Origin of the sequence: Parasedimentitalea psychrophila, from assembly GCF_030285785.1 — a bacterium.
Taxonomy (GTDB): Bacteria; Pseudomonadota; Alphaproteobacteria; order Rhodobacterales; family Rhodobacteraceae; genus Parasedimentitalea; species Parasedimentitalea psychrophila.
This window is the reverse complement of the sequence record NZ_CP127247.1, coordinates 4041394-4097026: the sequence shown is the minus strand read 5'-3', so window position 1 is coordinate 4097026 and position 55633 is coordinate 4041394. Positions and strand designations below refer to the sequence as shown.

Genomic DNA, 55633 nt, shown 5'->3' with positions numbered 1-55633 from the left:
ATCGGTTCAAGTCGGAATGGGCGAGCCTGTTTTGATCCTGGCGTTTGTCGTCATCGTTATTGGCGGAATTGGCTCCATCAAAGGAGCCCTGTTGGGCGCATTGCTGGTTGGCTTGACCGATACGCTGGCCGGGTTTCTATTGCCCGCCGCATTTGGTTTGATCATGGAGCCGTCAGCCGCCGCTTCAGTTGGGTCATCCCTCGCGTCGATGTCCATTTACGTGCTGATGGCCGGTGTTTTGTTGTTTAGGCCCACTGGCCTGTTTGGAAGTTCGTGACATGCGCAATGAAACAATCCTAAACGCCTGTGTTTTGCTTGGCCTGCTAGCCGTCCCGCTTTGGGCGCTGCGTGTGGACGAGCCCTTTATTATAACCCTCGCGACCAAGGCCGTTATCTTTGCCATCGCGGGGGTTGGTCTGAATTTTGCCCTTGGTCTTGGTGGGCTTGTTAGCTTAGGACATGCCGCCTTTTTTGGTATTGGCGGCTATTCAATGGGCATTCTGGCCAGCCATGCGCAAAGCTACACGTCTTTGATGGACTGGCCGCTGGTCATTGACGGGACCAATTCAATGCCGCTCATATGGCTGTTTGCCGTCTTGATCAGTTCACTGTTTGCCCTGGTTATCGGCGCGCTCAGTCTGCGCACCTCTGGGGTCTATTTCATAATGATCACCCTGGCCTTTGGTCAAATGCTGTTCTTTTTCATGATCAGTTGGCCCGCATATGGCGGCGAGGATGGGCTTGTTATCTATGTTCGAAATGGCTTCCCCGGACTGAACACACTTGATCCAATCCAGTTCTTTGGCATCTGCTTTGCGCTTCTTTGTATCGTCCTGTTCGTGGTGTCGCGCATTGCAAAATCATCCTTTGGTTTGGCACTGGGGGGGGCGCGCCAGAACGAAGAGCGGATGCAGGCCGTTGGAATGGTTCCTTATAGGCTCTATTTGATCGCGTTTACGATTTCTGGCGCAATCACCGGCCTATCGGGAGCATTGTTTGCCGATCTGAACCGGTTTGTCAGTCCGACAATGTTCAGCTGGCAGATGTCGGGCGAGATAATGATCTTCATTATCCTTGGAGGCACCGGGCGCCTGTTTGGGCCGGTTGTCGGCGCGGCTGTGTTTATTCTGCTTGAGTATCTGTTGGGGGGATTATCCGAGTTTTGGCATGTCTATCTCGGGGCAATCCTGCTGGGCGTGGTTCTGTTCGCGCGTGGAGGCCTGATTGAATTGATTGTCGGCCGGGAGGTTGCCCATGACTGATCCTATTCTCGATGTCCGCAATATTTCAAAATCTTTCGGGGCGCTGAAGGCCAGTGACAACATTTCGCTGACCTTGGTCCCGGGCGAAATCCATGCGCTAATTGGTCCAAACGGGGCCGGTAAATCAACGCTGATCAAACAGATTGCGGGTGGCTTGCAGGCTGACAGCGGCGAGGTCTGGTTTGATGGTGAGAATGTCACCGGTAAAACCACGGTCGAACGGGCACGGCTTGGTCTGGGCCGCACCTTCCAGGTCTCGTCCCTGGCAATGGATTACACGGTGTCGCAGAACGTGGTGCTCGGGGCTTTGGGACACCGCGGCAAGATCGGGCTTAAGGGGTTTTTCCGCCCGGCCATGAAAGACACGGCGCTTTTGGATGTGGCAAATGACGCGCTGTCGCAGGTTGGCCTGGACGGTTTTGCAAAGACGCGTACATCCGAGCTGTCGCATGGTCAGCGTCGCCAATTGGAGGTTGCGGTGGCCCTGACGTTGTCACCCAAGGTGTTTTTGATGGATGAACCGATGGCCGGTCTGGGAGCCGAAGGATCACTTCGATTGACCGGATTTCTGGATCAGTTGCGCCACAAGGCACCAATCCTATTGGTTGAGCACGATATGGACGCGGTGTTTTCGCTGGCGGACAGGATCAGCGTATTGGTTTACGGCAAGATTGTTGCGACAGGCACGGTGGATGAAATCCGCTCCAATCCAATCGTACGAACGGCCTATCTAGGGGAGGACGACGAGACATGAGCCTATTGGAACTGTCGCATGTGTCTGCGTTTTATGGGTCATCTCAGGCTCTTTTTGATGTTGATCTCAGTATAGACGAGGGGCAGGTCCTTGCCGTTCTGGGCCGAAATGGCATGGGGAAATCGACGACTGTTAAGGTGATTTGCCGCATGCTGGCAAATCGTGGCGGCAGCGTGTTTTTCGCCGGGCAAGACCTGGCAAATGTACCAACGCACCGCGCGGCGCGCCTAGGCTTGGGTCTTGTCCCCGAAGGCCGCCGCTGTTTCCCAAATCTGACCGTCTATGAAAACCTGATTGCCTCGGCCCGGCCTGGTGCATGGGATTTTTCGGCCATTGCCAAACTCTTTCCCCGGTTGGAGGAACGCCGTGATCAACTGTCGACCTCGCTGTCTGGCGGCGAGCAACAAATGCTGGCAATCGGCCGTGCGCTGATGACCAACCCGCGTTTGCTGATCCTCGACGAGGCGACTGAAGGTCTGGCTCCGGTGGTGAGAACCGAAATTTGGGCCGTAATATCCCGGCTGAAAAATGAGACAGATATGGCGATCCTGGTTATCGACAAATCTCTGAAGGAACTGGGAACGGTGGCCGACACAGGGGTAATCCTCGAAAAAGGCCGCTCTGTCTGGAGTGGTGCATTTAGTGACCTTACACCGCAAATCACCGATCGGTACCTGGGCGTTTAGCAGATCAGTTTCAGATTGCTGCCAAGCTAGAACAACATTTGCAGGAGAGAAGAACATGAACAATACAATCATTCACCCCGAAGGTTGGGCGCCTGCCAAGGGATATGCGAACGGTGTTTTGGCTGGCGATGGTACGCTTTATGTCGGTGGCCAAGTGGGCTGGACCGCAGACCAGGTGTTTGTCGAACATAGTTTTATCGGCCAGATGGAGCAGGTGCTTCGGAATATTCTGACGGTGCTTGAAGCCGCTGGCGGAACCGCCGAAGACCTCGTGCGTCTGACCTGGTTTGTAAAAGACAAAAAGGAATATCTGGCTCATCAACGCGAAATTGGCCAGGCCTACCGCCGGGTGCTGGGCTCTAATTTCCCCGCAATGTCAATGGTTGTCGTCTTGGATTTGATAGAAGACGAGGCGCTTCTCGAAGTTGAGGCGACGGCTTTCCTGGGTGAAAAGTAAGCGTTTCAGCTGGCCACCCGCGACCCACATACCCAATTGCGCGCCGCTGGCGGGGTAATCCCCCCTAAGATTATCGGTGTTCAAAAGTAGAATTTCCTCGGCAAGATATCTGAGGAGATTTTTGATGAAGACAGCACGATTTAGCGACGCACAAATTATGTCGATCTTGAAGCAGGCAGAGGGCGGTGGACCGGCAGCTGAATGCACGCATTCACTGATCGGGCCTGCGTAAGGAACCTCTCGGTGAATATGCCGAATGACACTTGGTCGTTCACTGCCCGACAGGCTTTTGCGTAGCAAACGCCGTTAGGGGATTTCATGGCGGATCAACTGGCTGACGGCCGGTCCATCCGGACATTAAACGTCCTGGATGATTTCAATCGCGAAGGCTTGGGCATCGAAGTAGATTTTTCACTGCCAGCTGAGCGCGTTGTGCGCAGTTTGAACCAGATCATCGAAGGGCGGGGGAAGCCAAATACAATCCGAGTAGATAGTGGGCCCGAATATGTTAGCGGAACCCCAATGGCATGGGCTGCGAAGCAAGGTGTTAGGCTCGAATACATCCAGCCCGGAAACCCGCAACAGAACGCCTATATTGAGCGCTACAATCGCACGGTTCGCCCCTCTCAGCGATGCTTTGCATCGCCTGCCGGGCAATGGGCGAATGGCTCGGGCAATACATTTTCGACTCATCCATGCTTTCAGTATGCGGGAGGCCGCAGCAGCACCAGAGGCATTCCCCAAGAGAGAGGCCTGCTCGATTTCGGGCGCCATTCAGAAAGATACTAATGGGGTTCTCCCTTTTCCTTGGCTTGCAGCCATAGGTTTTCAGTTTTCAAGTGTTGATACCGAACAGCGCATCGACATGGCACCCAGGCCGTAGCCGGCTGTAAAGTTCCACTGAATACATCCCCCCACCCTCAGCTCCTTCGCTCAGGTGTCAGACGGCGGGATTTTGCTCCGCGACAGTCAGATCATCCAACCGATTCAATGGCCCTGGTGAGCCATGGTAGGAAATAATAACGGGCAATGGTTTCTGTCCCTCTCACACGTGTAAACATGTGTTTCCGGGCAGTGGGCGACACAAAATGCGAAGGTCAGGAACGGCCCAGTCCAGCCCAACCAAATCCAGCAGGCTTTCCACAAACCCAGCCGTCTGAAAAGGCAAACCAAAGAGGACTTTTATGGACAGGCAGGCTTGTATTGCAGCATCGCTGTAGGCCTGCTGCCGCCCCCGTTTGCCTAAGAGTTTACCCTCCCAAAACATGTTAACGTCCAATCAGATCGAGAGTGACCCGAGTTGCCTCTAGGCCTGATTGTAGCGATGATCGCGCCCGGGGGAAGGGCGGGGTTCTGGTTGAGTTACGCACCAATGCCAATTGAACTCTAAAGAACCGTAGGGGAGCGAATTTTGGCTATCTCTGATGGCTTGAAAGGGACGGTTTTTTCGAAACCGTTGAAAAAGGCACTCACGGTGTTTGTAACAGCCAATTCAATGTCAATTTCAACTCGTTCGCCATAAACGTACTTGCGTATCGCAATGTAAAAAACGGCTCCGTGCAGCCCCCAGAACAACTCAAGGTCTTCTTCAGTTGGAACGGCAGCGCTGGAGCCCCGATCAACTTCGTAGCGCAATTCCAACGCGGCCGGCCGAATGATTTTGGTCCGGATGATGTCCAGGTAGCGTTCTGTCAGCCCATAGGATTTCAGCCCCGAGGACACAAATATACGGACCCAATCATAGTCAAAAACGCGGTTGGCATACTCGATATAGAATTGTATCATCCGATCCTGGAGACTGCGGCTGCGGTCCAGCACTAACGGCTCCCAATCCGGGTTCCATCGTTTTACGTAAACATGGTCGTAAACCCGCTCTATCAAAGCATCTTTACTGTCGAAATGCCGGTAGATCACAGCATGAGAGACGCCCATCCGTTTCGCCAGCTCTCGGGTTTGCCCCTCAAAGCCACATTCGGCAAAGAACCGTACCGCCTCCGAAATAATCATTTTTTCGCGGTCCTCGCGACGCATGTTTTTGCGACGCGGCGCGGTCTCGCTTTTATTACTGTCTGATCCTGCCATCGGTCTCTCGCAAATGTTTGGGCAAGGATAACCGATTTGGTGAAAATTACCAAGCGGTCACTTTTTTCTTGACGGATGTTGCGATGTACGCTTATCAAAAGTGACCGCTTGGTTATAAAGCTGGCGGAGAGGCAGAATACTAAGGGCGAAAAATGAAGTCACCGGCGTTTGAATATATACGGGCGGAGAGCGTTGCAGGCGCAATGTCGGCCTATGCCGCGGCGGGTGATGATGTGGTTTACCTTGCAGGTGGGCACAGTGTTGTACCGTCTCTGGCCCTGCGTCTTCAGGCGCCGGCCTTGATGATTGACCTATCTGAAATCGCGGCGCTGTCCGGCATATCGTTTCAGGATGGATGGCTTCGCATCGGTGCGATGACCCGGCACGTTCAGGCGATCAATGATCCGTTGATCGCAGCGCAGGCGCCGCTGTTTGCGGCGGCGGCCCCATTTGTGGCCCATCCTGCCATTCGCAATCGCGGGACTCTGGGCGGCAGCTTGGCCCATGCAGACCCGGCGTCAGAGTTCCCCGCAGCGGCTGTTGCCATGCGGGTTGAGCTTGAGATTGCATCGCCAAAAGGCACCCGTCGTGTGCCTGCGGATGAGTTCTTTTTGGACATCTACGAGACGGCGATAGAGCCTGGGGAAATCCTGCTGGCGATCCATGTTCCTAGCCCGGTGGCCGGGCAGGTGATTGGCTTTGACGAGATAGTCAGGCGGCAGGGTGACTATGCCATGGTCGGCGCTGCGGTTCAGGCGGTCGCCAAGGACGGTGTTCTGGAGGACATCAGTATCGCATTGTTTTCGGTTGGAAACCGCCCCACAAGAGCCGTCGCCGCGCAGGCAGCATTGATGGGTCGGGTGATTGATGATGCATCGATTGCCGACGCCAAGGCGGCGCTTGGCGATGATCTTGATCCACCGGATGATCTGCAGTTTCCAGCAACCATGCGCTTGCATTTGGCGCGCGTGTTGCTGGGGCGAATTCTGGCAAATCTAGAGGCGGTGGCATGAAGACCGACATTACATTGACCATCAATGGCGACGCGGTGCGCGAAGCCGTCGAGCCGCGCACCAGCCTTGCGGATCTGTTGCGCGACAACTTACAACTGACCGGCACCCATTTAGGGTGCGAAATGGGGGCCTGCGGTGCCTGCCTTGTGATGCTGGACGGCGCGCCGGTCCACGCCTGTCTGGTATTGGCAGTGCAAGCCTCGGGTCATAAGGTCGAGACAATCGAGGGTTTGAATGAACGCGGCTTGATCAAAGATCTTCAGGAAAAATTTCATGATCGCAATGCGTTGCAATGCGGCTTCTGTACCAATGGCATGTTGATGTCAGCCCAGGCCCTTTTGTTGGACAATCCTACGCCGTCGCGCCCCGAGATACGCGAAGCTCTGTCTGGAAACTACTGCCGCTGCACTGGCTATGAGGCGATTGTCGATGCAATCTCGGCCACCGCAAAAATGCGTTCAGGCCAGGCAGGAGAGGCGTCATGATCCCTTCCAAAAACCATATTGGGCAATCGCACCGACGCAAAAATGCATTTCGCCACTTGGCTGGGCGGGGGCGGTTTGTGACCGATCTGGCGCTGCCGCGTATGGTGCATGCGGCCTTTGTGCGCAGCCCGATGGCCAAGGGAAATATCGTTGAACTGGACGTCTCGGAGGCCGCCGCAGCTTCGGGAGTCGTGCGGGTGTTTACTGCCGAAACCCTAAACCACACCTGCGTGCCATGGACCGGCACCCTGGATCACTTTGCGGGTATGCAAAGTGGGGCGCAGAACATGTTGGCGAGTAATGAAGTTCTTTGGGTTGGCCATCCGGTGGTGATGATCCTGGCCCATAGCCGGGCAGAGGCCGAAGACGCCTGCGAGCTTGTCATGCTGGACATCGAAGACGAAGACGCCGTTGTTGATGGCGACGCAGCACTGGTCAAAGGGACCCCCTTGGCCGCAGAGGGGATCAACAGCAATATGTGTTTCCAGACGGTATTGGAAACACCTGATCTGGATGATGCCTTCACCCGCTCGGCGCATGTGGTTGAGGGAAAGTTCACTTTTGGACGACACACCGCTGTCACCTTGGAGCCGCGCGCCATCATTGCTGACTTTGATCCGTCAACCGGGCAGTTGGACGTGCACCATGGCACCCAGACGCCGTACCAGTTTCAAGACGTCTATGCCCGCCACTTTGGCCTGTCCGAGGGCAGGGTGCGGGTGATTGCACCTGATATCGGTGGCTCGTTTGGCATGAAATTGCATGTCTATCACGAGGAAATGGCGGCGGTTGCTGCCAGCCTGATGCTGGGCCGCCCAGTGCGGTTCGTGGCGGATCGGCTGGAAAGCTTTGTGTCCGACATCCACGCCCGCGACCACCGTGTCACGGCGCGGATGGCGCTGGACGCAGAGGGCGGCATTCTGGCGATGGATGTGGATGACATGACCCAGATCGGCGCCTTCTCATCCTATCCCCGCACCAGCGTAGCTGAGGGAAATCAGGTGATCCGCCTGATGGGGGCTCCGTATCAGATGCCCGATTATCGCGGCCGTCTGTCGGTGGTGTTTCAGAACAAGGTGCAGACCAGCCAGTACCGCGCGGTTGGTCACCCGATTGCCTGTGCGGTCACCGAAGCCTTGGTGGATCGCGCCGCCGAACTGTTGGATCTGGATCCGTTTGAGATACGCCGTCGCAATCTTTTGGCGGATGACGCCTATCCGCATATCTCGGCCACCGGATATCAGTTTGAAAAACTGTCGCATCAGGCAAGCTTGGAAAAACTGCACCAGATGATCGGCTATGAGGCGCTGCGCGCAGAGCAAATCGCGCTGCGCAAACAGGGCATCTATCGCGGCATCGGCATTGCACCCTTCGTGGAAATCACCAACCCGGGCGCGGCTTTTTATGGCATCGGTGGCGCCCGCATTTCGGCCCAGGACGGTGCGGTTATACGTCTGACGCCGGCTGGTGACGTGCATTGCGCCATTTCGGTGACTGAGCAAGGCCAGGGCACCGAAACCATCATCGCGCAGATTGTGGCGGATCAACTGGGGGTGACGCCGGATCAGGTAAAAGTGACCACTGGCGACACCGACAATACCCCAAGTGGTGGCGCAACCTGGGCCTGTCGCGGTGCCGGCATCGGCGGCGAAACCGCCCTGCGGGCTGGGCGCAAATTGCAGGCACAGATTCTGACCCTGGCTGGTGAAATCTTGCAAGCTGACCCGATGCATTTGGCATTGGCCAGCGGCGCCGTGGTCGACAAGACAACAGGCCAAGAGCGGATCACCCTGGCTGAAATCGGCCGCATTGCGACCTATCGCCCGGACACGCTGCCCAAGGGGAGCGACAATTCCCTGACCGCTGCACAGCATTTTGCGCCCTCAGGCTATCCGTTCGACTTTACCAACGGCATTCAGGCCAGCCATGTCGAGGTCGACATTGAAACCGGCGTGACCCGTCTGTTGAAACACTGGGTGGTCGAAGATTGCGGTCGCATCATCAATCCTCTGCTGGTGGACGAGCAGATCCGTGGCGGTGTGGTCCAGGGTCTGGGACCAGCGTTCTTTGAGGAATGCCTGTATGACGACATGGGCCAGATGACCAATGCCTCTCTGGTGGATTATTTGGTGCCGATGGCCGGCGAAATGCCTGACATCGAGATCGCCCACATCGAAACTCCGACATTGGATACCATTCTTGGCGCCAAAGGCGTTGGAGAAGCGGGAACCGCTGCCGCCGGAGCCGCCGCGATGAACGCGGTGAATGACGCGCTGCGCCCACTGGGCGCGCGTATTTCTCAAACGCCCATGACACCGCTGCGCATTCTGACTGCCCTTGGTCATGTGTGAATCTGGCCCATGAAAGGACAGCATGAATGGAACTTTTAGGCAGTCAAAACCTTGCCGCAACGCCGGATCAGGTGTGGGCCGCGCTATTTGATCGCGATGTGCTGGAGCAGTCTATTCCAGGTTGCGAAAGCCTGGAGCAGACCAGCGATACAAGCTTTGTCGCCGTGGTGAAGCTAAAGATTGGCCCGGTCTCGGCGCGTTTTAAGGGCGAAATCGAGTTGAGCGATATTGATCCGGGTAAGTCCTGCACCCTATCGGGCAAAGGGTCTGGCGGGATCGCTGGATTTGCCAAAGGCGCGGCGCTGGTAACGCTGACCCCTGAGGGTGACTATACCGTGCTTGACTATACCGCAGACGTGGCCGTGGGGGGCAAGCTGGCCGCCCTGGGCAATCGTTTGATTAAGTCGACAGCCAAGAAACTGACCGATGAATTCTTTGCCAATTTCACCAAGGCTTTGACCGCCGAAGAGGAAGAACCTGTCACCTGAGCACCACCGATACCTAAATACTGTCCGCGCAGGACGCGGGATTTCTAAGGGAGGACATTATGAAATCTACACGCCGGGCCTTTTTGGCTGCATCAACCGCTTCGCTGGCGGTCCCGTTTCTGAACACCCGCCTGTTGGCGGCGGAAACCATCAATATCCAGATCGGCTCAAGCCATCCGACCAACAACATCTGGGTCTATGCAATGCAGAACGCATTGCAGCCCGCGCTGGACCGCTTGCTGGCTGACGCCGGAGGCAATTACGCGGTAAACTGGACCGAGAACTACGGCGGCACGCTGTACAAGTTCAAAGACACTCGCACCGCAGTGCGTGATGGAATTGTTGATATCGGCATGGTCGGCACGGTTTGGGAAGGCTCTGCAATGCCGTTGCAGAATGTCACCTATTTCACGCCATTCGCCAATCCCGACCACAATGTTGTTATCGACATTTTCGACAAGCTGACGGATGAGCTGCCGGAACTGCGTGCCGGCTGGACCGATCAGAACATGGTGCACCTGTCGTCGCTGGTGACAGATAGCTATGATGTCTATTCGAACTTTCCGATCACCTCGGTCGATGATGTGAAGAACCGTCGCCTGAACGCGCCGGGAACTTCGGCGAACTGGCTGCGCGATACGGGTGCCACACCGGTGAACGGCGCGCTGACGACCTATTACACCGACATCCAGACCGGTGTATCCGAAGGGGCGCTGTCCTTTGCCAGTGGCATCCAGCCGACCCGTGTTTACGAAGTTGCTCCGCAACTGACGCGCGTCGGATTCGGCTCGATGTATTTTGGCGGCATCGCGGTGAACAAACGGTTCCACGATCGTCTCCCCGCCGAGGTCCAGACCGCGCTGCGCGAAGCGGGCCGGATCACCTCGCGTAGCCATGGTGATTATGTCACCGAGCGTTCGACCAATGCGATGAACGAAATGGTAGCGGCTGGCCTGCAAGTCACGGACATGGCCCAGGCCGAGCGTGAAAGATGGGCTGCAACGCTGCCCAATGTTGCCAAACCCTGGTTGGACGCCAACGGCCCGGCTGCAGCGACGGTTCTAAAGGCCTATTTTGGTGAGCTGAAAGCACGTGGGATCACCCCAGCGCGTGATTGGTCCACCGAAGCCTAAACACCCGAATCCACGCGGTTTTGCTCGGTCAAATGGGAAATGAAATGTTACAAGATATGGGTCTCACCCAAAGCACAAACCCGTTGAAATGGGGCTTGCAGATCGTTTTGAACGCCGTCGCGGCGATCGGAACCGTGTGGATTTTCGCTATCATGCTATTGATTGTCGCCGATGTGGTCGGCCGCAATTTTCTGGCCACTCCGATCACCGGTGTCGCCGAAATCTCCGCCCGCAGTGTGGTGGCGATCGTTTTCCTAATGTTGCCTGCTGCAGCTTTGAACGGGTCGCTGATCCGGGCTGACTTCCTGCTGCGCGGCATCCGGCGCTTTTCACCGCACGCGGTGCACCTGCTGGACGCTCTGTTTGCGCTGGTCGGTACGGTGCTGTTTGCTCTCGTGGCTGTCGCCGCCTGGCCAGACACACATGAGGCTTGGGTCACGTCCGAATTTTTCGGAGTACGCGGGGTCTGGACGCTGCCAACTTTGCCGTTCCACCTGTTGGTGGTGCTTGGGTCCGGTGCCACCAGCCTTGCTTTTTTCACCGTTGCAATCGAAAGCGCGGTTCAGACTAAATCCAAAAAGGGTCACTGAAATGAGCAGTATTTCCATCGGCCTGATCTTAATCGGTGTGTTGTTCCTGCTGGTCCTGATGGGAATGCGCATTGCCGTTGCCCTGATGGCCGTGGCCTTCGCCGGGGTCTGGATGATCCGTGGGAATTTCGACCTGTCAATGCGCCTGATGTCGATGGCCTCTTATAACGGTGTGGCGAATTACCTGTTTGCCACCATTCCGCTGTTTGTCCTGATGGGACATCTGGTCAGCATTTCGAACGTCGGCAAGGATACCTTTGATGTTGCGGAGGCGTTGTTGCGTCGCTTGTTGGGGGGGCTGGGCATTGCCACGGTTGCCGCGAATACAGTTTTTGCCGCCGTCACCGGCGTCTCTATTGCCTCTGCCGCCGTATTCACCAAGGTCGCGGTGCCCGAGATGACGCGGCACGGCTATCGTGCATCTTTTTCGGCGGGCACCGTCGCAGGAAGCTCGGTGCTGGGCATGTTGATCCCACCGAGCCTGCTGTTGATCATTTATGGGGTGCTGGCGGAACAATCCATTGGCCGCATGTTCATCGCCGGGCTGGTCCCTGGGGCGCTGTTGGCTGCTGGGTTCGTTTTGTGGATCATTCTGGTGGCCAAATTTGCGCCCGGTTTTGTGTTTACGCAGGAGTATCTGGCCCAAAAGGACGAGGACCACGCACCGCTCCCGACCATGCCTGTGCCTGAAATTTTGCGGAAATTGTCGCCTATCGTCGTGCTGGTGCTGTTCGTTCTGGGCGGTCTCTACAGTGGGTTCTTCACCCCCACTGAGGCCGGAGGCGTGGGGGCATTTGCCGCTCTGATCGTCGCTTTGTTGCGCCGCAGCCTGGACCTGCGCAAGTGTTGGCAGGTGTTGACCGAGACCGGCTCGATCTCGGTCGGAATTCTGGCCTTGCTTGTCGCCGCCAGTTTCTACAGTCAGATGCTGGCTGTTGCGGGCATTCCCTTTGCCATCGGAGATTTTGTCCAGAACAGTGGGTTCGGCGCGGTGGGATTTCTGGTTGTCTATGTGGTTCTGGTGCTGCTGTTGGGCATGATCCTGGACAGCAGTTCAATTTTGCTGATCGTTGTCCCCATCGCGGCTCCGATTGCGCAGGGGCTTGGCTTTGACCTGATCCAGTTCGGTATCATCACCGTCATTGCGGTGGAAGTCGGGCTGTTGACACCGCCATTTGGAATTTCGATATTTACGGTGCATTCGACACTTGGTGATGAGCGGACGTCGTTGGAATCGATTTTCGCCGGTGCGCTGCCCTATGTTGGGGTGATGTTGATCGTCCTCGTTCTTATAGCGGTGTTTCCCGGGCTGATCATCAGTTGAGCTGTGATTTGAGCCCCTTGCAAGCGGCGTTTGCGAGGTTTCGGCCCGGTCAATCCCAAATAGACGAGCCGCCGCGCGATTGCGCATGCCATCGACATGGCACCCAGGCCGGACCCGGCTGTAGTAAAGACATCTCGCCCCCCTCAGCTTCTTCGCCTCGGCTGTCAGACGGCGGGATTTTACTCTGCGACACTCAGATCATCCAACCGACTCAATGGACATTTTGTTTCGGGAATCATAACCTTAACTACTGTTTCGAAGTCCCGCGACCACCTCTGTCGCAGTCGCTCAGCCATTCGCTGGGTTCAGACTGAACGATTTTTGAGTGGGTGAATTTGTCTTGCGCTGCCATTTAGATGCTCGCAGGCATCGCATGAAGGTCAAAATACAGTCAGACTGACGGCGCAAACCCTAGGATCAATTGTCGCAGGCCCAATGCGGCACCGATCATGATGGATAGCAGCGTCAGCGGGGCGCTGTAAGACAGGACCGAAAAGGCTGCCAACCCTTGACCAACACTGCAGCCAACCGCAACAACGGCCCCCATCCCCATCAGGGCGGCTCCGAGCAATTGCCGGCGCAGTTCGCGGGGGTCATCGCAGGATTCCCATCTGAAATGGCCTTTGTACAGACTGCCAATCAAGGCGCCGATCAACACACCAGCAACAGACCCTGTCCCAAAGCTGATTGAATTGCCGGATGAGGTCATCAGGTACAGCAGCGTCTCGCCAATGGGGGCTGAAAATGTGTGGCTGACAACGGGTGTCGCGTCAAACCCGTTGCTGGCGACCCAATATGTTCCGGCCCAGCCTGAAACGATCGCCAGACCGGCAACCGCCCCCCAAAATACATGACTGGCAGAGCGCCGCAACGCCTTGCTCGCCAGTGTCAGCGCCAGAATAACCACTCCGATCGCTATTCCGGTCACCTCCATTGACGCGCCCATCAGCGGTGCGGCCAGATGGGCAAATGTGGGGACGTTGACCGCTTGTTCAGAGGCTCCAAACAGCCAGATGCGCAGAGAAGACAGCGGGCCACCCAATGTCATATAGGCGGAGATTCCCATCACCAGAACAATCAGCAGCGCTCGCAAGTCACCGCCGCCGACCCGCGCCAAAGCGCCGTAACCGCAATTGCCAGCAAGAGCCATGCCATAGCCGAAAAGCAGCCCGCCGAATATGCTCTCCAGCGGGTTCCAGTGCCGTGACAGATAGAGCGTTTGGCTGAGATCAAGCAGACCCGCCGCAGACAGGCTGAAGGTGCCGATTACCGATAGCCCAATCGCCATCCCCCACATCCGCAGGCGCAGCGTGTTCTCTCCGTAAAAAAGGTCTTCTATGGCGCCCAAAGTGCAGAACCGGCCGATGCGCGCAGCCAGGCCAAGCAACACGCCGCCCGCAAGGCCGACAAGGGCAACAAGTATGGGTTCAGGGATCAGATCAAGCATCGCCGCGTTCCATTACGTCCTTTGCAATAGCACCGGGATTGAGGGTCAGTCGCCGCGGCAGAACAGATCGTAGACAACTTCCATGATTTTCTTCGGACGATCATCCGTCAAGCTGTAGTAGATCACCTTGCCGTCGCGCCGAGGCGTCACCAACCCCTCCAGCCGTAGCCGAGACAATTGTTGCGATACAGCAGCCTGCCGCGATGACAGCAGGTTTTCAAGTTCGGTAACTGATTTTTCACCCGAGGCTAGATGACATAGAATCATCAGGCGCCCCTCGTGGCTAATTGCCTTGAGGAAATAGGAAGCTTTCATGGCATTGTCTGCCATCTTGTCCATGTCTTCGGCACACATATTGCCGTCAAATACTGGCAGGCCCATCTGGTTCTCTTTCTTTAGATTGGTATCGGCCATTAAAGTCGCAGTGCTTGCCTTAATATACAAAGCTCATCCAGATACATCAATGCTGGCGTCCGACAACATTTGCCCTAACTGTCCCCAGAAAAAGTCCTCTCCAGGATATCCTTCGATCCGGGATACTTCTATTCCGTCAACCATCAAGACAAACGTAGGCGTGAAGTTGAGTGAACGGCTAAAGGTCAAATCATCGGGCCGTGCTGCCTGCATATCAATACGCCGCAGAGGCGCAGCTTTGCCCTCAGTCGTTTTTGGATAGATCTGCGCGATCTCCTCGTTCCAGCGGGCGCACCAGACACATCCCTTTTCCTCCACCATCACCAAAACGGTGTCAGCCGCAGCGGAAAACGCCGATGACAGGCTCAGCGCCATGCTGAAAATAATGAAACGTAGTGACATGAGAAATTGACCTTTGCTTAACAAACAACATAATATGAATATTTGAATTATACAAGAGTAGGTGCCTGAATATGATGGAAATTACCCTTGCAGGTGCTGCTTTTGCGGGCATTCTGTCTTTTTTGTCACCCTGTATCCTGCCGATCGTGCCGTTCTATCTGAGTTACCTTGCGGGGGTGGGCATGAACCAGATCTCTGCGGAGGCCGAGATTGATGGCAAAACGCGGATGCGCGCGGTGCTTGCGGCCTGCCTCTTTGCGGCGGGGGTGATTACAATCTTCATGGGGCTCGGGGCTGCGGCAACGGTGTTTGGCCAGATTGTCCGCGACTATTTCGATATTCTGCGATGGTTTGCGGCGGCAATCATTATTGCAATGGGGCTGCATTTTCTCGGGGTTATTCGGATCAGCATTCTTTATCGGCAATTGCGGTCCGACGCGGGCAACACCTCAAAAGTTAGCCTGCTGGGGGCCTATATTATTGGTTTAGCGTTTGCATTCGGCTGGACCCCCTGTGTCGGACCGGTCCTGGCGGCAATTCTATTCACCGCAGCGGGCGCGGAAACGGCCTCGGCCGGGGCAGGGCTGTTGTTTGTTTACGGATTAGGGATGACTGCGCCGTTTGTGCTGGCGGCTTTCTTTATCGGTCCCTTTATGCGGTGGATGTCAAAATTTCGCAGACATCTGGGGCGGATCGAAAAGATCATGGGGGCCATGCTGATTGTATTCGGGCTGCTGATCGCCACAAATTCAATGAACTACATTGCGCAATGGATGCTGGCAATCGCGCCGGATATTGGTGTTCTGCGTTAACATGGAGCGGACAATATGAGATATTTTCTATCGGGATGCGCGCTGTTATTTGCGATGACGCTTGGCGCCTTTGCAGCCGAAGTGGGCGACGACGGACTGCATAAGGCGCCATGGATGCGGGACACCTTCAAGGACCTACGCGAGGATCTGGGCGAAGCGAACGCCACAGGCAAACGCTTGATGGTGATCATCGAACAGCGTGGCTGTATTTACTGTAAGAAAATGCACGAAGAGGTGTTCCCGGTGGAGGAAATCGCCACCTATATTGAAGAAAATTTCTTTGTGGTGCAGATCAATATGTTTGGCGACGTCGACGTTACCGACTTTGATGGGGTGACCATGCCGGAAAAGCAGATTGTCAATAAATGGGGCGCGCTGTTCACGCCGATGATCCTGTTTTTCCCGGAGGACGTAGCGGCTGATGCCAGTGCGGCGACGGCAGCAGTGGCAACCATGCCTGGGGCCTTTGGCCGCCATACCACCTTCAATATGCTCAACTGGATTGTCGAAAAGGGATATGATGGAGACGAAGGTTTCCAGAAGTATCATGCCCGTAGGCTGTCAGAGCAATCCAATTAAACACGGCAAGCGCTGACTGCGGAGATGTGGGTCTGCAAATGGCAGCCGGTGTTTTTTGAGTATTTTAGGCAAAAAGAAGCCCTTTAAGTCGGCGCGCCGTTATTCTCGTTGCTCTAAATACTCATAACGCGACATCTGCAGCTTTGCCTGTTTGGTTTGCTGTGGGGCCTACTGTGCGGCTGGCCCTGCACTCAGGCTATTTGGGTGGCGCGCCGCTGATCGACCAGCCAATCCGTTGCCATGGCGCCAATCCACATACAGAACAGCGCCAGCCAGGCGGTGCCGACAAAGATGGAGCCGCCGGTGACGCCCGCGCCAATGGCGCAGCCACCGGCCAGCATGCCGCCAAAGCCCATCAGCGCCGCACCTGCCATCGCCTTGCGCATGGTGGGGGCATCGTCAAATGCCTGAAATTTCAGCTCTCCTCCCAGCGCTGCGGCAACAAAGGCACCGATGAATACGCCGGGCACCAGGCCAACGTCGAATTCCAGCACCGAGTCGCGATCGAGAAAGAACATCAGCGTATTGGCCGAGGGGCCGGTGAAGGTGGCGCTTTCAACTTGCACCGGGTCAAAGGCTACCAAGCTCAACGAATAGGTCAGCACCCATCCCAGCGCCACCGCAAAGCCAACGCCTGAGGCAAACACCAGGCGCGACGTTCCGATACAGTTGCGACGAGCAAGGACCAGGGCCAGCGCCGCGATACCAACACCGATGAGAAAGCCAGAATAGGCTGGCAGACCGGTTGTTGCCAGTAGATCCATATTGCGGCCTCCACTGGTGACCCAGAGAGACGCCAGTTGGTTGCGCAGCGATGACAAGATACCGGTCAGGCTCATCTGCGCCACCACGGCAAAGATCAATCCAGACACCAGTGAGCGCAGATTTCCGGTGGCGGCGAGGACCAATAGCCGTCCTGAGCAGCCGCGGGCCAGCACCATGCCGACGCCAAAAATCAGCCCGCCAATCACCGCCCCTGACCAACTTCCGGGCACCGCCATCATCCGGGCGCTGGAGGCGTCCATCAGCCCCAGCATCTGTGCGCCCTGCACCCAGACCAGCGCGGTGGAAAAGGTCAGCAGCCAAACGGCGACGCTGCCTTGCATTTTGCCGCGGGCGAATTCTACCGTGGCGGCGCGCAGGCAGAACCGGGAGCGTTGGGCGGAGGCACCAAACACCACGCCGGTGACCATGCCAAACAGGGCGGCAGTGGGGGCCTCGCCAATCCTCTCAATCAGGGTGATCAGGTCCATGCCATGCTCCAAATAATTCACATATTGCTATGTGTAGTGATTGATTCCCTGACCTGTATTGATGCAGATCAGCTGCGCCTCTGCCTGTCGAGCTTGCCTGGTGCCGCGATCCACGCCTGCTGGAAGGATCCCCATGCAGCCAACCAGGGCTCTGATATCTTGAAGGTCTCAGCTTAATCCAACAAATACAATAATTCATGTAAGTGAATTTGTTGTTGCGTCATCACGGGGTCGTGCGCTACGGTATCCCGAATTGAAGTGTTTGGGAGGATGCATGAGGATCATCGGTATATCAATCGCAGTGGCGGGTTTGCTGGCCAATCCATTGGCCGCTGAGCCCGTGGCTCCAAACGACGTCAACTATGAGGACGGCGTGGTTTTGGCTTCTTTGACAGGCGTTGCCGGAGACCCGGTAAACGGCCGTGACGTTTTCAAGAACAGAAAGCTGGGCAATTGTCTGGCCTGTCACGTCAACGCTGAGATGCCTGAGGAATCGTTTCACGGCGAGGTCGGTCCTGAATTGACCGGTGTTGCGGATCGTTGGGAGCAGCAGGAGCTTCGTGCCATTGTGGCCAATTCCAAAATGGTTTTTGACGGCACCATCATGCCTGCGTTTTATCAAGATACGGGTTATGAACGCCCGCTCAAAGGTTTTGAAGGCAAAAGCATCTTGACCGCACAACAGGTCGAAGATGTCATCGCCTATCTGCAAACCCTAAAAGAATAATCACTGACCCAGACTCCATGGGAGGAAATGAAATGGACCTAACACGTCGAAAAGCGCTTGCGCTTGGCTCTGCTACACTTGCCATTGCATCGCTATCTGGCCTTCCGGCATTTGCATCATTGACCGATGAGGCGATCACCGCCCTGACGGGTGGCGCCGAAGTTACTGAGGGTGGCATCGACCTGATCGCACCGGAAATCGCGGAAAACGGCAATACTGTTCCTGTTGAGGTTTCGGCCCCCGGAGCGGTTGAAATTGCTCTGTTTGCCGCAGGCAATCCAACACCGGCTGTCGCGACCTTTAAGTTCGGACCTCTGGCAGGCTCGCGTTCGGGATCGACACGTATCCGTTTGGCAAAGACACAAGACGTCGTGGCAATTGCTAAAATGGAAGACGGTTCGTTCCGCAAAGCAAGCGCGACTGTAAAAGTAACTATCGGCGGCTGCGGCGGCTAAACTCAAACGAGGAGAAAAACTATGGCTTCTGGTGTAAAACCTCGTGTCAAAGTCCCAAAGAAGGCTTCGGCCGGTGACGTTGTTACCATCAAAACTCTGATCAGCCACAAGATGGAATCCGGTCAGCGCAAAGGCGACGATGGCGCTCTTATTCCACGCTCAATTATCAACCGTTTCACTGCGGATTTTAATGGGCAGAATGTAATCGACGTGACGGTTGAGCCGGCTGTTTCGACAAACCCGTACTTCCAATTTGAAGCGCTGGTTCCCGAAGCGGGCGAGTTCAAGTTCACTTGGTACGATGATGACGGGTCAGTCTACGAAACAGCGAAAAAAATCGCGATCGGCTGAGGTCGGACAGTTTAGGGAGGACGACCGAATGAAAGCATTTAAACTACTGGTAAGTACGGCATGTTTTATGGGGATGGCAGTCAGTACCCATGCGGATGAAGCTGCAACACTATCTATCGAAGGGCAGGCGTTTACCATTCAGGCGTCAGCCCCTTCACATGCAGAGAACCTTGATGAAGTGACGTCAGGCTGGATCTATCGTACAAAGGAAACCCGGGCCCTGCAGCTCGATGATTTTGACAATCCGGGTTTTGTCTTTGTCGATAAGGCAATCGATCTGTGGAACGAAGTGGACGGCAGCGAAGACAAATCCTGTGCTTCGTGTCACGAGAATGTCGAAGACTTTGCAGGTCTGCGCACCACGTTGCCGCGGGCTGAGGACGGCGAATTGGTCACCATGGAAGATCTGGTGAACGAGTGCCGGACCGAGCAGATGGGCGCAGAGCCTTGGAAATATTCTGGTGGTCAGATGACTGGAATGACCGCTTTGATAGGCCTGCAATCGCGTGGCATGCCGATGAACGTGGCCATTGACGGCGAGGCTGCGGCGTTCTGGGAAAAGGGTAAAGAGCTATACTATACCCGTGTTGGCCAACTGGATATGTCCTGTTCCAATTGTCATGAAGACAATTATGACACGATGATCCGCGCCGATCACCTGAGTCAGGGCCAGACCAACGGCTTTCCGACTTATCGTCTGAAGAATGCCAAGCTGAATTCTACTCACGCACGCTTTAAGGGCTGTATGAAGAATATTCGGGCGCAACCATACAAGGTTGGCGGCGATGAATTCAAATCGCTTGAATTGTATATCGCATCGCGCGGCCAGGGGCTTTCTGTTGAAACGCCTTCAGTTCGGAACTAAAAAACAATCAAAGCCCCAATGCCGGATGGTGTTGGGGCTTTTCCACCTCTAACGAATTCATATATGCGTATATGTTGTAATAGCTAGGACCCACTATGATATCTCGCCGCGATTTTATGCAAACCAGCATGGCAGCAGCTGCGCTTTATGGGGCCTCCGGGTTTGGAAACTGGGCGCGGGTGGCGGCGCAGCAATCGCTGACGCAGGACAAGCTGTTAGAGTTTGACACCTACGGCAATGTCTCGCTGATCCATATCACCGACATTCACGCGCAGCTAAAGCCGATCTATTTCCGCGAACCTTCGGTCAATATCGGGGTTGGGGGAAACAAGGGGGCGGTTCCGCATGTGACGGGTGCTGAGTTCCGCAAGCTTTACGGCATTGATGACGGCAGCGCCTCTGCCTATGCGCTGAGCCACAGTGATTTCTCATCACTGGCACAGGCCTATGGCCGGGTTGGCGGCATCGACCGGGTTGCCACCGTCATCAAATCGATCCGTGCCGCGCGCCCCGACGCCCTGTTGCTGGATGGTGGCGATACCTGGCATGGCAGCTATACCTGCTATCAGACCGCCGGTCAGGACATGGTCAACGTGATGAATGCGCTAAAGCCGGATGCGATGACCTTTCATTGGGAATTCACGCTGGGCTCAGAGCGGGTGAACGAGATAGTCGAAAACCTGCCATTTGCGGCCTTGGGTCAGAACATTTTTGACGCCGAGTGGAACGAACCAACAGAGCTGTTTCCGCCGTATAAGTTCTTTGAGAGTGGTGGCGTCAAGGTGGCTGTGATCGGCCAGACCTTTCCCTATATGCCAATCGCAAACCCCGGCTGGATGTTCCCCGAATATTCGTTTGGCATTCGCGACGAGCGGATGCAGGAAATGGTCGATGAGGTGCGCGCCAAAGGCGCCGAACTGGTGGTCTGCCTGAGCCATAACGGCTTCGACGTTGATAAGCAGATGGCAGGCAAAGTGACCGGCATTGACGTGATCCTGTCGGGCCACACCCATGACGCGCTGCCGGAACCTGTTTTGGTGGGCGACACCATTATTGTCGCATCCGGCTCAAACGGCAAGTTTGTCAGCCGGGTGGATCTGGATGTCCGCAACGGCCGGATGATGGGCTTTCGCCACAAACTGATCCCGATCTTTTCCGACGTAATCACCCCCGATGCCGAGGTGGCACAGTTGATCGACGCGCAACGGGCACCCTATGCGGATAAGCTGGGCGAGGTCATTGGCCGCACCGGCGATGATCAGACCCTGTACCGCCGAGGCAACTTTAACGGCACCTGGGACGACCTGATCTGTGACGCGCTGATTTCCGAACGCGAGGCCGATATTGCTTTGTCGCCTGGCGTGCGCTGGGGGCCCTCCATTCTGCCGGGGCAAGACATCACCCGCGAAGATATCTGGAACGTCACCTCGATGACCTATGGCGAGGCCTACAGGACCGAGATGACCGGTGAATTCCTGCATGTGGTGCTGGAGGATGTCGCCGACAACCTGTTCAATCCCGATCCCTACTATCAGCAGGGCGGCGATATGGTGCGGGTCGGTGGCCTTGGATACCGGATTGACGTCACCAAACCGCAAGGCAGCCGCATCACCGAAATGACGCTGCTCAAGACCGGCGAACTCATTGATCCCACCAAGACCTATCAGGTTGCGGGCTGGGCGTCGGTCAATGAAGACACCGAAGGTCCAAAAATCTGGGACGTGGTCGAGGCGCATATCGCCAAACAAGGCACGATCTCGCTTGATCCAAACAACAGTGTGAAAGTGGTTGGAGCCTAGGCTCCGCACTCCACAACAAAAAGGCATCTGATATGTCAGATAATGAAAACGATACAGTTGGCTCTCGGCGCGCGTTCCTAAGTGGGGCGGTGGCGGCTGGGGCAGGGGCTCTGACAACCAGTGTGGCCGCCGCCCAAACCGCGGACCCCTTGATCACCGAGATCCAGCCATGGGCACAGGAATTCGGTGACGGTGTCGATGCGGCGCGTTATGGCCTGCCCAGTGAACATGAGGGCGACGTCATTCGTCGCAATGTGGAATGGCTGACTGCCGATACCGTCAGCTCTATCAACTTCACGCCGATCCATGCGCTGGATGGCACCATCACACCTCAGGGCTGCGCGTTTGAGCGCCATCACTCGGGTGCAATTGATCTGAAAAAAGACGATTACCGCCTGATGATCCACGGTCTAGTCGATACGCCGCTGGTGTTTAGCTACGCCGATCTGGAACGGTTCCCGCGCGAAAACCACGTGTATTTCTGCGAATGTGCCGCCAACACCGGCATGGAATGGGCAGGCGCGCAGCTGAATGGCGCGCAGTTCACCCACGGTATGATCCACAACATGGAATACACCGGCGTGCCGCTGCGCACCCTGCTAGAGGAAGCGGGCTTTGATACTGCGGGCGATCTTACGGGCAAATGGGTTTATGTCGAAGGCGCTGACGCCTCGTCAAATGGGCGCTCAATCCCGATGGAAAAGGCGCTTGATGACGTGTTGGTCGCCTTTAAGGCCAATGGCGAAGCACTGCGCAAAGAGCATGGCTACCCTGTACGTCTGGTCGTTCCCGGTTGGGAGGGCAACCTGTGGGTCAAATGGATCCGTCGGATAGAGGTGACGGACGGCCCGGTTGAAAGCCGCGAAGAGACCAGCAAATACACTGATACTCTGGACGATGGCACCAGCCGCAAGTGGACCTGGGCGATGGATGCAAAGTCGGTTGTGACAAGCCCCAGCCCGCAGGCGCCGATCAAACATGGCACCGGGCCACTGGTCATCACCGGCCTGGCATGGTCCGGGCGCGGCGCGATCAACCGGGTGGATGTCTCCAAGGACGGCGGCAAGAGCTGGGAGACAGCCCGTCTTGCCAAGCCTGGTGAGAAGATGGCGCTGACGCGTTTCTATCTCGACACCAACTGGGACGGCTCCGAAATGATGCTGCAATCGCGCGCCATGGATGACACCGGCTATGTGCAACCCACCAAGACGCAGTTGCGCGAGGTGCGTGGGTTGAACTCGATCTATCATAACAACTGTATCCAAACCTGGCTGGTGCGGTCTAACGGTGAGGCAGAAAATGTCGAAGTTTCTTAATTCAGCAGCTGTGGCTGTTGCGATCACCCTGATCGCGGCACCGGCGTTTGCGGGCAAAATTGGTCTGGGTCGCGCGGCTCTGCCGGCAGAAATCGCTGCCTGGGACGGCGATATCAGCCCTGATGGCACCGGGTTGCCGGTTGGCTCGGGGGATGCCCTGATTGGTGAAGAGATATTCGCCGACAAATGCGCCGCCTGCCACGGTGATTTTGCCGAAGGCATCGGCAACTGGCCAAAGCTGGCAGGTGGGGCGGATACGCTGAACCATGACGACCCGCTCAAGACTGTCGGGTCTTATTGGCCGCATCTGACAACCGCCTTTGACTACATCAAACGCTCCATGCCTTACGGCAACGCGGGGAGCCTGTCGGATGATGAGGTCTATGCCATCGTCGCCTATATCCTCTATTCCAACGACCTGATCGAAGATGATTTTGTCCTGTCGAACGAGACGTTCTTTGACGTTGAGATGCCAAACGCCGGTGGTTTCATCATCGATGACCGCGCCGAGACGGAATATGCGCTGTGGACAGGCGAGCCCTGCATGGCGAACTGCAAGGATGATGTTGTTGTGACCATGCGGGCCTTGGTTCTGGACGTGACACCGGATCAGGTCGAACCCGCTGAGGAGGAGGTCACAGAGATCACCGAGGCCAAGGTTGAAGATGTGGCCGCCAATGCGATTGACGCTGAGCTGGCTGCGGCTGGGGCCAAGGTTTTCAAGAAATGCAAATCCTGCCATCAGATCGGCGAGGGGGCAAAAAACCGCACTGGGCCGATCCTGACAGGCATTGTGGGTGGCGCCGCTGGCGCGGTTGACGGCTTTCGGTACTCAAAACCACTGAAGGCAGCCGCTGAGGGTGGATTGGTTTGGACGGAAGCAGAGCTTGCAGAATTTCTGGCCAAGCCGAGGGCCTATCTTAAGGGCACAAAAATGTCCTTTTCCGGCATTAAAAAGCCGGCCGATCAGCTTGCAATTATCGAATACCTCAGGTTGTTTGATGAGTGAAGCCGGGGCTCTATAGGTGAGTTTTCCAGACCCTTGCTGCTTTTGCCGCAAGGGTCTTTTTTTGGCCGTAAAATCGCAGCAAGGGTGCTGACAATCGGGGAGTGAAATCATGAGATCATTTTTAATTGGCGGCATGTTGGCTGTTATGGCAACGGTTAGCGCTGCGGGGCCTGCGATCGCGGACGGTGCCTCGACGGTTTACAAATACGATGGCAGCTTTGATGACGCGGCATTCAGCGTCGAAAGTGCGATTATCGATAAAGGGCTGAATATCGACTACACCAGTCATGTCGGTGAGATGCTGAACCGCACAGGGCAGGACGTGGGTAGCGACATCACCCTGTTTGATAATGCCGAGATCTACATTTTCTGTTCGGCCGTTTTGTCGCGCAAAATGATGGAAGCCGACCCGATGAACATCGCCCATTGTCCCTACGGAATTTTTGTCGCGGAGCGTGCGGGCGAGGTCATGGTGGGCTATCGCAATTACCCAAAAGGCCCGATGCAGGAGGTTCAGTCCCTGTTGGAAGAGATCGTGATTGAGGCTTTGGCGGAGTGATGGCTGGTTAAATATCGACCCAATATCCGCTGTCTAAAGTGGGAAATGGCCAATCAGAACGGGATCTGAATGGCCATTTTTTTGTCCGGACTATTCGAATTCCATCTGCTCATAGACCCGGCCTGCGTTCTTGGTTGCAAGCTCTTCGAAAGTGTCAAGATTGGCGTAGGGCGACTGATCAACATAATAGGCGCTGGCCAGATCGCCGTCATTCTCCAGATGGGCGCCGATTTTTGCCCGCAGATAGACCAGATAGTCACGGGTATAGCGCCGCACTTGATCCATATTGGTGGGATGACCATGTCCGGGAATGACATAGGTGGCGTTTAGCGGCTCAAACGCGGCATCCCATGTTTCGACCCAATCGGCGGTCATTGTATGCTCAAAAATCGGCAGCATGCGCTCGTGAAAGGCCATGTCCCCCGCGAGAACCAGGCCTTTTTCAGGCAGCCAAATGACGATATCTCCGGGGCTGTGGGATGGGCCTAGGTAGCGGGCTTCGATCCGCATGTCGCCCATTTCGACCACATAAGCGTCCTCGAATGTCTGAGTGGGTAAAACCACCCGGGTATCATCTGCCTGTTCCTTGGCCCGTGCCTGAGCCGCCCGCAAGGATTGGCCGCCGTGGGCTTCGAAATCAGCAGCAGCGTCCACATGGGCCAGGATTTCAACACCTTGATCCGCCCAGTAGGAGTTGCCAAGCATGGCATGGCCCTGACCGTTTTCGTTGAACACCAGTTTCACCGGCTGATCGGTAATCGCCTTGATTTCAAGGTGCAGCGCTTTGGCCAGCTGGTATGAGGCACCGCCATTGATCACCACAACGCCGTCGCCGGTTATAATGAAGCTCAGGTTATTGTTGTGACCGGCGTTTTCATAGGTCGGCGGTGCGGTGGCGCCAATTGCCGAAAACACACCCGGGATCACTTCATATGGTTTGGAATAGAGCACAGAACCGGGATATTGATCGGCGATGTCTTCGCTGGCAAAGGCCGGGGCGGTGAGCAGGGCAAAAGCAAGAATTGCGTGTTTCATTGTCATGCCTCCGCCACAAAAGCATAGCCGTCGGCCATCTTGTCCACATAACCAATGCCATTGCCGCTCAGATGATATCCGATCACCCGGGTTTTTTCATGGGACAGTTGATCCATCAGGGTCGTCCTTGTTTTGGCTGCTGTTTCGGGATCCTGATCAGACCCTGAATTCCAGTCAGGTTTGGCAAAGGCGATATGATCGTTACCAATGCTATCGCCCAGGATCATCACCGATTCGGAGCCGCTGTGCACTTCCAGCGCCATGTGGCCGGGGGTGTGGCCAACCGTTGCGCGTGCTGCGATGCCCGGCAGGATCTCCTCGCCGTCGCCAAACAGGGTGATCTGATCTTTGATCATCGACAGTCTGCGCTGTGCGCCGATGGCAAAGGTGGTACGGCCGCCGCCGATGGTATCTATGGTGTTGGGATCCATCCAATACTCCCATTCGGTTTTGCCGATCATGTAGCTGGCAGCCGGAAAAAGAGGGTCGTCAAAATCATCCAGCAGCCCCCACAAATGGTCCGGATGCGCATGGGTAAAGATAATGTCGGTCACATCGTCGGGGGCGACACCCAAGGCCTCTAGAGAGTCCAGAAGACGTCCCGAATTCGCAGAGAAGTCCGGCCCGGACCCAACATCAAACAAGATCGTCCGATCCCCTTGTCGCAGCAGGGTGACATTGCACGGCGGGGTCAGAACCTCGGCGGATTGACCGTAGGTTTTGAGAATGGGCAGCAATTCATCCTGTGGCATCGGGTCGAATATGAAGCTGCCCGGCAATGTCAAAAATCCATCGCTAACAACATCGATTGTCATGTCCCCAAACGCGACCTGTGCATGGGCCGGTGAGGATTGCAGGCCGAGTGCTGCGCCAGCGGTCAGTGCAGCGCTGCCCGCAAGAAATTTCCTTCTGGGTAACTTCATCATTTTCTCCAATAATTCTCCTATTCGAATATGTATTATTGTTCACCTTGGAGCAAGGCTTTCGACAGGCCTGCTGACAATGAAATATTGCTGATCCCCCTCGGGACTATCACCAGACAGCCCTGTCTGAATCGGGCTGATGAACCGCTTCTCCAGTACCAGCATCAGCCGAGGCCAACCATACAATGTCGATATTCTGCCGCTCTACGCCGTGGTCCATAATCATGTCGAGACGGTGCCAAATCCTGTCACAGTTCGGTCAGCACCGTCGGTTTTCCATTGTCAGGCCGCGTGAATCGCTTAGGTGTTGAGCTATGAAATATGCCTTTCCCATTCCCGCAGTCTTGATGCGTGGCCTGCGCGCCCTTTTTCTTGCATCCCTTTTTATTCCAAATGCCGCCGCTGCTGCAGATCGTGACCAGATTGAAACCTTCCTTGAAGTCACTGGTTTTGATGTTGCCTTGGACAGTATCGCCCTGTCTGCCGGCAGTGCACCCGACATGTTGGGGCTGGAGCCCGGCGAATTTGGCGCCGCTTGGGCGCGTCTGTCGCATCAGGTGTTTGATACAGATGTGATGCATGAACTGGCGCTGCAAATCCTGGTGGAGACGCTTGATGAGGAAGCCTTGGCCCATGCCTCGGCGTTTTATGCCAGCGCCTTAGGCCAACGGCTGGTTGCGGCTGAAAATTCGGCTCACATGATCGAAGAGGACGATGTTGTCCAAGCAGCCGGCCGACGCATCATCTCGGATCTTGTCCGCGATGGCGCTGAGCGCTTGGCTCTGTTGAAACGTATGGCGGCCGCAATTGACTCCTCGGGTACCGGGGTTAAGGCCGTTCAACAGATCCAGCTCCGCTTTCTCATGGCGGCCCGCGACGCTGGGGTGATTGAACTGGAGCTGAGCGTCGAAGGTCTGCAAGCCTTGATGAAAGAACAAGAGGCAGATTTGCGGCTGGCGCTGCTCGCGTCCTCCTTGGCGGGTTCGGCATATATCTACCAGGCATTTTCGGACCAGGACATGTCGGATTATGTCGTCGCGCTGGAACAGCCGCTGATGCAAACCGTCTATGAACTGCTGAATGCGGTGCAGTATGAAATCACCGCAAACCGATTTGAACTGCTGGCGTCCCGACTGTCTGAATTGACCGCAGGACAAGACATCTAGCGACACAGAGCGGAGCCAGAGGGGCCGGGTTCTGGGCCGGGTTCTGGGCTGGGCGCACAGCTGAGTGTCGGGCCCATTTTTGTTGGGCTTGACAGGCCTGCCCAACTGCCGCATAAGCCCGCATCCCGGCCCGAAATCTCTTTTGGGCGGGGCTTATTACGTAATTCGTCCCCAACGGGACGCGCCGTTCGAGGTGGCCTAGGCCGAAACGCCCGATAAGGGGACCACAGAACGCGGTTGAAAAAGGAAAGACGCATGTTTGCGGTCCTCAAGACTGGCGGCAAGCAGTACAAAGTTCATGCGGGTGACGTTCTCCGTATTGAAAAATTGGCTGCTGATGCTGGCGAAACAATTCAGTTCAACGACATCCTGATGCTGGGCGGCGACGCTCCGGTTGTGGGTGCACCCTTTGTTGAAGGCGCTGCAGTGCAGGCCGAGGTCATCGACCAGATCAAAGGCGAAAAACTGATCCACTTCGTCAAGCGCCGTCGTAAGCACTCTTCTAAGCGCACCAAAGGTCACCGTCAAAAGCTGACACTGGTCCGGATCACTGAGATCCTAGCTTCGGGTTCTGACGCCACTGGTGTAAAAGTTGCAACGGGTAAAAGCGCTCCGGCTGCCAATATCGCTGCATCTGATGATCTGACACAGTTGACCGGTGTAGGCCCTGCCGCCGCCGTCAAACTGAACGACGCTGGCCTGACCAGCTTTGCTCAGATCGCAGCCTTGTCGGCAGATGACATTGCTGGTATCGAAGCGGTTAAAGTGAAGCCCGAATGGGTTGAGCAAGCCAAAGATCTGGCTAAAGGCTAAGGAGAGACAGAATGGCACATAAAAAAGCTGGTGGTTCCTCCCGTAACGGCCGCGACTCTGCTGGTCGCCGCCTTGGCGTGAAACTATATGGTGGCCAAGCGGCCATCTCGGGTAACATCATCGTTCGTCAGCGCGGCACCAAGTTTTGGCCGGGCGAAGGCGTAGGCATGGGCAAAGACCATACGATCTTTGCTGTTGTCGAAGGCGCTGTTACCTTCCACAAAGGCCTTAAAGGCCGCACCTTTATTTCGGTTCTGCCAGTGGCGGAGGCCGCTGAATAAACCGAACCCACAAGGTTAAGAAAAATTTGGGGGATCGGTGATAAGCCGGTCCCTCTTTCTGTTGTGGCACCTGACACAGATTGATTTTGCAGGTCTGATGTCTGCCGATCGGACAAGATTGTCCGTTGAACTAGTACCGATTGAATGAGGAACATCTGCATGAGCCTGGATCAAACACCTATACAACCGCTCATCGAGGCTGAGCATTTTGTCCTGCGTCCGCTGCGAAAATCGGATAAAGGATTGCTCTTCCAATATACCAGCGACGAACGTGTCGCCCGAATGACCAGTTCTATTCCTCATCCGCTACCACCGGGGGCGACCGAGGCCTATATTGCGCGTGCTTCGGCCGACGACCGTGACGAAGATATCTGGGCGATTGATGGAACCCGTGATGGCGGTGCCGAACTGAAGGGGGTGATCGGATTAAAACGAATGGATCGCAACCAGTCGGAAGCCGTATTTTGGATCGCACCGGTGTTCTGGAACACTGGCCTGGCCTCCGAGGCGCTAAAGGCGCTGGTGGATGCAAATCCGCTGAACAACGCGGCTATGTTTGCCTCTGTCTTTCAGGACAATCCCGCCTCGGCGCGGGTGTTGACCCACTGCGGCTTTGAATATCTGGGCGATGCTGAAACATTTTCAGTTTCGCGCAATGCGGCGGTGCCAACCTGGACCTATAGCCGAAAACTGTGATTGGCGCGCCGCGCATGATGCGTTAAGGCAGGCGTTAAGCGAGGCGGAGCACTATCGGCTCCTGCCTTGGATCACTTGATACTATCACGCCTGGGTCGGCGATTTGGCCCCTGCGAAAAGGAGCAGTCATGAAATTCCTCGATCTGGCAAAGGTCTACATCCGGTCCGGTGGCGGCGGCAATGGCTGTATCAGCTTTCGACGCGAGAAGAATGCGGAATATGGCGGCCCTAACGGCGGCGATGGCGGCAAAGGCGGCACCGTCTGGGTCGAGGTTGTCGATGGCTTGAACACGCTGATTGATTTTCGCTATCAGCAGCACTTCTTTGCCAAAAGCGGCCAAAGCGGCATGGGCCAGCAGCGCACCGGTAAAGATGGCGACAACATTGTATTGCGGGTCCCGGTCGGCACCGAAATTTTGGACGAAGATCAGGAAACCGTGATTGCCGATCTGACTGAAGTTGGTCAGCGCATCCAATTGGCCAAGGGCGGCAATGGCGGCTTTGGCAATCTTCACTTCAAAAGTGCAACCAATCAGGCCCCACGGCGCGCCAACCCCGGCCAGGAAGGCGTGGAACGTACCATTTGGCTGAAGCTGAAGCTGATTGCCGATGCCGGCCTGTTGGGTCTGCCGAACGCAGGGAAATCCACCTTTCTGGCGGCCAGTTCCAATGCGCGGCCAAAAATTGCCGACTACCCGTTCACCACATTGCACCCGAACCTCGGGGTGGTTGGCATTGATAATGCTGAATTTGTCATTGCCGACATTCCTGGCTTGATTGCCGGAGCCCATGAGGGACGCGGGATTGGTGATCGTTTTCTGGGCCATGTGGAACGCTGCTCGCTGCTGCTGCATCTGGTTGATGGGACCTCTGACACAATTGCTGAGGACTACCGGACAATCATTGGCGAGCTAGAGGCCTATGGCGGCGAACTGGCCACCAAGACCAGGGTCACGGCGCTAAACAAAATCGACGCTCTTGACGATGAGGAACGCGCCGCAGCTCAGGCCGAACTGGAGGCCGCGGTTGGCGGCCCGGTGCTGCTGATGTCCGGCGTCAGCCGCGAAGGTCTGCCCGAGGTATTGCGGGCTGTGAGAGCAGAAATCGAAGCTGACCGCATCCGGTCAAAACCCGCTGAGGAGGCGGAGAGTTGGCGTCCCTAAGCAGCGCAAAACGCATCGTTGTCAAAATTGGCTCTACCTTGCTGGTTGACCGCGATGAGGGGGTTTTGCGTGCCGAATGGCTGCGGGCTCTTGCGGAAGATGTCGCTTGGCTGCGACAGCAAGATATCGACGTTATCCTGGTGTCGTCCGGCTCCATCGCCCTGGGCCGGGCTGTCCTTGGGCTGTCTGGCGCGGATCTTCCGCTGGAGCAGTCGCAAGCGGCTGCGGCTGTGGGCCAGATCAGGCTGGCGCGGGCCTATGAAGCAGCACTGGAGCCGCATGGGATCAACACCGCTCAGGTTCTGGTGACGCTGGAGGACAGTGAAAACCGTCGCCGCTACCTGAATTCCCGTGCCACCCTTGAGACCCTGTTGGGGTTTGGAGTGGTGCCGATTGTCAATGAAAACGACACCATTGCAACCGACGAAATCCGCTATGGTGACAATGACAGGCTGGCGGCCCAGGTCGCAGTGACGACGGGTGCCGATTGCCTGATCCTGCTGTCTGACGTCGATGGATTTTACAGCGCCAATCCGGCGCTGGATCCAAAGGCCATCCGTTACGATAGGATTGAGCAGATTACGCCAGAGATCGAAGCCATGGCCGGGGAGGGTGTCTCCGGGCTGTCCAAGGGCGGAATGATCACGAAACTGATGGCAGCCAAAGTGGCCACAGCAGCAGGTTGCGCCATGGCCATCACAGAAGGTTTCCACTCAAACCCATTGAAAATGCTGGACGACGGTGCGCCTTGCACCTGGTTTGCTGCGCATACGGACCCCCAGACCGCCCGCAAACGTTGGATCGCAGCGATGAAACCGCGCGGCGAAATCACCATCGACATCGGCGCCGCAAGGGCTTTGAAGTCCGGCAAAAGTCTGCTGCCGGCAGGGGTCACCCATGTGCAGGGCAATTTTGGCCGTGGTGAACCACTGGCCATTCTCGACACAACCGGGCACAAACTGGGGCAAGGGTTAAGCCGTTACACCGGCGCCGAGGCCCGCGCCATTTCAGGGCTGCAGTCGTACCAGATCGAGACCACGCTCGGCTATCCCGGCCGCGCCGCCCTGATCCACCGCGATGATATGGCGCTCTGACTCTTCTTCTTGTTGAAAATACCTCCGCCGGAGGCAAAAAACTCTCTAGCGCCCCACATTGGGAAAGGCCTGCAACTGATGAAAGACATTGAAAACATTCCCGAACTCATGGCCGATATTGGTGCCCGTGCCAAAGCCGCGTCGCAAATTTTGGCCACCGCATCGGGCGCAGACAAGCGCCGGGCGCTGAGGGCCGCAGGTGATGCGGTCTGGGCGCAGCGGGGTGAGATCATCGCCGCCAACCAACGCGATCTGGAATTTGGCCGCGCCAAAGGCCTGTCCGCTGCGATGATGGACCGGTTGATGCTGGACGATACCAGGATCCAGAGCATCGTCGACGGCCTGCGCGCGGTTGCTGAACAGGGCGATCCGGTTGGTCAGATTTTGGAACAATGGGATCAGCCGTCGGGCCTCAATATCCAACGGATTCGCACGCCTTTGGGGGTTATTGGGGTGATCTATGAAAGCCGCCCGAATGTGACGGCTGACGCGGGAGCGCTGTGCCTGAAGTCCGGCAATGCGGTGATCCTGCGCTGCGGATCCGAGAGTTTCCACTCAAGCCAGGCCATCCAGGCCTGTCTGGTCACCGGGCTGACTGCCGCCGGACTGCCGCTGGATGCGATCCAACTGGTTCCGACCCGGGACCGCGCCGCCGTTCAGCAATTGCTGACGATGACCGACTATGTTGACGTTATCGTCCCACGCGGTGGCAAGGGACTGGTGGGGCTGGTCCAGCGTGAGGCGCGGGTTCCGGTGTTTGCGCATCTCGAAGGCATCGTGCATATTTATATCGACAAAACGGCCGATGCAAAGAAGGCGCTGGAGGTGGTGCTGAACGCCAAGACGCGGCGCACTGGCATTTGCGGTGCGGCAGAATGTCTGCTGATCCACCGGGATATATGTGAAACCCTGGGTAAGGATATTCTATCGGCCTTAATGGCTGCAGGCGTTGAAATCCGAGCCCAGGAAGGCCTGCCTGGCCCGGAGAATATGGTGACTGCAAGTGAAGCCGACTGGGGCTGTGAATATCTCGACATGATCATCGCTGCAAAACGGGTGGACAGTATCGAAGATGCAATCTCGCATATACGTCGCCATCATTCCCAGCATACAGACTGTATCATCACCGAAGATCCAGACGCAGTTCAGACCTTTTTCAGCGAACTCGACAGTGCCATCCTGATGCATAATGCCTCAACACAGTTTGCTGACGGAAGTGAGTTTGGCATGGGGGCTGAAATTGGCATCGCCACCGGCAAGATGCATGCCCGAGGTCCGGTTGGCGCGGCACAGTTGACCAGTTTCAAATACCTGGTGCGCGGCAACGGAACCATCCGTAGCTAAAACAAAAGGCGCCTCCGTCCCGACAGGGTTGTAGGCGCCTTTTGGCAGATAGGCCTGCATTAGAAATTGATCGTGACCTTATCCAGGCTTTGTTCAACCCGTACCGTACGCCCCATGGTTTTGGCGACCTCTGGCAGCATGGCAAACTGAACCAGCGCCGGGGTGATCGTGGCGTTGGATTGCCCACCACTGATCCGCGCCCAAAGATCGTCATTCACGTTGATCTTTGTCGCCTCGCCAATCACAGTCCACTTGCCATCGGCGCAATAGACCCTGGCGGTGCCGCCATAGGGCAGGGCAGTTTCAAGGCATTGAAGCGCCAGAAACGAAAGACGAACCTCCTGGCGGTTGCAGGGATCCAGCGGTGACCACTGAAACTGAAGCCGCGCGCCCTTGCACATGTCCTCCAGAATTGAAACGACCTCGGCGCGACCGAGTTGCTGATTGCCGGCACTGCCATAGGCCACTCTGAAGAAACGAATGCGTGCATTGGCATTGCCAACACTGTCTGAAATCAGTTCCAGTTCAGGACCGGCGAGGTCGCCAGACATGCCGAGCAACTCCAGGCCATTGTTGATGGCGCCCACCGGGCTGATCAAATCATGACAGATCCTTGACCCTATCAAAGCCGCCAAATCGACGTTATCTATACCCATGTCTTTCCTCCGAATTGGGCCAATCCGTTATGACCGACCTCAATGCAATTTTAACGCCCGGTATGTTTGTGCGGCACCCTGATCACCCCGATTGGGGGCTGGGGCAGGTGCAGTCAAATATCGGCGGCAAAATCTCCGTAAATTTCCGTGATCAAGGCAAGCTGGTGATCGACGGATCCCGCATTGCTCTGACACCAGTATTTGATCCGTGATAACGGTTGATGAAGAGTTAACGTTTTTGATAAATTTTGCTTAAAATGTTGCTTAATCATCGCAATGCAGTCTATCTGCGCCTGACTTCAATCTGTGTTAGCTGTTGACCATGCCAGACCACCTCCCTGCTTTTACCGTGAAGATTGCTGAAACCGCAGCGGACCTGCAGGCTGCGCAGGCGCTTCGATATCAGGTTTTTGTGCAAGAGCTCGGCGGCAGTGGGGATCTGGTTGACCATCAGCAGGGTTTGGAACGGGATGGTTTTGATCCTTTTGTCGATCACATGCTGGTCTGGGACAATACAAATGGCACCCTGGCCGGGGTTTACCGATTGTTGCGGGAAGATCAGGCAATGCGCGCCGGGCAATTCTACTGCGAGACCGAATATGACCTGACGGAGCTCAGAGCTTCAGGCCGCAAGCTTTTGGAACTGGGGCGGTCCTGTCTGCATCCAGCCTATCGCGGCGGCACTGCGATGTTTCATTTATGGTCGGGGCTGGCCGCCTATGTGGAGCAGCATCACATCGAAGTTTTGTTTGGTGTTGCCAGTTTTCACGGCACTGATCCTTCGGTTTTGGCCAATCCGCTTTCGATGCTGCGCCAAAACCATCTTGCGCCCACCAATCTGCGGGTCCGCGCCAGGACCTATCAGCCGATGGATTTGGTTTCACCAGATGATCTGAACCGCCGCCAGGCCATGATCGAAACGCCCGCATTGATAAAGGCCTATCTGCGCCTTGGCGGTTGCGTGGGAGATGGCGCCTTTATTGATTACAAATTCAACACCACCGACGTGTTCCTCATTCTTGACATCGAGAAGATAAGCAGCCGGCAAAGACGACTGTATTCAAACGGACGAGGCCGCGGATGAGCCCCGGTTGGCACAGTGAGGCTGAGCCGGATCCGATTCAGATGTCCGGGTTTGGCTGGGGGTTGGTTGTGCTGCGCTGCCTGATCTTGGCGGTGCTGGTCTTTGGCGGGCTGGTGATCCTGCTCATGGTTCGCTTGTTTGAGCGGCCATTCTTCGGGATGCACCGCCCCATTACCCCCTATATCACTCAATTTGTGTGCCGAAACGCATTTCGGATTATGGGGATCGGTTTCCGGTCCAGCGGTGACTTGATGAAAGAGCCTGGCGCTGTGGTGGCCAATCACTCGTCCTGGCTCGATATTTTTGCCCTCAATGCCCGCAAGCGGATCTATTTTGTTTCCAAGGCAGAAGTGGCAAAATGGCCGGGTATCGGCTGGCTGGCCCGGGCAACCGGTACCGTGTTCATCGAGCGCAACCCCAAGAAAGCGCGCGAGCAAACTTTGCTGTTTGAGCAGCGCCTCAAGGCGGACCATAAGCTACTGTTTTTCCCCGAAGGGACCTCAACCGACGGGCTGCGGGTTTTGACCTTTAAAACAACATTGTTTGCGGCGTTCTTCAGTGATCAGCTGCGTGACTTAATGTCGGTGCAACCGGTGTCTGTTGTATACCACCCGCCAAAAGGAGAACCGAAGAGGTTTTACGGATGGTGGGGGGATATGGATTTTGCGCCGCATTTTCTCAAGACTTTGGCGGTCTTGCGTCAGGGCTCAGTTGAATTGATCTATCATCCTGCGGTCCGCGTGTCTGATTTTACCAATCGCAAGGTTCTGGCTGCCTATTGTGAGGACAAGATACGCAGCGGCCATGCGACTGGCCGCGCGGGCCGGGAAACGGCCGATTAGGCCGCTGTTTTGTCATTGACGCTTGCACCCTGCCACAACCTGTTTTATACGCGCGTCATTCAAACCCGCAGGCGGGGTTTGGCCTGATTGGGGGAGACATCCTCAACAGACCGCCGGTTGGAGCATCCGCTCTAAGACCCCCGCCGAGGAAAAAACCGGAAAGGTAATACGAATATGGCTCTTCCTGAGTTCACTCTTCGTCAGCTGCTCGAAGCTGGCGTACACTTTGGCCACCAGACACAGCGCTGGAACCCACGTATGGGTCCGTACATCTACGGCGCGCGTAACGGCATCCACATCATGGATCTGACCCAAACTGTTCCAATGCTGGACCAGGCTTTGCAGGTTATCCACGACACTGTCGCCAAAGGCGGCCGCGTGCTTTTCGTCGGCACCAAGCGTCAGGCTGCGACACCAATCGCCGAAGCGGCTGAGAAATCAGCTCAGTACTTCATGAACCACCGTTGGCTCGGCGGCACATTGACCAATTGGAAAACTGTGTCCCTGTCGATCAAGCGCCTGAAAGACATCGACCAGAAGATGGAAGTCGGCTTTGATGGCCTGACCAAAAAAGAACGTCTGGGCATGGAGCGTGACCACGGCAAGCTGCAGGCTTCGCTTGGCGGTATCAGCGAAATGGGCGGCGTACCTGATTTGCTGTTCGTCATCGATGTGAAAAAAGAAGCGCTGGCCATCGCCGAAGCCAACAAGCTGGGCATCCCGGTTGTTGCAATCGTCGACACCAACTGCTCGCCTGATGGCGTTGACTACATCATTCCTGGCAACGATGACGCATCCCGCGCGATCGCGTTGTACTGTGACCTGGCGTCACGTGCTGCTCTGGAAGGCATGTCCACTCAACTGGGTGCCGCTGGCGTTGATCTGGGTGCTTTCGAAGAAGCCCTGGTTGAAGAAGTTCCGGCCGAAAACGCCGAAGCCTGATCCAACCGTCACAGGTTAAATAGATGGGGCAGGGTCTGACCTGCCCCAAATCCGTTTAGATTTGAGGAGAGCCAAAAGATGGCAATCACAGCAGCACTCGTGAAAGAACTGCGCGGCGCGACCGGCGCAGGCATGATGGACTCGAAAAAAGCCCTGACAGAAACCAATGGTGACATGGAAGCTGCCGTTGACTGGCTGCGTACCAAGGGTCTGGCCAAAGCAGCTAAAAAATCCAGCCGTACCGCCGCTGAGGGCCTGGTTGCCGTCTGCGTTGAAGGCAACAAGGGTGTCGCTGTTGAGGTGAACTCCGAAACCGACTTCGTTGGTAAAAATGCTGACTTCCAAGAGATGGTCGCTGGGATCTCTAAGGTTGCACTGGGTGTGTCGAATGTCGATGCCCTGAATGCAGCGGACATGGGCGGCAAGACTGTCGCTGAAGTGGTGACTGCCAAGGTTGCTACGATTGGTGAAAACATGTCGGTACGCCGCATGTCTGCGCTCGAAGGTGACGTAGTTGTGTCTTATGTACACAACGCGGTCATCGCTGGAATGGGCAAAATTGGTGTCCTGGTTGCGCTGACCGGTGGTACTGAGGCCCTGGGTAAGCAGATCGCCATGCATATTGCTGCGGTAAACCCGGCGGCTCTGAGCGAAGCGGACCTGGACGCTGCGGTTGTTGAAAAAGAAAAGCAGATCCAGATGGATATCGCGCGCGAGTCCGGCAAACCAGAAGCGGTGATTGAGAAGATGATCATTGGCCGGATGAAGAAATTCATCGGCGAATCGACATTGCTGAACCAGTCGTTTGTGGTGAACCCTGACCTGACGGTCGGAGCTGCAGCCAAAGAAGTGGGCGCCACAATCACCGGTTTTGTCCGCCTCGAAGTTGGCGAAGGCATCGAAGTTGTGAAAGAAGATTTTGCCGCTGAGGTTGCCAAGGTCGCACAGGGTTAAATTTCGGTCCGGCGTTTTTGACGCTGGGTTGTTTTGATCTAAATTGGACCCGTTCCGGACTGGAGCGGGTCTTTTGCTATTTGGCGGTAGCTGGGCAGCCAAAAAAACGGAGCCGCGTCACCGCGACCCCGTTTTTTTTTCGAAGGATCCCTCCAGATGGGGATGAGAAGGTCCCTTCTTTGGCTTCCGACCAGATACAGAAAATACGCATCTAAAACAGAAAACGAGTTGGACTGGTTCGAAATATAAACCTCTTCACCCGAATGTCCCTTTGGCTAAAGCCACCACTCACGGAACAAATGTAGGATGCTCTATTTCACCTATTGGTGGAAGTATTGAATACCATACTTTTTAAGCTCGACTAAATCGGCTTGAAAGACAAACACGCCTAAGCCTCCATTACAAACATCTGGTTTTGTAATGCAGCCTTCAAAACCGCTTGGGCAGTGGTTTCTACGCACAACGAATCTCTTGCCAAACGCAAATGCTTTTCAACCGTCGCCGCAGTTAAGCCCATCAAGATCGCGATATCCTGTGTGGTCTTGCCATCCCCGACCCATTGTAAGGCTTCGCGTTGCCGCTTCGTCAACCCACGGTTGGGAGGGGAATAGGGCAGGGATAGAATTTTCAAATGGGCAATATTGTTTATTAGAATAATATCAGTGCCGTGCTCATGCCACATCTCATCCAGATCATCCTGTGTCCTCCCGCGTTTCCCAGCCAGTGAAATGGCCCCTTTGAACCGCTTGGAAATAGAATGGAAGCTGATTGTATATCCAGCAGTCATTTCCATACGCTTGTTGAACTCAATGACCTTTAGGCCTTTTGAGCTCAGCTCCCGGTTGGCTTCCATGGCGTAGACTTGACGCCAGCTACATGCGCCCTCGTTGTCCAGCGCCCAGCGTGTCATCGGAGCGTGAAAGTAAAGCCCTGTGTGCATGAAACCATTAAGGTATTCATTGGAGTGATTGGAAAGAATGACAAAATCGTCTGGATCCCCGAGTGAGGTCTCCGTCTTATAACGGGTGTAGCCGTAGATCAGCCGATCAAATCCGTATTGTGCCATTTGGTCTATATGGGCGACCCACAACTCTTCCAGACTTCGGCAACTGGAAATGAAATGCAGATACTCAGTCAGTTTCATATTCAACCGGTCTCTTCAAGATGGGCAATTAATGCGCTGATCGCCATCGTATAACCCAAAGATCCAAAGCCGCAGATTTGTCCAAGTGCCACCTTGGAAATATGGGAAACCTGCCGGAAATCTTCGCGCGCGTGAATGTTGGAGAGATGCACTTCGATGCAGGGCAGCTCAACCGAGGCGAGCGCATCCATCAGGGCAATTGAGGTATGAGTATAGGCTCCGGCATTCACAACAATGCCGTGATGGCATCCCTTGGCCGCATGGATTGCATCAATCAGGACACCTTCGTGATTGGACTGCTGGCAAACAACCTGAGCGCCCAGAGATTTGCCCTGAGCGATACAATTGGTGTCAATCATTTTCAATGTGACTCGTCCGTAGACTTCAGGTTGTCTACTCCCCAGCAAATTAAGGTTTGGACCGTTCAAAACCAAGATACTGCGCATTTCAATTCGTTCCTTATTCGTCTTATTAGGGCGGATTATGACAGCCATTCCGGGAAGTCGGAAGAGAACTTGCAGAATACTCGCCTGCCATCAGATTAAATTGACAATTGGGGCAAAAATGCAAGCGCAGCAGCGTGGCAAAGGTCTATCAACCGTTGGTCAGAACAATTTTCCCTACTACTTTTCGATCTTGGATCATCTGCAGGGCTTTGCCGGCTTGTTGCATGTCAAAACGGGCGCTGATGCGCGGCTTTATTTTACCAGCCGCGTAGAGATCAAACAAGTCAGACATGTTTTCTGAATGGGCATTGGGATCGCGAAGCACCGAGGCGCCCCAAAACACGCCCAGGATTTGACAGCCTTTCAACAGTGTCAGGTTCAGGGGAATTTTTGGAATGCCCGCAGGAAACCCGACGACCAGATAGCGCCCCTCCCAGGCCAGAGTTCTGAGCGCCGCCTCAGCATAGTTTCCACCCACCGCATCATAGATAACATCCACACCATCATTGCCCGCAAGACGCTTGATCTCATTCGAAAACGCCTTCTGACCGCTGCGATCAAGATCGCGGCCATAGACGAGGGTTTCATCGGCACCAATAGTGCGGCAAAAGACTGCTTTTTCCTCACTCGAGACCGCCGCAATCACCTGTGCGCCAGCTGCTTTTGCCAGTTCGATCGCGGCGCTTCCCACCCCTCCGGCGGCACCTAAAATCAGCAAGGTTTCTCCGGCCCGGATCCGGGCCCGGTCTTTCAACGCGTGGTATGAGGTCCCGTAGGTAAAGATAAAACAGGCGGCGTCTTCAAAGGACATCTGCGACGGGAATTTGACGGCGCGATCAGCCGCGACACAGATATGGGTGGCAAAGCCGCCATGGCCAGTCAGCGCCAAAACACGGTCCCCCAGTGAAAACCCATCAACGTCATCGCCAATGGCAATCACCTCGCCAGAAACCTCACCACCGGGTGCAAAAGGGCGGCTGGGCTTCATCTGATACAGGTCTTGAATGACCAATGTGTCGGGGAAATTCACTCCGGCCGCATGGATCCGTACGAGCAGTTGCCCGGATGCGGGAACCGGCGTTGGCAGGGCGCTCCATTGCAACGTTTCTGGCCCGCCCGGAGCGGTGCTGAGCATTGCCTTCATTTTGTTTTCTCCATAATTTGGCCGGACATAGCCAAAGTTACGTCAAGTCTTCTGCTCCCCGATGGCGTTGTCAATGAATTTCGAAAATGCAATTCTGTACAGGATCCATAGGGTTACCTTCTCACTTGGGAGACAAATATGTTTGCAGACAAAGCCGCCCTGGATCTTGTCGCCGTCGCGGCATATTTGCGACCGCACCTGCCAGGCTTTGAGGGGCCTGTGACGGCTTCTAAATTTGAAACCGGGCAGTCAAATCCGACTTTCCTGTTGAAAACCCCCGCGTGCAACTATGTATTGCGCCGCAAACCCGCCGGTGTTTTGTTGAAATCGGCCCATGCGGTGGACCGGGAATTCCGGGTCCAAAAAGCGCTGTTCGATTCAAATGTGCCGGTCGCGGCCATGCATTTACTGTGTGAAGATGAAGATGTCATCGGATCATCCTTTTATGTCATGGAACATGTCGTTGGGCGCAATTTTGTCGAACCAACATTGCATGGTTTGGACCGGTCGCATCGAAGACAAGTGATTGAAGGCATGGGCAAAGTACTGGCGGATCTTCATATGGTGGATGTCGATGCCGTTGGTTTGGCGGACTACGGCCCGCCAGGGAATTACTTTGAACGGCAACTGGCCCGCTGGACAAAACAGTACCGCGCTGCGGAGACCGATCCTATCCCGGATATGGACAGGTTGATCCGGGAATTGCAGTCGACAATGCCAAAAGATGACGGCCAGCGGACTTTGGTTCACGGCGATTACCGCATCGACAATATGATTTTCCAAACCGATGGCACCCGCTGTCTTGCGGTTCTGGATTGGGAATTATCGACCATTGGCCACCCCTATGCCGACCTGGCAGCGGTGATCATGCAATGGCAGATGCCCCAGGGCTCCGAGGGCCGCGGTCTTGCAGGGGTCGATCGAGAAGCACAAGGTTTGCCCTCAGATCAAGAGTTTATCCACATGTACTGTGCCGATCGGGGGCTCCCGGAAATCGAAGATTTTGGATTTTACCTGAGCTTCAGTTTTTTCCGCATGGCGGCAATTCTTCAAGGTGTGCTAAAACGGGCCCTGGACGGCAATGCCTCTAACCCGGAGCGAGCCATAAAACTTGGACGTTATGTCCCACTTTTTGCCCGACACGGATTGGAGGCGCTTTGCAAGTAGACAGCCAATGCTAGGGGCGTTTTGGTCCACATGGCCCTCTAAGTCCCGACTTCTCAAGTGAAAACAACCCAAAATGGGTCCGACTAAAAGGCCGCCACAAGGGCAGGGCGGCTGTTACCGCAGATCCCCATGGGTAATTGAGACATTAAATACCTCCTGCAAGTAACTGTTATTTAATGCTTTACATAAATACTCTTAAGTTTACGCATGCCGCTTAGCCAACGATCATAGTCTGTGGTTTTCGCCCGCATATAGTCCAGAACCTTCCCATGAGGTAAGATAAGAAACGTCTCGTTTTCAATGGCTTCGATGCAAGCCGATGCCACCACCTCTGGCTCCAATATGCCATCGATGCTGGCCACGTCATCTTCCAGACCACGTATCATTTTCGACCGCACAGCTTGTGGGCAAAGCACTGAGACACCAATGCCCAAATCGCCATAAGTTATCGCCAGCCATTCCGCCAGACCAACAGCGGCATGCTTGGTAACGCCATAGGGTGCGGCGCCAATTTGATTTAGGAGGCCGGCTGCCGAGGCTGTGTTCAAAAGGTATCCGCCACCGCGCTCAACCATTCTGGGTACCATGTGCCGGGCGGCCCAGACATGAGACATCACGTTGATGTCCCATGTTCGCTGCCAGCTATCATTGTCGACATCGACACCACCAAGTGTCAGAATTCCAGCATTTGAACAGAACAGATCTATCGGCGCGATGGTCTCTTCAACACAGGAAATCAGGTGAGAAATCTGGTCTTCGCTGCTGACATCAAGCTCGAATGCCATGCCGTTGATTTCACTTGCGACAGCCTGTGCTCCAGCCAAGTCAATATCTGTACAAATGACATGAGCTGCGCCTCGCTGAGCCAGCGCGCGGCACAGCGCGCGACCAATTCCGCTCGCAGCGCCGGTGACCACAACGCAAGTTTTTTCTATGAACATTCGTGTCTTTCGGTTGTGTGGGGGCAAGCTACGCTGGATATGCACATCTTGACAATCCAAAATCACCATGGCAAAATATAACATAATACTTATTATGGGTCATTCATTTAGAGGTAGGGTGCGCGCTACCCCCAACTGCGACTCTTGTTAGAAAACAGTAGTTTATCTAACAAGAGGAATCGGCATGGGAACCGTTTATAGCCAACTTAGTATCACAGAACGACGCAGAATAGAACGCTGGAGACACGCAAAGGTCCCTGTTGACGAGATGGCACGTGTTTTGAAGCGTTGTCGATCTACGATATTTCGAGAGCTGAAGCGCAACCATTTCTCTGACCCGTGTATGCCGAAGTGTGATGGGTACTACGGTGCTGCTGCCCAGTTGGTGGCGTCCGGGCGGCGTGCGCGAGAACGTAAACTGATCAAGCATCGGGCATTACGTAAGTACGTGGTCGAACGTCTCAAAAACGGTTGGACACCTGAGCAGATCGGCAACCGCATGATTTACGACAACGCAGCACTGCGGGTCTGCCAAGAGACAATCTATCGCTACATCTACTCAAAGGAAGGCCTGAACAAAGAGCTGTGGTGGTATCTTCCAACACACCGCAAATCACGTACACCGCGGCGCGCCAGAAAGCACCTACTCCCGAAATTTAACCGCGATGTCAGCATCTTGTTTCGCCCGGATGATGTGGCCCACCGGCGTCAATTTGGCCACTGGGAAGCAGACTTGATCCTGTTCAAACAGAAGCTTGGGCAGACGAACGTTACTACTCTGGTTGAACGCGTGAGCCGTTTCACGGTGCTGCTGAAGAATCCAAGCAAGCGCACAAAACCGGTCATGGGCAAGATCATCAAGGCGATCAGAGATCTGCCCTTCATGGCCCGTAAATCCATCACCTTTGATCGCGGAACCGAGTTTGTTTCCTGGCCGCATCTGCAAGCCGAGATCGGGACCCTGACGTGGTTTTGTGATCCATCTTCACCCTGGCAGAAAGGCACAGTCGAGAACACCAATCGACGAGCCAGGCGCTGGTTGCCGCGGAAGCGTGACATCCGGTCAATGTCTGACCACGACATCAAGGAAATTAGTGACCGCCTCAACAACACACCCCGCAAATGCCTTGGATGGAAAACGCCGGCCGAAGTCTTCCGCGAAAAGATATTGGAGGAAATGCGATGAGCCCCCTACCCTGAGCTCAACAAGAGTCGCACTTCACATATCGCTCACAGAGCATCTTGTCTTCTAATTCCCTAATGGGACACATTTTTCCCCATATTCTTGACATGCCCAGTTCTTGATCCAGTTCTGATCGCTATGACATTTGAGTTCCCTGCCTTATGGACAGGGAACCGTCACGATCGTCACGCGGGTCAGAAAAAGGCCTGTAGACCGGTTTGAGCACGCCCCAGGATCAAGGCATGCACATCATGAGTGCCTTCATAGGTGTTGACCGTCTCAAGGTTCATCATGTGACGAATGACCTGATACTCCAGAGAAATCCCATTTCCACCGTGCATATCACGAGCGTGACGTGCGATTTCAAGGGCTTTTCCACAGTTGTTGCGCTTCACAATCGAGATCATCTCAGGCGCCGCCTTGGCCTGATCCATCAAGCGGCCAACCTGTAATGAGGCCTGCAGTCCAAGCGAAATCTCGGTTTGCATGTTGGCCAGCTTTACTTGGAATAGCTGTGTCTGTGCCAACGGCCGGTTGAACTGATGCCGGTCCAATCCGTATTGACGCGCTGCATGCCAGCAGGCTTCGGCGGCGCCCATCGCGCCCCAGCTGATGCCATAGCGGGCGCGGTTAAGGCAGCCGAATGGCCCCTTTAGCCCCTGCACATGCGGCAGCAATGCATCGTCGCCGACCTCAACGCCATCCATCACGATCTCGCCGGTAATCGACGCCCGCAACGACATCTTGTTTTCAATCTTCGGTGCGGTCAGGCCCTTCATTCCCTTATCCAGGATAAAGCCGCGGATTTTATTTCCGTGCTCTTCTGACTTGGCCCAAACGACAAACACATCCGCAATCGGCGCATTTGAAATCCACATTTTTGACCCGGTTAACTTGTAGCCATGCTTGGTTTTTACAGCCCGTGTTTTCATGCCGGACGGATCTGAGCCCGCATCAGGTTCTGTCAGACCAAAGCAGCCGATGAATTCGCCGCTGGCCAGTTTGGGCAAATACTTCTGCCGCTGTTCCTCACTGCCGTAGGCATAGATCGGGTACATCACCAATGAGCTTTGCACAGACATCATCGATCGATAGCCGGAATCCACCCGTTCAACTTCACGCGCAACCAGACCGTAAGCGACGTAGCTGCCGCCCAATCCGCCGTACTCCTCGGGAATCGTGGTGCCGAGCAGGCCCATCTCTCCCATCTCGCGGAAAATAGCCGGATCGCATTCCTCGTTGGCATAGGCGCTGGTAACGCGAGGCTGCAATTTTTCTTGCGCATAAGCCCTTGCCGACTCCGCAATCATCCGCTCCTCTTCACTCAATTGATCCGTCAAACGCAACGGATCAGTCCAGTCAAAACTGCTCAGATCCGGTGCGTCCTTGGCGCGAAGCGCCGGTTTGCCATTGGCCATCTATCGTTGTCCTTGCTGAAATTCGGCTTCAATGTGACTTTAACGCTGGGAAGGTCACAAAAACAGCGAGACTTTCACCCAAAAGCATGAGTATTAGTCATACATGCAGACACCGCGTCGTTTACTCCCGTCGATATCCTCCCTGCGCGCGCTTGAGGCGCTTGATCGCTTGCAGTCGGCCTCCGCCGTGGCAGAAGAGCTGTCTTTGACCCAGAGCGCCGTTAGCCGTCAGTTACAGGCCCTTGAACGACAATTGGGTACGGATTTGATAAACCGTGATAATAAGCGACTGTCATTGACCGCGGAAGCGCAGGATTACGCCGCCGAAGTGCGGCAGGCACTGACCCAAATCGCCCAATCCACCTTGAGACTGCAAACGGCTCCACTGGCTGGAACGCTGAGTCTGGCCATCCTTCCTGCCTTTGGTATGCGCTGGCTGATGCCGCGACTGCCCGATTTCTCGCGGCTGCACCCAGAGGTAACGATCAACATGGCAACGCGGCTTGAGGCATTTAACTTTGCTGGTGAACCGTTTGATGCTGCAATACATTTTGGTCATGCTGATTGGCCCGGAACTCAGTCAATCCTGTTGAAGCACGAACAATTGCTGCCGGTTTGCGCGCCGTCTTTGCTGGGAGATCTGAACATAACGTCTCCGACTGACATATTGAATCTGCCGTTGCTTCATATTCAAACCCGTCCGCTGGCCTGGAAGCTCTGGTTTTCAGGTCAGGGGGATGTCTCGTCCCGGTCGCTGTCCGGGACGATGTATGATCAATTCGCAACCATTAGTCAGGCCGCCTTGCATGGGCTTGGGGTGGCTTTGATGCCTGACTATCTGATCGAGCAGGATTTGGCTGCGGGGCGTTTGGTTGCATTGCACCCTGCCCCGGTCGAAACCAGCGGCGCCTATTATCTGGTCTGGCCCGAGACCAAATCCCGCCATGCGGCCTTGACAAAATTCAGACAATGGTTGGCCACACAATCACAACCCGAGGATCCGCTACCGCGTTGATTGGCCACATGAATCGACAACCGCAGCGCTGCCGATCTCAGCCAAGCGCATAACCGGCGCCGCGCACAGTACGCACAGGATCTTCGCCGCCGAATTGGCCCAGGGCCTTGCGCAACCGGCCGATATGTACGTCAACGGTTCTTGTGTCGACGTAAATTTCCCGTCCCCATACCCGATCCAGCAGTTGCTCGCGGCTCCAGACCCGCCCTGGTTTCTCCATAAATGTGGACAGCAGCCTAAATTCGGTCGGCCCCAGTTTCAGAGGTTGATTTGCCCGGCTCACCCGATGGGTTTCAGAGTCCAGGATGATGTCACCATATTCCAGCCGAACACCAACAGACGAAGGCCGCACCCGGCGCAGTTGCGTGCGCACCCGGGCCATCAGTTCAATCACCGAATAGGGTTTGACAACAAAGTCATCGGCGCCGGTTTCCAAACCCCGCACCTTGTCGACCTCTTCAGATCGGGCGGATAGCATTATGATCGGAATGGCCGATGTCTTGGGCCGTGATTTCAGTTGTCGGCAGACCTCGATACCGCTGAGGTTGGGCATCATCCAGTCCAGCACGATAATATCCGGCATTTGCTCGGCGACCAACAGCAGGGCCTCCTCGCCATCCCCTGCCTTTATCACACGAAACCCATCGGCCTCCAGATTATAGGTCAGCACCTCGCGCTGAGCCATTTCATCTTCGACGATCAAGACGGTCGGCTGATCAACAGACATCGGTCATATCTCCTGGATCGTCGTTGAGGTGACATCACCCTTGACGCGCGCCTCGTCCGGCTTTTCCCCGGTTACCAAATAAATCACCTGCTCTGCAATCGAGGTCACGTGATCGCCCATCCTCTCAGTATTCTTGGCTATAAAATGCAAGTGCATACAAGGTGTTATGTTGCGTGGATCTTCCATCATAAAGGTCAGGAGCTGCCGAAACAGCGCGTTATACATCTGGTCCACGTCCCGGTCACGGACGATAATATCTGCCGCCAGTGCAACGTCGCGCTGAATATAGGCGTCAAGTGCGTCCTTCAACATCCGTTCCACCTCGCGCGCCATCCGCCGCAACGCCGATGTGCAGTCCTGCACCGAAGGACCCTGCGCCAAAACCACAGTTCGCTTGGCCATATTCTTGGCATAGTCGCCAATCCGCTCCAGATTGGCAGCGATTTTCATCACTGACAACACCAGACGCAGGTCACTGGCCGCAGGTGAACGAATTGCGATAAGGCGTGCCGCCTCCACGTTTATCTGCTCTTCCATATCGTCGATAACCTTGTCACGGGCGCGGACTTCCAGTGCCAGCTCTTCATCGCTGGTCTCCAGCGCCCGCGCGGCGTCGACAATTGCCGCCTCGACCAGGCCGCCCATTTTCATGATCCGTGCCTGAATGGCCTCGAGGTCGCGGTCAAAGGCGGATGCAATATGTTGCTCTTCCATGTGTCGTCCCTTTCCGTCAGCCGATGCGGCCGGTGATATAACTTTCGGTGCGCGGATCTTCGGGGTTGGTAAAAATCTGACCTGTCTCGCCAAACTCTACCAGTTGTCCCAGATGGAAGAATGCCGTTTTCTGACTGACCCGCGCCGCCTGTTGCATCGAGTGGGTAACAATCACCACCGAAAATCTCTGGCGCAACTCGTCTATCAGTTCTTCGACCTGGGCGGTGGCAATTGGATCCAATGCCGAGCATGGTTCATCCATCAGCAACACTTCGGGCTCGGTCGCCACGGCGCGTGCAATGCAAAGACGTTGCTGCTGTCCCCCGGACAGGCTGGTGCCCGGGGCCGCCAGCCGGTCTTTGACCTCTGCCCAGATGGCAGCGCGGCGCAGTGCCTTTTCCACGATGTCATCCAGCTCACTTTTGCTGTTGAACATACCGTGGATTCTGGGCCCGTAGGCGACGTTGTCATAGATTGATTTTGGAAAGGGATTGGGTTTTTGAAACACCATCCCCACCTTGGCACGCAATTGCACCGGATCAACCCGTTTGTCATATATATCCTCGCCATCCAACAGGATTTCTCCCTTTACCCTGCAGGTTTGGATGGTGTCGTTCATCCGGTTCAAGCAGCGTAGAAATGTTGATTTTCCACAGCCTGACGGGCCGATAAAGGCGGTTACAGTCTTATCGGTGATCCGGACGCTCACATCTTTGACCGCATGGGTGTCACCATAATGGACCTGCACGTTGCAGGCCTCAATCTTGATGTCTTGCGAGTCCACGTTTTGCTCCGGTAATGTCATATCATTCATAGCCTTGCCTCTTCTTACCAGCGGCGTTCAAAGCGACGGCGCAGGATCACTGCAACCGCGTTCATAGTGACGAGAAAAATCAACAGCAGGATGATACCACCCCATGCTCTTTCGTAAAATGCAGGGTCAGCACGTTTGGCCCATTCGTAGATCTGCGCCGGCATGGCCGAATTGGGGGACATCAGCCCCGATGCAATACTGTCCGGCGCGTTTGAGGCGATAAACCCAACCATGCCGATCAACAGCAACGGCGCGGTTTCGCCCAGAGCTTGGGCCAAACCGATGATTGTTCCGGTCAGAATTCCGGGCGCGGCCAGTGGTAAAACATGGTGGAAAACCGCCTGCATGCGCGACGCTCCAATACCCAGGGCGGCATCGCGAATGCTCGGGGGGACGGCACTCAGGGCGGCGCGGGTCGAAATAATAATGGTGGGCAAGGTCATCAGTGTCAGCACCAAACCACCCACCAAGGGCGCCGACATCGGCAGGTGCATATAGTTGATAAACACTGCCAAGCCCAGGATACCAAAAACAATAGAAGGCACCGCAGCCAGGTTCGAGATATTCACCTCGATGATATCGCTGATCCAGTTTTTGGGTGCAAATTCCTCCAGATAGATCGAGGCACCGACACCAATCGGCAACGCCAGTGCCAGCACCACCAACATCATCGACAAAGAGCCCAGCATTGCGACCCCCATGCCAGCCGCTTCGGGACGTTGATCCGAGGCATCCGCGCCGATGACAAAGTCAATATTGAAGGTCTTTTCGATCACTCCGGCTGCAATGAATAAATCAACCAGATCCAGCTGTTCCGGCGAGATACTCTTGTCGTTCTTGATGCTCTCACGGGTCACCCGCCCCTTCAGGTAACCATCTACCCGGCTCGATGTCAAAAATCGAAACTGGACCGTTTCGCCGATGCGATCTGGGTTGGCGATGACAAACCCCCGCAGCTGCGCCGCTGCGCCTTTGGACAATATCCCCAACAAATGCTTCGACTTCAGGCTAGTCTCAATACTCAGCTCTTCAACCTTGGAGCGGACCGCCGATTTGATCAGCGGCGCATAGCCAAAAGTGGAGATTTTTTTCAGATCCGAGAGGGTGCGATTGCCCTTTTTGTCGAGTTTCGTTTCCAACAGCTCAACCTCAAGGGTGATGAATGTTTGCTGAAAGGCCCCCATTCCCTTGCTGAAAATAGTTGTGACCAACACGGCCAACATAAGGAAGCTGAAGGCAATTGCCGCCATTCCATAGGCCTTGAACCGGGTCTCGGCGGCGTTTCGCGTCTTGGTGCGTGGACTTTGCGTTAGCAAGGATCCGCGGTGTTTGCTTGGAGATCTATTGCTCATCAGTCGTACTGCTCTCGATAGGTGCGCACGATATACAGCGCCAGAATGTTCAACCCCAGTGTCAGCGCAAACAGCGACAACCCAAGAGCAAAAGCCACCAGCGTTTCAGGGCTGGCAAAATCGGTATCACCAGTCAACTGGCTGACAATACGGGTGGTAATTGTTGTCATCGAGTCCAATGGGTTGGCAGAAAATTTGGCGATCGCCCCGGCGCCCATCACCACAATCATGGTTTCGCCAATCGCCCGCGATGCAGCGAGCAAAATCGCCCCGACAATGCCCGGTAAGGCGGCCGGAATGACCACCTGACGTATGGTCTCGGATTTGGTTGCGCCCAGCCCCAGAGATCCGTCCCGCATTGATTGTGGAACGGCGTTGATGATGTCGTCGGACAGCGACGAGACAAACGGAATCAGCATGATACCCATCACTAGGCCTGCGGTCAGCACCGAGGTGGCGCCGCTCATCCATTCAACGCCCAACAGGCCATCGTCGCCACGTCCAAAAATCCGCACTAGGATCGGGCCGACGGTCAGCAAGGCAAACAGCCCATAGACAATGGTTGGGATGCCCGCCAGAATTTCGAGCAGAGGTTTGGCAACCGACCGGGTTTTTGCACCTGCATATTCGGACAGGTAGATCGCAGCAAACAGCCCCACCGGAACCGCCACCAGCAGAGCGATCAATGAAATATAAATCGTCCCCCAGAGCAGCGGCAGCATCGAAAGCGCGCTATCGCCCCGGAAATTGGGCGCCCAACTGGTGCCAAAAAAGAAATCGCGCCAATTGTGCAGGCCGAAAAAATTCACCGTTTCGAACAGCATGGAAAACACGATGCCTATGGTCGACAGGATCGCCAGCGAGGCGGCCAGGATCAGCAAAGCCATCACGCCGCGCTCTACCACGTTGCGGGCCCGAAAATCCTTGTGGGTCTGGCCATAAGATCTGGCAAATCCAACCATGGCCATCAAGGCGACCACAAGGGTCATCATCAATCGACCGTCATCTGACATTTCACGATATCCGCGCGCCGCCATCAGGATTTCCGGCAGCACATCCGATCCAAGCGCAATGCCCAACTCCCCAAGACGCGCCCGCAAGTCTATCGTCTCGACACTCAGGCGCTGGATTTCACTATCGGTCATAAGCCCTTGAGTTACTGCGATATCAATCCCCTCGGCGATGCGGCGAACGTCGGACATGACAAGCCCGACACTTGTGTTTTGCGGCGCTAAATCTGCGAGGATCATCGCAGTTATGCGTGTTTCAATGAACATGGGTTGTGCCAGCAGCCAAATGGCCAGGACAGCAAGCGATGGCACCAAGGTCGAAAGAGCGACGTAAAAACCGTAATATGCAGGCAATGAATGAAGCAGCGGCACCTGCCCCTTTGCCGAAGTGAGGGCGCGGCGGCGGCCTAAAAAGAAACCCGCCGTGGATAAAAGGAATAGACAGGTGATTATCCAAAAAGTAGCCATCAACAGCTCCATCGGGGTGTTGGGTTAGGGGAGATATCCAGCAGATGATCGGGGCAAAAGACCTGCCCCGATCAGAATTGCCTTTTGCAATGTCAGTTAGGAGTTGCCACCGATGGTGATCTCGTCTGACACCGCGCCTTGGGTGTTTTCCAGCTCGGGATCGGCGACCAGACCGTATTCAGCCAGCGGTCCATCAGGGCCGGCAACTTCGTCTGCGATGAAGAATTCAGTGTATTCTTTCAGGCCAGGAATGACGCCGATATGGGCTTTCTTGACGTAAAAGAACAGCGGGCGCGACACCGGGTATTGCCCGGTTGAGATGCTCTCGGTCGAGGGCACAACACCGGACATGGTTGCAACCTGCAGCTTGTCAGTGTTGTTCTCATAAAACGCCAGACCAAAGATGCCGATGCCGTTTTTATTGCTTTCGATACGCGCCAGAGTTTCGGTGTAATCCCCGTCGATATCGACCGAACGACCATCGGTGCGCAACGAGATACAGGATTTTTCGGCCGCCTTTCTGCGGGCCTTGGCAGTGTCACCTGCCGCCGCCTCCAGCAGGACATCAAAGGCACCAGTGGCGTCGCAGCCGGCCAGAATTACCTGGTCTTCGAACACTTCGCGGGTGCCGTGCTTGGTGCCTGGAATGAAGGCCTGGATCGGCTGTGCAGGGAAGCTGGCGTTCACCTCTGCCCAGTTTTTGGCGGTGTTGGCGACCATTACCCCGTTAACCAGAACCTCGCCGGACAGCGCCAGGAACCAGTCCGTCGGCGTAAACTCAAACGCGGCGCCCTGAATGTCGCTGGCAAAAACAATGCCATCATAACCGATGCGGACTTCGATAATGCCGGTCACACCATTTTCTGCGCATTTTGCGATTTCTTTGTCTTTGATCCTGCGCGACGCATTGGCCACGTCAATGGTGTTTTCACCAAGACCTTCGCAGAACCGTTTCAGCCCAGCCGAAGAGCCACCGGATTCAACTACAGGTGTCGGAAAGTCAAAATTCTCGCCAAACGCCTCGGCGACGATCGACGCATAGGGCAGAACCGTCGAGGAACCAGCGACTTGAACCTGGTCACGCGCGGTGGCTGTTGTTGCAGATACCGCGGCAATGGCGATGGCAGAGGCGGACAATTTCACAAAGGACATCTCAAGTTTCCTTGGATAGTAGACAGATCGATCACTCCATGGTGATCTTGCGGCCACTGTTAAGAGAGCTGCATGAGCCTTTTGTGACACCAGTGTAACAGCTGTGTGACAAACCCCGAGAAAGCAAAAAACGCATCAATTCATGCGCGTCAAAACCGCCCCGACCAACCGGCGGCATATTAAGGAACTGTTCGTTTGTTTCGCGCGCGAAACAATGAGGCATCAATGCTGACCTGTTGTTAGGCCGGCAGCGGCAGGGTCACAGAAAAACAAGATCCCTGCCCCAGTTCGCTATCAACCCGGAGCCGGCCACGGTGACGGCTGGTGATGTGCTTTACAATGGCAAGGCCCAGGCCGGTGCCGCCCAGCGCCTGTGACCGGTGGCTGTCTGCGCGATAGAACCGTTCGGTAAGCCGGGGCAGATGAATGGGGTCAATTCCCTCGCCATTGTCGATCACCTGTACCTTGGCAACGGCACTGCGCAGGACGGGGTCGCGCTGCTCTGTGGTCAGCACCACCCGCACCTGGTCGCCCCCGTATTTGATGGCGTTTTCAAGCAGATTGGTGAAAACCTGCTTTAGCTGATCGCGATCGCCTGTCAGCTTTACCGGATCATCGCCGAGGTCCAGTATCATGTCTACCCCGCCGGATTTGGCCAAGGGTTCCAGAGATTGCAGCGTTAGAGCCAATAGCTCCGACAAGTCTACTTGGGTTTTGGGCCGTATGCGCTCCTGGCTTTCGACCCGGTTCAAGGACAGCAAATCCCCGACCAGGCGGTTCATCCGGCCAGCCTCACCTTCCATGATCGACAAAAACCTCTCCCGCGCGATAGGATCCTCCTTTGCCGCACCCCGCAGTGTTTCAATGAACCCCATCAGGGCGGTCAAAGGGGTCCGCAGCTCGTGACTGACATTGGCTACAAAATCGCGCCGCATCTGACCGGCTTGCTCGCGTTCGCTGACATCCTGAAATGTCAGCAGCACCGCACCGCCCTCCAATGCTCCAGAGGCAGGCACATGGCGCAACGTTACTTCATGAACCCTGTCCTGCGCGCCATCACTGGACAGATGCCGGGCGGAGCGCGGTTTGTGGTTCCGCAGGCAGGCCTCGACGGCATCGGTGACCGCAGGCTGACGCAGGGCGGTGGCAAAGTGGCGGCCTTGGATCTCCATTCCCAGCAGGTCCGCCCCCTCGCGATTTGCACCGACAATACGCTCACGGTGATCCACCAACACCGCAGGCATTGGAATAGCTGCCAAAATTCCATCAATCAGTTGCTGTGACATGGGCGCCTCGTTCAAGTGTTTTGGCGGCCTGCTTAACGGCCTAATGTAACTAGGACGTGGCAGCCGCCACAGCATTGGTGAACACCGATAACAACAGCTCTGGCGCTTCCAGGCCAACCGACACCCTAAAGAATCCCTCGCCCAACCCCAGCGCTGCACGCTCAGCTGTGGTCAGCGCGCGGTGGGAGGATGACGCAGGGTGGGACAATGTGGTGCCGACATCGCCCAAAGTCGGGGCGAAATTCAGACCCTCGGCCTCGCGGGTGAAAATATTGGCGGCGGCGCGCCCGCCTTCCAGCTCAAAACTGACCATATTACAACCGCTTACGCCCAGAAGGTCCGCCGCCAGAGCATGGTCGGGATGATCATCACGCAACGGATAAAGCACCCGCTTGATCCCCGGCAAACCGGCCAGATGATCCGCCAGCAGGGCGGCTGTTTCTTGTGCCCGGTCAAACCGCAGTTCAAACGACAACATGCCGCGCTCTGCCAGCCAGCAATCAAACGGGCTGGGTGTCATGCCGGTGGTGATCGCAAACACCCGCATCTGGTCGTTGATCGCCGGATCACGCGCCACCGCATATCCCAGCATCACATCCGAGTGGCCAGCCAGAAGCTTGGTGATGGAGTGGATCACAATATCTGCGCCGTGATCGAACGGTTTGAAGCCCCGCGGCGTGGTGAAGGTATTGTCCACCACCAACAGAATGCCCTTTTCCCGACACAGCAGGGAAAGCCCCTTGATATCGGCCAGGCAAAGGGTTGGATTTGAAACAACTTCGACAAGTATCATTTTGGTTTCAGGCCGGATGTCACGTTTGACTGCCTGCACGTCTCCGGGATCAGCCAGAGTGGTGGTGATGCCCAGCCGTGGCAGATCATCCTTCATCAACCGCAGAGAGCGACCATAAAGTTGATTTGCCCCGATGATGTGATCGCCCGCGCTGAGCAGGCCCAGAACCACAGCTGAGACCGCTGCCATGCCGGAACTGGTGACAACCCCGCCCGGCATGCCCTCCATTGCGTCGAGACGTTTGGCCACCACATCGGCGTTGGGATGACCTTCCCGCGAATAGGTGTAGCCCTGCACCCTGCCCTCGTACTGGTCGTCCAGCGCATCAGGCGTTTCACTGGCATAGACCACCGACGGGCTGAGCGGCGTCACCACCGGATGGCTGGCACTGAGGGGCAGCGGGTCGGGCCGCATGATCGAGCCTCTGGAATTACGCATGCCTTAGACCTCTTTCAGTTCGGAGCGAAACCGCCGCATGTTGTCCTGATAGTGCAACGCACTGGCCGTCAGGCTTTGCTGCAGCGCCGCATCCACTGTACGCACCACTTTGCCCGGCGATCCCATCACCAGTGAGTTATCCGGAATCTCCTTATTCTCGGTAATCAGGGCGCCCGCACCGATCAGGCAGTTCTTGCCGATCTTGGCGCCGTTCAGCACAATGGCCCCCATGCCAACCAGAGTATTGTCGCCAATCGTGCATCCATGCAGCATCACCTTGTGGCCAATGGTGCAGTTCTGACCAATGCTCAGCGGATAACCGGCATCAATATGCATGACGCAGTTTTCTTGCACATTCGACCCCTCACCAACCCGTATTTCTTCATGGTCGGCGCGCAGGGTGCAGCCAAACCAGACCGAGGCGCCCTGCTCGATGACAACCTTGCCAATCAGGTTGGCATCTGGCGCCACCCAGGAATCGTCGTGAATTTGCGGTTTGTGCTCACCCAGCGCATAGATCGTCATGACTGTTCCTCAAATTCGGTCTGCAGGGTGCGCACGTGTTGGGTCAGGCTGGGTTGTTGAATGCGGCGCATACGCTCAGCTTTGACAATGGTTTTCAGGCGCTCTTCGGTTTCATCCAGATCGTCATTGATCAGCACATAATCGTAATAGCCCCAGTGGCTGATCTCGTCCCAGCTTTTCAACATGCGCTTGCCGATCACATCTTCGCTGTCCTGGGCGCGGGTTTCCAAGCGTCGGCGCAGCTCGCGGATTGAGGGTGGCAGAATAAATATCGACAGGGCGTGCTTGCC

60 protein-coding genes and 2 pseudogenes (2 of these 62 running past the window's edge) are annotated in these 55633 nt (G+C 55.6%); 38 read left to right on the top strand and 24 right to left on the bottom strand.

The window, feature by feature from the left end:
* The 6 genes and pseudogenes from QPJ95_RS19860 to QPJ95_RS19835 form a co-directional block, all read left to right on the top strand.
* Positions 1-277, top strand: the final stretch of a protein-coding gene (locus QPJ95_RS19860; RefSeq protein WP_270920343.1) for a branched-chain amino acid ABC transporter permease. Its footprint begins 641 nt before the window's first position; the window shows 277 of its 918 coding nt (coding positions 642-918); the start codon falls outside the window, past its left edge; its stop codon occupies positions 275-277.
* Between the two features lies 1 nt (position 278).
* Positions 279-1262 (top strand): branched-chain amino acid ABC transporter permease, encoded by a 984-nt coding sequence (locus QPJ95_RS19855; RefSeq protein ID WP_270920342.1) that lies wholly within the window; start codon positions 279-281, stop codon positions 1260-1262.
* Positions 1255-2016 (top strand): ABC transporter ATP-binding protein, encoded by a 762-nt coding sequence (locus QPJ95_RS19850; protein WP_270920341.1) that lies wholly within the window; start codon positions 1255-1257, stop codon positions 2014-2016. Before QPJ95_RS19855 ends, QPJ95_RS19850 begins: the two co-directional genes overlap by 8 nt.
* Positions 2013-2702 carry an ABC transporter ATP-binding protein gene (locus QPJ95_RS19845; protein ID WP_270920340.1) on the top strand — a complete coding sequence of 230 codons (690 nt, stop codon included), beginning with the start codon at positions 2013-2015 and terminating at the stop codon, positions 2700-2702. The genes QPJ95_RS19850 and QPJ95_RS19845 overlap by 4 nt, the downstream gene beginning before the upstream one ends.
* Before the next feature lie 55 nt (positions 2703-2757).
* Entirely contained in the window at positions 2758-3159 is a 402-nt protein-coding gene (locus QPJ95_RS19840; RefSeq protein ID WP_270920339.1) for a RidA family protein, read from the top strand.
* A gap of 312 nt (positions 3160-3471) precedes the next feature.
* Positions 3472-3780: pseudogene (locus QPJ95_RS19835) on the top strand (DDE-type integrase/transposase/recombinase); the annotation flags it as partial.
* 346 nt (positions 3781-4126) lie between these two features.
* Here the strand turns inward: QPJ95_RS19835 and QPJ95_RS19830 are convergent.
* A pseudogene (locus QPJ95_RS19830) lies at positions 4127-4435 on the bottom strand (transposase); the annotation flags it as partial.
* A 110-nt stretch (positions 4436-4545) separates the two neighbouring features.
* Entirely contained in the window at positions 4546-5241 is a 696-nt protein-coding gene (locus QPJ95_RS19825; RefSeq protein ID WP_270920334.1) for a TetR/AcrR family transcriptional regulator, read from the bottom strand.
* Positions 5242-5393: 152 nt separating this feature from the next.
* On the opposite strand from QPJ95_RS19825, the gene QPJ95_RS19820 reads away from it, so the two are divergent.
* From QPJ95_RS19820 to QPJ95_RS19790, 7 genes are read left to right on the top strand one after another with little or no spacing between them, the layout of a single operon-like run.
* Positions 5394-6254, top strand: coding sequence for an FAD binding domain-containing protein (locus QPJ95_RS19820; protein ID WP_270920333.1), 861 nt, complete (start codon positions 5394-5396; stop codon positions 6252-6254).
* Entirely contained in the window at positions 6251-6739 is a 489-nt protein-coding gene (locus QPJ95_RS19815) for a (2Fe-2S)-binding protein (protein WP_270920332.1), read from the top strand. Before QPJ95_RS19820 ends, QPJ95_RS19815 begins: the two co-directional genes overlap by 4 nt.
* Complete coding sequence (locus QPJ95_RS19810) at positions 6736-9090, top strand: xanthine dehydrogenase family protein molybdopterin-binding subunit (protein WP_270920331.1); 2355 nt, start codon at positions 6736-6738, stop codon at positions 9088-9090. Before QPJ95_RS19815 ends, QPJ95_RS19810 begins: the two co-directional genes overlap by 4 nt.
* Positions 9091-9116: 26 nt before the next feature.
* Positions 9117-9578 (top strand): CoxG family protein, encoded by a 462-nt coding sequence (locus tag QPJ95_RS19805; protein WP_270920330.1) that lies wholly within the window; start codon positions 9117-9119, stop codon positions 9576-9578.
* A 59-nt stretch (positions 9579-9637) separates the two neighbouring features.
* Entirely contained in the window at positions 9638-10711 is a 1074-nt protein-coding gene (locus QPJ95_RS19800) for a C4-dicarboxylate TRAP transporter substrate-binding protein (RefSeq protein WP_270920329.1), read from the top strand.
* Positions 10712-10755: 44 nt separating this feature from the next.
* On the top strand, positions 10756-11301 hold the full coding sequence (locus QPJ95_RS19795) for a TRAP transporter small permease subunit (RefSeq protein WP_270920328.1): 546 nt from the start codon (positions 10756-10758) through the stop codon (positions 11299-11301).
* A gap of 1 nt (position 11302) precedes the next feature.
* Positions 11303-12625 (top strand): TRAP transporter large permease, encoded by a 1323-nt coding sequence (locus QPJ95_RS19790; protein WP_270920327.1) that lies wholly within the window; start codon positions 11303-11305, stop codon positions 12623-12625.
* A gap of 391 nt (positions 12626-13016) precedes the next feature.
* On the opposite strand, the gene QPJ95_RS19785 is transcribed toward QPJ95_RS19790, so the two are convergent.
* From QPJ95_RS19785 to QPJ95_RS19775, 3 genes are all read right to left on the bottom strand, one after another.
* Positions 13017-14072: a YeeE/YedE family protein gene (locus QPJ95_RS19785; RefSeq protein WP_270920326.1), complete on the bottom strand. Its 1056-nt coding sequence runs from the start codon at positions 14070-14072 to the stop codon at positions 13017-13019.
* Between the two features lie 45 nt (positions 14073-14117).
* A complete protein-coding gene (locus QPJ95_RS19780; protein WP_270920338.1) occupies positions 14118-14453 on the bottom strand; it encodes an ArsR/SmtB family transcription factor in 336 nt (111 codons plus the stop codon).
* A gap of 66 nt (positions 14454-14519) precedes the next feature.
* Complete coding sequence (locus tag QPJ95_RS19775) at positions 14520-14888, bottom strand: hypothetical protein (RefSeq protein WP_270920325.1); 369 nt, start codon at positions 14886-14888, stop codon at positions 14520-14522.
* Positions 14889-14959: 71 nt separating this feature from the next.
* Between QPJ95_RS19775 and QPJ95_RS19770 the strand changes: the two genes are divergently transcribed.
* Together QPJ95_RS19770 and QPJ95_RS19765 are read left to right on the top strand one after the other, a co-directional pair.
* On the top strand, positions 14960-15700 hold the full coding sequence (locus QPJ95_RS19770; protein WP_270920324.1) for a cytochrome c biogenesis CcdA family protein: 741 nt from the start codon (positions 14960-14962) through the stop codon (positions 15698-15700).
* Positions 15701-15715: 15 nt separating this feature from the next.
* Positions 15716-16279: a thioredoxin family protein gene (locus QPJ95_RS19765; protein ID WP_270920323.1), complete on the top strand. Its 564-nt coding sequence runs from the start codon at positions 15716-15718 to the stop codon at positions 16277-16279.
* 191 nt (positions 16280-16470) lie between these two features.
* Here QPJ95_RS19765 and QPJ95_RS19760 read toward each other — a convergent pair whose 3' ends face one another.
* The gene (locus tag QPJ95_RS19760; RefSeq protein WP_270920322.1) at positions 16471-17532 is read right to left on the bottom strand and encodes a YeeE/YedE family protein; all 1062 of its coding nucleotides are present in this window, start codon (positions 17530-17532) and stop codon (positions 16471-16473) included.
* A 274-nt stretch (positions 17533-17806) separates the two neighbouring features.
* Between QPJ95_RS19760 and soxX the strand changes: the two genes are divergently transcribed.
* The 8 genes from soxX to QPJ95_RS19720 all read left to right on the top strand — a co-directional run bounded on the left by soxX (position 17807) and on the right by QPJ95_RS19720 (position 24613).
* A complete protein-coding gene (gene soxX, locus QPJ95_RS19755; protein ID WP_270920321.1) occupies positions 17807-18259 on the top strand; it encodes a sulfur oxidation c-type cytochrome SoxX in 453 nt (150 codons plus the stop codon).
* Between the two features lie 32 nt (positions 18260-18291).
* Complete coding sequence (gene soxY, locus QPJ95_RS19750) at positions 18292-18714, top strand: thiosulfate oxidation carrier protein SoxY (RefSeq protein ID WP_270920337.1); 423 nt, start codon at positions 18292-18294, stop codon at positions 18712-18714.
* Between the two features lie 21 nt (positions 18715-18735).
* A complete protein-coding gene (soxZ, locus tag QPJ95_RS19745) occupies positions 18736-19065 on the top strand; it encodes a thiosulfate oxidation carrier complex protein SoxZ (RefSeq protein ID WP_270920320.1) in 330 nt (109 codons plus the stop codon).
* Between the two features lie 28 nt (positions 19066-19093).
* Positions 19094-19930, top strand: a complete 837-nt coding sequence (soxA, locus tag QPJ95_RS19740) for a sulfur oxidation c-type cytochrome SoxA (protein ID WP_270920319.1) — start codon at positions 19094-19096, stop codon at positions 19928-19930.
* Positions 19931-20025: 95 nt separating this feature from the next.
* Positions 20026-21729 carry a thiosulfohydrolase SoxB gene (gene soxB / locus QPJ95_RS19735; RefSeq protein WP_270920318.1) on the top strand — a complete coding sequence of 568 codons (1704 nt, stop codon included), beginning with the start codon at positions 20026-20028 and terminating at the stop codon, positions 21727-21729.
* Between the two features lie 32 nt (positions 21730-21761).
* Positions 21762-23045: a sulfite dehydrogenase gene (soxC, locus tag QPJ95_RS19730; protein ID WP_270920317.1), complete on the top strand. Its 1284-nt coding sequence runs from the start codon at positions 21762-21764 to the stop codon at positions 23043-23045.
* Positions 23029-24054, top strand: coding sequence for a c-type cytochrome (locus QPJ95_RS19725; protein ID WP_270920316.1), 1026 nt, complete (start codon positions 23029-23031; stop codon positions 24052-24054). Before soxC ends, QPJ95_RS19725 begins: the two co-directional genes overlap by 17 nt.
* A 109-nt stretch (positions 24055-24163) precedes the next feature.
* Positions 24164-24613: a DUF302 domain-containing protein gene (locus QPJ95_RS19720; protein WP_270920315.1), complete on the top strand. Its 450-nt coding sequence runs from the start codon at positions 24164-24166 to the stop codon at positions 24611-24613.
* Positions 24614-24703: 90 nt separating this feature from the next.
* On the opposite strand, the gene QPJ95_RS19715 is transcribed toward QPJ95_RS19720, so the two are convergent.
* Positions 24704-25648, bottom strand: coding sequence for an MBL fold metallo-hydrolase (locus QPJ95_RS19715; RefSeq protein WP_270920314.1), 945 nt, complete (start codon positions 25646-25648; stop codon positions 24704-24706).
* Between the two features lie 2 nt (positions 25649-25650).
* Positions 25651-26571: an MBL fold metallo-hydrolase gene (locus QPJ95_RS19710; RefSeq protein ID WP_270920313.1), complete on the bottom strand. Its 921-nt coding sequence runs from the start codon at positions 26569-26571 to the stop codon at positions 25651-25653.
* A gap of 314 nt (positions 26572-26885) precedes the next feature.
* Here QPJ95_RS19710 and QPJ95_RS19705 point away from each other — a divergent pair, with 314 nt between their 5' ends.
* The 7 genes from QPJ95_RS19705 (at position 26886) to QPJ95_RS19675 (ending at position 33128) form a co-directional block, all read left to right on the top strand.
* Positions 26886-27737 (top strand): DUF2059 domain-containing protein, encoded by an 852-nt coding sequence (locus QPJ95_RS19705; protein ID WP_270920312.1) that lies wholly within the window; start codon positions 26886-26888, stop codon positions 27735-27737.
* Between the two features lie 255 nt (positions 27738-27992).
* Positions 27993-28550 carry a 50S ribosomal protein L21 gene (gene rplU / locus QPJ95_RS19700; protein ID WP_270920311.1) on the top strand — a complete coding sequence of 186 codons (558 nt, stop codon included), beginning with the start codon at positions 27993-27995 and terminating at the stop codon, positions 28548-28550.
* Positions 28551-28561: 11 nt separating this feature from the next.
* Positions 28562-28831, top strand: coding sequence for a 50S ribosomal protein L27 (gene rpmA / locus QPJ95_RS19695; RefSeq protein ID WP_270920310.1), 270 nt, complete (start codon positions 28562-28564; stop codon positions 28829-28831).
* A 159-nt stretch (positions 28832-28990) separates the two neighbouring features.
* Complete coding sequence (locus tag QPJ95_RS19690; RefSeq protein ID WP_270920309.1) at positions 28991-29527, top strand: GNAT family N-acetyltransferase; 537 nt, start codon at positions 28991-28993, stop codon at positions 29525-29527.
* Positions 29528-29655: 128 nt separating this feature from the next.
* The gene (obgE, locus tag QPJ95_RS19685; RefSeq protein WP_270920308.1) at positions 29656-30690 is read left to right on the top strand and encodes a GTPase ObgE; all 1035 of its coding nucleotides are present in this window, start codon (positions 29656-29658) and stop codon (positions 30688-30690) included.
* Positions 30678-31784 carry a glutamate 5-kinase gene (gene proB, locus QPJ95_RS19680; protein ID WP_270920307.1) on the top strand — a complete coding sequence of 369 codons (1107 nt, stop codon included), beginning with the start codon at positions 30678-30680 and terminating at the stop codon, positions 31782-31784. The genes obgE and proB overlap by 13 nt, the downstream gene beginning before the upstream one ends.
* A gap of 78 nt (positions 31785-31862) precedes the next feature.
* Positions 31863-33128, top strand: coding sequence for a glutamate-5-semialdehyde dehydrogenase (locus tag QPJ95_RS19675; protein WP_270920306.1), 1266 nt, complete (start codon positions 31863-31865; stop codon positions 33126-33128).
* A 59-nt stretch (positions 33129-33187) separates the two neighbouring features.
* Here the strand turns inward: QPJ95_RS19675 and QPJ95_RS19670 are convergent, their stop codons facing one another.
* Positions 33188-33784, bottom strand: a complete 597-nt coding sequence (locus QPJ95_RS19670; RefSeq protein WP_270920305.1) for a histidine phosphotransferase family protein — start codon at positions 33782-33784, stop codon at positions 33188-33190.
* Between the two features lie 29 nt (positions 33785-33813).
* Here QPJ95_RS19670 and QPJ95_RS19665 point away from each other — a divergent pair, with 29 nt between their 5' ends.
* From QPJ95_RS19665 to tsf, 5 genes are all read left to right on the top strand, one after another.
* On the top strand, positions 33814-33996 hold the full coding sequence (locus QPJ95_RS19665; protein ID WP_270920304.1) for a DUF3553 domain-containing protein: 183 nt from the start codon (positions 33814-33816) through the stop codon (positions 33994-33996).
* 110 nt (positions 33997-34106) lie between these two features.
* Positions 34107-34868: a GNAT family N-acetyltransferase gene (locus QPJ95_RS19660; RefSeq protein WP_270920303.1), complete on the top strand. Its 762-nt coding sequence runs from the start codon at positions 34107-34109 to the stop codon at positions 34866-34868.
* Complete coding sequence (locus QPJ95_RS19655; protein ID WP_270920302.1) at positions 34865-35710, top strand: lysophospholipid acyltransferase family protein; 846 nt, start codon at positions 34865-34867, stop codon at positions 35708-35710. The genes QPJ95_RS19660 and QPJ95_RS19655 overlap by 4 nt, the downstream gene beginning before the upstream one ends.
* Positions 35711-35884: 174 nt before the next feature.
* On the top strand, positions 35885-36652 hold the full coding sequence (rpsB, locus tag QPJ95_RS19650; RefSeq protein WP_270920301.1) for a 30S ribosomal protein S2: 768 nt from the start codon (positions 35885-35887) through the stop codon (positions 36650-36652).
* 78 nt (positions 36653-36730) lie between these two features.
* Entirely contained in the window at positions 36731-37606 is an 876-nt protein-coding gene (tsf, locus tag QPJ95_RS19645; protein WP_270920300.1) for a translation elongation factor Ts, read from the top strand.
* 388 nt (positions 37607-37994) lie between these two features.
* On the opposite strand, the gene QPJ95_RS19640 is transcribed toward tsf, so the two are convergent.
* The 3 genes from QPJ95_RS19640 to QPJ95_RS19630 all read right to left on the bottom strand — a co-directional run bounded on the left by QPJ95_RS19640 (position 37995) and on the right by QPJ95_RS19630 (position 40340).
* Positions 37995-38750: an autoinducer binding domain-containing protein gene (locus tag QPJ95_RS19640; protein ID WP_270920299.1), complete on the bottom strand. Its 756-nt coding sequence runs from the start codon at positions 38748-38750 to the stop codon at positions 37995-37997.
* Between the two features lie 2 nt (positions 38751-38752).
* A complete protein-coding gene (aroQ, locus tag QPJ95_RS19635; RefSeq protein WP_270920336.1) occupies positions 38753-39196 on the bottom strand; it encodes a type II 3-dehydroquinate dehydratase in 444 nt (147 codons plus the stop codon).
* Positions 39197-39344: 148 nt separating this feature from the next.
* A complete protein-coding gene (locus QPJ95_RS19630) occupies positions 39345-40340 on the bottom strand; it encodes an NADPH:quinone oxidoreductase family protein (RefSeq protein ID WP_270920298.1) in 996 nt (331 codons plus the stop codon).
* 138 nt (positions 40341-40478) lie between these two features.
* On the opposite strand from QPJ95_RS19630, the gene QPJ95_RS19625 reads away from it, so the two are divergent.
* Complete coding sequence (locus tag QPJ95_RS19625; RefSeq protein ID WP_270920297.1) at positions 40479-41507, top strand: phosphotransferase family protein; 1029 nt, start codon at positions 40479-40481, stop codon at positions 41505-41507.
* A 173-nt stretch (positions 41508-41680) separates the two neighbouring features.
* Here the strand turns inward: QPJ95_RS19625 and QPJ95_RS19620 are convergent, their stop codons facing one another.
* Positions 41681-42448, bottom strand: coding sequence for an SDR family oxidoreductase (locus QPJ95_RS19620; RefSeq protein ID WP_270920335.1), 768 nt, complete (start codon positions 42446-42448; stop codon positions 41681-41683).
* Positions 42449-42632: 184 nt separating this feature from the next.
* On the opposite strand from QPJ95_RS19620, the gene QPJ95_RS19615 reads away from it, so the two are divergent.
* Complete coding sequence (locus tag QPJ95_RS19615) at positions 42633-43634, top strand: IS30 family transposase (protein WP_286018192.1); 1002 nt, start codon at positions 42633-42635, stop codon at positions 43632-43634.
* Positions 43635-43825: 191 nt separating this feature from the next.
* On the opposite strand, the gene QPJ95_RS19610 is transcribed toward QPJ95_RS19615, so the two are convergent.
* Positions 43826-45049, bottom strand: a complete 1224-nt coding sequence (locus tag QPJ95_RS19610; RefSeq protein ID WP_270918897.1) for an acyl-CoA dehydrogenase — start codon at positions 45047-45049, stop codon at positions 43826-43828.
* A gap of 103 nt (positions 45050-45152) precedes the next feature.
* Between QPJ95_RS19610 and QPJ95_RS19605 the strand changes: the two genes are divergently transcribed.
* On the top strand, positions 45153-46064 hold the full coding sequence (locus tag QPJ95_RS19605; protein WP_270918898.1) for a LysR family transcriptional regulator: 912 nt from the start codon (positions 45153-45155) through the stop codon (positions 46062-46064).
* Between the two features lie 37 nt (positions 46065-46101).
* Here the strand turns inward: QPJ95_RS19605 and phoB are convergent, their stop codons facing one another.
* From phoB to gmk, 10 genes are all read right to left on the bottom strand, one after another.
* Positions 46102-46791: a phosphate regulon transcriptional regulator PhoB gene (phoB, locus tag QPJ95_RS19600; RefSeq protein ID WP_270918899.1), complete on the bottom strand. Its 690-nt coding sequence runs from the start codon at positions 46789-46791 to the stop codon at positions 46102-46104.
* A gap of 3 nt (positions 46792-46794) precedes the next feature.
* Positions 46795-47505, bottom strand: a complete 711-nt coding sequence (gene phoU / locus QPJ95_RS19595) for a phosphate signaling complex protein PhoU (RefSeq protein WP_270918900.1) — start codon at positions 47503-47505, stop codon at positions 46795-46797.
* Positions 47506-47521: 16 nt separating this feature from the next.
* A complete protein-coding gene (gene pstB, locus QPJ95_RS19590; protein WP_270918901.1) occupies positions 47522-48319 on the bottom strand; it encodes a phosphate ABC transporter ATP-binding protein PstB in 798 nt (265 codons plus the stop codon).
* A 14-nt stretch (positions 48320-48333) separates the two neighbouring features.
* On the bottom strand, positions 48334-49671 hold the full coding sequence (gene pstA / locus QPJ95_RS19585) for a phosphate ABC transporter permease PstA (protein ID WP_270918902.1): 1338 nt from the start codon (positions 49669-49671) through the stop codon (positions 48334-48336).
* Positions 49671-51149 (bottom strand): phosphate ABC transporter permease subunit PstC, encoded by a 1479-nt coding sequence (pstC, locus tag QPJ95_RS19580; RefSeq protein ID WP_270918903.1) that lies wholly within the window; start codon positions 51147-51149, stop codon positions 49671-49673. Before pstC ends, pstA begins: the two co-directional genes overlap by 1 nt.
* 96 nt (positions 51150-51245) lie before the next feature.
* Positions 51246-52301, bottom strand: coding sequence for a substrate-binding domain-containing protein (locus tag QPJ95_RS19575; protein ID WP_270918904.1), 1056 nt, complete (start codon positions 52299-52301; stop codon positions 51246-51248).
* Between the two features lie 239 nt (positions 52302-52540).
* Complete coding sequence (locus tag QPJ95_RS19570; RefSeq protein WP_270918905.1) at positions 52541-53587, bottom strand: ATP-binding protein; 1047 nt, start codon at positions 53585-53587, stop codon at positions 52541-52543.
* 49 nt (positions 53588-53636) lie between these two features.
* The gene (locus tag QPJ95_RS19565; RefSeq protein ID WP_270918906.1) at positions 53637-54818 is read right to left on the bottom strand and encodes a trans-sulfuration enzyme family protein; all 1182 of its coding nucleotides are present in this window, start codon (positions 54816-54818) and stop codon (positions 53637-53639) included.
* Between the two features lie 3 nt (positions 54819-54821).
* Positions 54822-55343, bottom strand: coding sequence for a gamma carbonic anhydrase family protein (locus tag QPJ95_RS19560; protein ID WP_270918907.1), 522 nt, complete (start codon positions 55341-55343; stop codon positions 54822-54824).
* Positions 55340-55633 carry the end of a guanylate kinase gene (gene gmk, locus QPJ95_RS19555; protein WP_270918908.1) on the bottom strand. 348 nt of this gene lie beyond the right edge of the window, so only the last 294 of its 642 coding nucleotides appear in the window; the start codon falls outside the window, past its right edge; it ends in the stop codon at positions 55340-55342. Before gmk ends, QPJ95_RS19560 begins: the two co-directional genes overlap by 4 nt.

Coding starts and splice junctions, on each gene's coding strand:
- tsf (WP_270920300.1), top strand. CDS start 36,731: ATGGCAATCACAGCAGCACTCGTGAAAGAACTGCGCGGCGCGACCGGC.
- QPJ95_RS19570 (WP_270918905.1), bottom strand. CDS start 53,587: ATGTCACAGCAACTGATTGATGGAATTTTGGCAGCTATTCCAATGCCT.
- QPJ95_RS19705 (WP_270920312.1), top strand. CDS start 26,886: ATGAAATATGCCTTTCCCATTCCCGCAGTCTTGATGCGTGGCCTGCGC.
- QPJ95_RS19825 (WP_270920334.1), bottom strand. CDS start 5,241: ATGGCAGGATCAGACAGTAATAAAAGCGAGACCGCGCCGCGTCGCAAA.
- QPJ95_RS19840 (WP_270920339.1), top strand. CDS start 2,758: ATGAACAATACAATCATTCACCCCGAAGGTTGGGCGCCTGCCAAGGGA.
- soxX (WP_270920321.1), top strand. CDS start 17,807: ATGAGGATCATCGGTATATCAATCGCAGTGGCGGGTTTGCTGGCCAAT.
- QPJ95_RS19790 (WP_270920327.1), top strand. CDS start 11,303: ATGAGCAGTATTTCCATCGGCCTGATCTTAATCGGTGTGTTGTTCCTG.
- QPJ95_RS19615 (WP_286018192.1), top strand. CDS start 42,633: ATGGGAACCGTTTATAGCCAACTTAGTATCACAGAACGACGCAGAATA.
- QPJ95_RS19780 (WP_270920338.1), bottom strand. CDS start 14,453: ATGGGCCTGCCAGTATTTGACGGCAATATGTGTGCCGAAGACATGGAC.
- QPJ95_RS19565 (WP_270918906.1), bottom strand. CDS start 54,818: ATGCGTAATTCCAGAGGCTCGATCATGCGGCCCGACCCGCTGCCCCTC.
- soxC (WP_270920317.1), top strand. CDS start 21,762: ATGTCAGATAATGAAAACGATACAGTTGGCTCTCGGCGCGCGTTCCTA.
- QPJ95_RS19805 (WP_270920330.1), top strand. CDS start 9,117: ATGGAACTTTTAGGCAGTCAAAACCTTGCCGCAACGCCGGATCAGGTG.
- soxA (WP_270920319.1), top strand. CDS start 19,094: ATGAAAGCATTTAAACTACTGGTAAGTACGGCATGTTTTATGGGGATG.
- pstC (WP_270918903.1), bottom strand. CDS start 51,149: ATGGCTACTTTTTGGATAATCACCTGTCTATTCCTTTTATCCACGGCG.
- QPJ95_RS19770 (WP_270920324.1), top strand. CDS start 14,960: ATGATGGAAATTACCCTTGCAGGTGCTGCTTTTGCGGGCATTCTGTCT.
- QPJ95_RS19675 (WP_270920306.1), top strand. CDS start 31,863: ATGAAAGACATTGAAAACATTCCCGAACTCATGGCCGATATTGGTGCC.
- rplU (WP_270920311.1), top strand. CDS start 27,993: ATGTTTGCGGTCCTCAAGACTGGCGGCAAGCAGTACAAAGTTCATGCG.
- QPJ95_RS19620 (WP_270920335.1), bottom strand. CDS start 42,448: ATGTTCATAGAAAAAACTTGCGTTGTGGTCACCGGCGCTGCGAGCGGA.
- QPJ95_RS19785 (WP_270920326.1), bottom strand. CDS start 14,072: ATGCTTGATCTGATCCCTGAACCCATACTTGTTGCCCTTGTCGGCCTT.
- soxB (WP_270920318.1), top strand. CDS start 20,026: ATGATATCTCGCCGCGATTTTATGCAAACCAGCATGGCAGCAGCTGCG.
- QPJ95_RS19655 (WP_270920302.1), top strand. CDS start 34,865: ATGAGCCCCGGTTGGCACAGTGAGGCTGAGCCGGATCCGATTCAGATG.
- QPJ95_RS19575 (WP_270918904.1), bottom strand. CDS start 52,301: ATGTCCTTTGTGAAATTGTCCGCCTCTGCCATCGCCATTGCCGCGGTA.
- pstA (WP_270918902.1), bottom strand. CDS start 49,671: ATGAGCAATAGATCTCCAAGCAAACACCGCGGATCCTTGCTAACGCAA.
- QPJ95_RS19760 (WP_270920322.1), bottom strand. CDS start 17,532: ATGGACCTGATCACCCTGATTGAGAGGATTGGCGAGGCCCCCACTGCC.
- QPJ95_RS19725 (WP_270920316.1), top strand. CDS start 23,029: ATGTCGAAGTTTCTTAATTCAGCAGCTGTGGCTGTTGCGATCACCCTG.
- QPJ95_RS19850 (WP_270920341.1), top strand. CDS start 1,255: ATGACTGATCCTATTCTCGATGTCCGCAATATTTCAAAATCTTTCGGG.
- QPJ95_RS19560 (WP_270918907.1), bottom strand. CDS start 55,343: ATGACGATCTATGCGCTGGGTGAGCACAAACCGCAAATTCACGACGAT.
- QPJ95_RS19810 (WP_270920331.1), top strand. CDS start 6,736: ATGATCCCTTCCAAAAACCATATTGGGCAATCGCACCGACGCAAAAAT.
- obgE (WP_270920308.1), top strand. CDS start 29,656: ATGAAATTCCTCGATCTGGCAAAGGTCTACATCCGGTCCGGTGGCGGC.
- rpsB (WP_270920301.1), top strand. CDS start 35,885: ATGGCTCTTCCTGAGTTCACTCTTCGTCAGCTGCTCGAAGCTGGCGTA.
- soxY (WP_270920337.1), top strand. CDS start 18,292: ATGGACCTAACACGTCGAAAAGCGCTTGCGCTTGGCTCTGCTACACTT.
- QPJ95_RS19605 (WP_270918898.1), top strand. CDS start 45,153: ATGCAGACACCGCGTCGTTTACTCCCGTCGATATCCTCCCTGCGCGCG.
- phoU (WP_270918900.1), bottom strand. CDS start 47,505: ATGGAAGAGCAACATATTGCATCCGCCTTTGACCGCGACCTCGAGGCC.
- QPJ95_RS19765 (WP_270920323.1), top strand. CDS start 15,716: ATGAGATATTTTCTATCGGGATGCGCGCTGTTATTTGCGATGACGCTT.
- rpmA (WP_270920310.1), top strand. CDS start 28,562: ATGGCACATAAAAAAGCTGGTGGTTCCTCCCGTAACGGCCGCGACTCT.
- QPJ95_RS19845 (WP_270920340.1), top strand. CDS start 2,013: ATGAGCCTATTGGAACTGTCGCATGTGTCTGCGTTTTATGGGTCATCT.
- QPJ95_RS19670 (WP_270920305.1), bottom strand. CDS start 33,784: ATGGGTATAGATAACGTCGATTTGGCGGCTTTGATAGGGTCAAGGATC.
- QPJ95_RS19625 (WP_270920297.1), top strand. CDS start 40,479: ATGTTTGCAGACAAAGCCGCCCTGGATCTTGTCGCCGTCGCGGCATAT.
- QPJ95_RS19800 (WP_270920329.1), top strand. CDS start 9,638: ATGAAATCTACACGCCGGGCCTTTTTGGCTGCATCAACCGCTTCGCTG.
- phoB (WP_270918899.1), bottom strand. CDS start 46,791: ATGTCTGTTGATCAGCCGACCGTCTTGATCGTCGAAGATGAAATGGCT.
- QPJ95_RS19630 (WP_270920298.1), bottom strand. CDS start 40,340: ATGAAGGCAATGCTCAGCACCGCTCCGGGCGGGCCAGAAACGTTGCAA.
- QPJ95_RS19855 (WP_270920342.1), top strand. CDS start 279: ATGCGCAATGAAACAATCCTAAACGCCTGTGTTTTGCTTGGCCTGCTA.
- QPJ95_RS19795 (WP_270920328.1), top strand. CDS start 10,756: ATGTTACAAGATATGGGTCTCACCCAAAGCACAAACCCGTTGAAATGG.
- QPJ95_RS19775 (WP_270920325.1), bottom strand. CDS start 14,888: ATGTCACTACGTTTCATTATTTTCAGCATGGCGCTGAGCCTGTCATCG.
- QPJ95_RS19610 (WP_270918897.1), bottom strand. CDS start 45,049: ATGGCCAATGGCAAACCGGCGCTTCGCGCCAAGGACGCACCGGATCTG.
- aroQ (WP_270920336.1), bottom strand. CDS start 39,196: ATGCGCAGTATCTTGGTTTTGAACGGTCCAAACCTTAATTTGCTGGGG.
- soxZ (WP_270920320.1), top strand. CDS start 18,736: ATGGCTTCTGGTGTAAAACCTCGTGTCAAAGTCCCAAAGAAGGCTTCG.
- QPJ95_RS19640 (WP_270920299.1), bottom strand. CDS start 38,750: ATGAAACTGACTGAGTATCTGCATTTCATTTCCAGTTGCCGAAGTCTG.
- QPJ95_RS19820 (WP_270920333.1), top strand. CDS start 5,394: ATGAAGTCACCGGCGTTTGAATATATACGGGCGGAGAGCGTTGCAGGC.
- QPJ95_RS19715 (WP_270920314.1), bottom strand. CDS start 25,648: ATGAAACACGCAATTCTTGCTTTTGCCCTGCTCACCGCCCCGGCCTTT.
- QPJ95_RS19710 (WP_270920313.1), bottom strand. CDS start 26,571: ATGAAGTTACCCAGAAGGAAATTTCTTGCGGGCAGCGCTGCACTGACC.
- QPJ95_RS19665 (WP_270920304.1), top strand. CDS start 33,814: ATGACCGACCTCAATGCAATTTTAACGCCCGGTATGTTTGTGCGGCAC.
- QPJ95_RS19660 (WP_270920303.1), top strand. CDS start 34,107: ATGCCAGACCACCTCCCTGCTTTTACCGTGAAGATTGCTGAAACCGCA.
- pstB (WP_270918901.1), bottom strand. CDS start 48,319: ATGAATGATATGACATTACCGGAGCAAAACGTGGACTCGCAAGACATC.
- QPJ95_RS19720 (WP_270920315.1), top strand. CDS start 24,164: ATGAGATCATTTTTAATTGGCGGCATGTTGGCTGTTATGGCAACGGTT.
- QPJ95_RS19690 (WP_270920309.1), top strand. CDS start 28,991: ATGAGCCTGGATCAAACACCTATACAACCGCTCATCGAGGCTGAGCAT.
- QPJ95_RS19815 (WP_270920332.1), top strand. CDS start 6,251: ATGAAGACCGACATTACATTGACCATCAATGGCGACGCGGTGCGCGAA.